54 protein-coding genes and 2 riboswitches are annotated in these 55070 nt (G+C 65.8%); of the genes, 37 read left to right on the plus strand and 17 right to left on the minus strand.

Annotation, left to right across the window (positions count from 1 at the left end; all coding sequences use genetic code 11):
• Nucleotides 1–220 precede the first annotated feature (220 nt).
• From ACQR0W_RS32400 to ACQR0W_RS32435, 8 genes are read left to right on the plus strand one after another with little or no spacing between them, the layout of a single operon-like run.
• Nucleotides 221–1234 carry an ABC transporter permease gene (locus tag ACQR0W_RS32400; protein WP_316170699.1) on the plus strand — a complete coding sequence of 338 codons (1014 nt, stop codon included), beginning with the start codon at nt 221–223 and terminating at the stop codon, nt 1232–1234.
• On the plus strand, nt 1231–2133 hold the full coding sequence (locus ACQR0W_RS32405) for an ABC transporter permease (RefSeq protein ID WP_316170700.1): 903 nt from the start codon (nt 1231–1233) through the stop codon (nt 2131–2133). Before ACQR0W_RS32400 ends, ACQR0W_RS32405 begins: the two co-directional genes overlap by 4 nt.
• A 4-nt stretch (nt 2134–2137) precedes the next feature.
• A complete protein-coding gene (locus tag ACQR0W_RS32410) occupies nt 2138–2275 on the plus strand; it encodes a hypothetical protein (protein ID WP_316170701.1) in 138 nt (45 codons plus the stop codon).
• Nucleotides 2272–4086 (plus strand): ABC transporter ATP-binding protein, encoded by a 1815-nt coding sequence (locus ACQR0W_RS32415; RefSeq protein WP_316170702.1) that lies wholly within the window; start codon nt 2272–2274, stop codon nt 4084–4086. The genes ACQR0W_RS32410 and ACQR0W_RS32415 overlap by 4 nt, the downstream gene beginning before the upstream one ends.
• Nucleotides 4087–4112: 26 nt before the next feature.
• Nucleotides 4113–4292 (plus strand): DUF4089 domain-containing protein, encoded by a 180-nt coding sequence (locus tag ACQR0W_RS32420; protein ID WP_315717108.1) that lies wholly within the window; start codon nt 4113–4115, stop codon nt 4290–4292.
• Between the two features lie 10 nt (nt 4293–4302).
• Nucleotides 4303–5703 (plus strand): AtzE family amidohydrolase, encoded by a 1401-nt coding sequence (locus ACQR0W_RS32425; RefSeq protein WP_315751190.1) that lies wholly within the window; start codon nt 4303–4305, stop codon nt 5701–5703.
• Nucleotides 5684–6076: an oxalurate catabolism protein HpxZ gene (gene hpxZ / locus ACQR0W_RS32430; protein ID WP_315717110.1), complete on the plus strand. Its 393-nt coding sequence runs from the start codon at nt 5684–5686 to the stop codon at nt 6074–6076. Before ACQR0W_RS32425 ends, hpxZ begins: the two co-directional genes overlap by 20 nt.
• 2 nt (nt 6077–6078) lie before the next feature.
• The gene (locus tag ACQR0W_RS32435) at nt 6079–6810 is read left to right on the plus strand and encodes a GntR family transcriptional regulator (protein ID WP_315751192.1); all 732 of its coding nucleotides are present in this window, start codon (nt 6079–6081) and stop codon (nt 6808–6810) included.
• A gap of 112 nt (nt 6811–6922) precedes the next feature.
• Here the strand turns inward: ACQR0W_RS32435 and atzF are convergent, their stop codons facing one another.
• From atzF to ACQR0W_RS32450, 3 genes are all read right to left on the minus strand, one after another.
• Entirely contained in the window at nt 6923–8710 is a 1788-nt protein-coding gene (gene atzF / locus ACQR0W_RS32440; protein ID WP_315751193.1) for an allophanate hydrolase, read from the minus strand.
• 246 nt (nt 8711–8956) lie between these two features.
• A complete protein-coding gene (locus ACQR0W_RS32445; protein ID WP_410051267.1) occupies nt 8957–9496 on the minus strand; it encodes a DUF805 domain-containing protein in 540 nt (179 codons plus the stop codon).
• A gap of 349 nt (nt 9497–9845) precedes the next feature.
• Nucleotides 9846–10352 (minus strand): MarR family winged helix-turn-helix transcriptional regulator, encoded by a 507-nt coding sequence (locus tag ACQR0W_RS32450; RefSeq protein WP_315751195.1) that lies wholly within the window; start codon nt 10350–10352, stop codon nt 9846–9848.
• A 77-nt stretch (nt 10353–10429) separates the two neighbouring features.
• Between ACQR0W_RS32450 and ACQR0W_RS32455 the strand changes: the two genes are divergently transcribed.
• From ACQR0W_RS32455 to ACQR0W_RS32490, 8 genes are all read left to right on the plus strand, one after another.
• On the plus strand, nt 10430–11653 hold the full coding sequence (locus ACQR0W_RS32455; RefSeq protein ID WP_315751196.1) for a cytochrome P450: 1224 nt from the start codon (nt 10430–10432) through the stop codon (nt 11651–11653).
• A gap of 8 nt (nt 11654–11661) precedes the next feature.
• A complete protein-coding gene (locus ACQR0W_RS32460) occupies nt 11662–11985 on the plus strand; it encodes a 2Fe-2S iron-sulfur cluster-binding protein (RefSeq protein ID WP_315717118.1) in 324 nt (107 codons plus the stop codon).
• Nucleotides 11986–12055: 70 nt separating this feature from the next.
• Nucleotides 12056–13276, plus strand: coding sequence for an ABC transporter substrate-binding protein (locus ACQR0W_RS32465; RefSeq protein ID WP_315717119.1), 1221 nt, complete (start codon nt 12056–12058; stop codon nt 13274–13276).
• A gap of 418 nt (nt 13277–13694) precedes the next feature.
• On the plus strand, nt 13695–14864 hold the full coding sequence (locus ACQR0W_RS32470; protein ID WP_315717120.1) for an ABC transporter substrate-binding protein: 1170 nt from the start codon (nt 13695–13697) through the stop codon (nt 14862–14864).
• 145 nt (nt 14865–15009) lie between these two features.
• Nucleotides 15010–15927 (plus strand): branched-chain amino acid ABC transporter permease, encoded by a 918-nt coding sequence (locus ACQR0W_RS32475; RefSeq protein WP_315751198.1) that lies wholly within the window; start codon nt 15010–15012, stop codon nt 15925–15927.
• Nucleotides 15924–16871 (plus strand): branched-chain amino acid ABC transporter permease, encoded by a 948-nt coding sequence (locus ACQR0W_RS32480; protein ID WP_316170704.1) that lies wholly within the window; start codon nt 15924–15926, stop codon nt 16869–16871. The genes ACQR0W_RS32475 and ACQR0W_RS32480 overlap by 4 nt, the downstream gene beginning before the upstream one ends.
• Entirely contained in the window at nt 16864–17634 is a 771-nt protein-coding gene (locus ACQR0W_RS32485; protein WP_315717123.1) for an ABC transporter ATP-binding protein, read from the plus strand. Before ACQR0W_RS32480 ends, ACQR0W_RS32485 begins: the two co-directional genes overlap by 8 nt.
• 16 nt (nt 17635–17650) lie before the next feature.
• Nucleotides 17651–18355, plus strand: a complete 705-nt coding sequence (locus tag ACQR0W_RS32490; protein WP_315751202.1) for an ABC transporter ATP-binding protein — start codon at nt 17651–17653, stop codon at nt 18353–18355.
• 342 nt (nt 18356–18697) lie between these two features.
• Here ACQR0W_RS32490 and ACQR0W_RS32495 read toward each other — a convergent pair whose 3' ends face one another.
• Nucleotides 18698–19033, minus strand: a complete 336-nt coding sequence (locus ACQR0W_RS32495) for a hypothetical protein (protein WP_315827951.1) — start codon at nt 19031–19033, stop codon at nt 18698–18700.
• Nucleotides 19034–19253: 220 nt separating this feature from the next.
• Nucleotides 19254–19355: riboswitch (guanidine-I (ykkC/yxkD leader) on the plus strand.
• A 74-nt stretch (nt 19356–19429) separates the two neighbouring features.
• Between ACQR0W_RS32495 and ACQR0W_RS32500 the strand changes: the two genes are divergently transcribed.
• The 5 genes from ACQR0W_RS32500 to ACQR0W_RS32520 all read left to right on the plus strand — a co-directional run bounded on the left by ACQR0W_RS32500 (nt 19430) and on the right by ACQR0W_RS32520 (nt 23982).
• Nucleotides 19430–20500 (plus strand): putative urea ABC transporter substrate-binding protein, encoded by a 1071-nt coding sequence (locus ACQR0W_RS32500; protein ID WP_315717125.1) that lies wholly within the window; start codon nt 19430–19432, stop codon nt 20498–20500.
• A gap of 150 nt (nt 20501–20650) precedes the next feature.
• A complete protein-coding gene (locus ACQR0W_RS32505) occupies nt 20651–21472 on the plus strand; it encodes an ABC transporter permease (protein WP_316187464.1) in 822 nt (273 codons plus the stop codon).
• Nucleotides 21472–22245 (plus strand): ABC transporter ATP-binding protein, encoded by a 774-nt coding sequence (locus tag ACQR0W_RS32510; protein ID WP_315827952.1) that lies wholly within the window; start codon nt 21472–21474, stop codon nt 22243–22245. The genes ACQR0W_RS32505 and ACQR0W_RS32510 overlap by 1 nt, the downstream gene beginning before the upstream one ends.
• Nucleotides 22246–22285: 40 nt before the next feature.
• Nucleotides 22286–23491 (plus strand): agmatinase family protein, encoded by a 1206-nt coding sequence (locus tag ACQR0W_RS32515; RefSeq protein ID WP_316165610.1) that lies wholly within the window; start codon nt 22286–22288, stop codon nt 23489–23491.
• A 122-nt stretch (nt 23492–23613) separates the two neighbouring features.
• Nucleotides 23614–23982: a hypothetical protein gene (locus ACQR0W_RS32520; RefSeq protein ID WP_315751509.1), complete on the plus strand. Its 369-nt coding sequence runs from the start codon at nt 23614–23616 to the stop codon at nt 23980–23982.
• A gap of 2 nt (nt 23983–23984) precedes the next feature.
• Here ACQR0W_RS32520 and ACQR0W_RS32525 read toward each other — a convergent pair whose 3' ends face one another.
• From ACQR0W_RS32525 to ACQR0W_RS32535, 3 genes are all read right to left on the minus strand, one after another.
• Nucleotides 23985–24242 (minus strand): hypothetical protein, encoded by a 258-nt coding sequence (locus ACQR0W_RS32525; RefSeq protein WP_315751210.1) that lies wholly within the window; start codon nt 24240–24242, stop codon nt 23985–23987.
• A 4-nt stretch (nt 24243–24246) separates the two neighbouring features.
• The gene (locus ACQR0W_RS32530) at nt 24247–24597 is read right to left on the minus strand and encodes a PilZ domain-containing protein (RefSeq protein WP_315751212.1); all 351 of its coding nucleotides are present in this window, start codon (nt 24595–24597) and stop codon (nt 24247–24249) included.
• A gap of 129 nt (nt 24598–24726) precedes the next feature.
• Complete coding sequence (locus ACQR0W_RS32535) at nt 24727–25647, minus strand: helix-turn-helix transcriptional regulator (protein WP_315751213.1); 921 nt, start codon at nt 25645–25647, stop codon at nt 24727–24729.
• A gap of 109 nt (nt 25648–25756) precedes the next feature.
• Here ACQR0W_RS32535 and ACQR0W_RS32540 point away from each other — a divergent pair, with 109 nt between their 5' ends.
• The 4 genes from ACQR0W_RS32540 to boxB all read left to right on the plus strand — a co-directional run bounded on the left by ACQR0W_RS32540 (nt 25757) and on the right by boxB (nt 31590).
• A complete protein-coding gene (locus ACQR0W_RS32540; protein WP_315751214.1) occupies nt 25757–27295 on the plus strand; it encodes a benzoate-CoA ligase family protein in 1539 nt (512 codons plus the stop codon).
• A gap of 137 nt (nt 27296–27432) precedes the next feature.
• Nucleotides 27433–28236, plus strand: a complete 804-nt coding sequence (locus tag ACQR0W_RS32545; RefSeq protein WP_316187462.1) for an alpha/beta fold hydrolase — start codon at nt 27433–27435, stop codon at nt 28234–28236.
• A gap of 95 nt (nt 28237–28331) precedes the next feature.
• Nucleotides 28332–30020, plus strand: a complete 1689-nt coding sequence (boxC, locus tag ACQR0W_RS32550) for a 2,3-epoxybenzoyl-CoA dihydrolase (RefSeq protein ID WP_315717134.1) — start codon at nt 28332–28334, stop codon at nt 30018–30020.
• A gap of 118 nt (nt 30021–30138) precedes the next feature.
• Nucleotides 30139–31590, plus strand: coding sequence for a benzoyl-CoA 2,3-epoxidase subunit BoxB (boxB, locus tag ACQR0W_RS32555; RefSeq protein WP_315751230.1), 1452 nt, complete (start codon nt 30139–30141; stop codon nt 31588–31590).
• Nucleotides 31591–31690: 100 nt separating this feature from the next.
• Here the strand turns inward: boxB and ACQR0W_RS32560 are convergent, their stop codons facing one another.
• Together ACQR0W_RS32560 and ACQR0W_RS32565 are read right to left on the minus strand one after the other, a co-directional pair.
• Nucleotides 31691–32500 carry an SDR family oxidoreductase gene (locus ACQR0W_RS32560; RefSeq protein WP_315717136.1) on the minus strand — a complete coding sequence of 270 codons (810 nt, stop codon included), beginning with the start codon at nt 32498–32500 and terminating at the stop codon, nt 31691–31693.
• Nucleotides 32501–32617: 117 nt separating this feature from the next.
• A complete protein-coding gene (locus tag ACQR0W_RS32565; protein ID WP_315751232.1) occupies nt 32618–33676 on the minus strand; it encodes a polysaccharide deacetylase family protein in 1059 nt (352 codons plus the stop codon).
• 164 nt (nt 33677–33840) lie between these two features.
• Here ACQR0W_RS32565 and ACQR0W_RS32570 point away from each other — a divergent pair, with 164 nt between their 5' ends.
• The 4 genes from ACQR0W_RS32570 to ACQR0W_RS32585 all read left to right on the plus strand — a co-directional run bounded on the left by ACQR0W_RS32570 (nt 33841) and on the right by ACQR0W_RS32585 (nt 38439).
• Entirely contained in the window at nt 33841–35235 is a 1395-nt protein-coding gene (locus ACQR0W_RS32570; RefSeq protein WP_316187461.1) for an OmpA family protein, read from the plus strand.
• A 4-nt stretch (nt 35236–35239) separates the two neighbouring features.
• Nucleotides 35240–35545, plus strand: coding sequence for a hypothetical protein (locus ACQR0W_RS32575; protein ID WP_315717139.1), 306 nt, complete (start codon nt 35240–35242; stop codon nt 35543–35545).
• Between the two features lie 502 nt (nt 35546–36047).
• Nucleotides 36048–37103 carry a lysylphosphatidylglycerol synthase domain-containing protein gene (locus tag ACQR0W_RS32580; protein WP_315751236.1) on the plus strand — a complete coding sequence of 352 codons (1056 nt, stop codon included), beginning with the start codon at nt 36048–36050 and terminating at the stop codon, nt 37101–37103.
• A 28-nt stretch (nt 37104–37131) separates the two neighbouring features.
• Nucleotides 37132–38439 (plus strand): ATP-binding protein, encoded by a 1308-nt coding sequence (locus ACQR0W_RS32585; RefSeq protein ID WP_315717141.1) that lies wholly within the window; start codon nt 37132–37134, stop codon nt 38437–38439.
• 122 nt (nt 38440–38561) lie between these two features.
• On the opposite strand, the gene ACQR0W_RS32590 is transcribed toward ACQR0W_RS32585, so the two are convergent.
• Nucleotides 38562–39077, minus strand: a complete 516-nt coding sequence (locus ACQR0W_RS32590; protein ID WP_315717142.1) for a GcrA family cell cycle regulator — start codon at nt 39075–39077, stop codon at nt 38562–38564.
• A gap of 477 nt (nt 39078–39554) precedes the next feature.
• Between ACQR0W_RS32590 and ACQR0W_RS32595 the strand changes: the two genes are divergently transcribed.
• The 3 genes from ACQR0W_RS32595 (at nt 39555) to ACQR0W_RS32605 (ending at nt 42949) form a co-directional block, all read left to right on the plus strand.
• Nucleotides 39555–40766, plus strand: a complete 1212-nt coding sequence (locus tag ACQR0W_RS32595) for an aspartate aminotransferase family protein (protein WP_315751238.1) — start codon at nt 39555–39557, stop codon at nt 40764–40766.
• An 8-nt stretch (nt 40767–40774) separates the two neighbouring features.
• Entirely contained in the window at nt 40775–41701 is a 927-nt protein-coding gene (gene argF / locus ACQR0W_RS32600; RefSeq protein WP_315717175.1) for an ornithine carbamoyltransferase, read from the plus strand.
• Between the two features lie 252 nt (nt 41702–41953).
• Nucleotides 41954–42949 carry an Hsp33 family molecular chaperone gene (locus ACQR0W_RS32605; RefSeq protein ID WP_315717144.1) on the plus strand — a complete coding sequence of 332 codons (996 nt, stop codon included), beginning with the start codon at nt 41954–41956 and terminating at the stop codon, nt 42947–42949.
• Nucleotides 42950–43789: 840 nt separating this feature from the next.
• Here the strand turns inward: ACQR0W_RS32605 and apaG are convergent.
• Nucleotides 43790–44182, minus strand: a complete 393-nt coding sequence (apaG, locus tag ACQR0W_RS32610) for a Co2+/Mg2+ efflux protein ApaG (protein WP_315717145.1) — start codon at nt 44180–44182, stop codon at nt 43790–43792.
• Between the two features lie 324 nt (nt 44183–44506).
• Here apaG and ACQR0W_RS32615 point away from each other — a divergent pair, with 324 nt between their 5' ends.
• Genes ACQR0W_RS32615 through ACQR0W_RS32625 form a run of 3 tightly spaced genes read left to right on the plus strand, consistent with a single transcriptional unit; the run spans nt 44507 to nt 47767 of the window.
• Nucleotides 44507–45835 carry an OpgC domain-containing protein gene (locus tag ACQR0W_RS32615; protein ID WP_315827958.1) on the plus strand — a complete coding sequence of 443 codons (1329 nt, stop codon included), beginning with the start codon at nt 44507–44509 and terminating at the stop codon, nt 45833–45835.
• Nucleotides 45835–46593 (plus strand): SGNH/GDSL hydrolase family protein, encoded by a 759-nt coding sequence (locus ACQR0W_RS32620; RefSeq protein WP_315717147.1) that lies wholly within the window; start codon nt 45835–45837, stop codon nt 46591–46593. Before ACQR0W_RS32615 ends, ACQR0W_RS32620 begins: the two co-directional genes overlap by 1 nt.
• 13 nt (nt 46594–46606) lie before the next feature.
• Nucleotides 46607–47767, plus strand: a complete 1161-nt coding sequence (locus ACQR0W_RS32625; protein ID WP_315827959.1) for a GDSL-type esterase/lipase family protein — start codon at nt 46607–46609, stop codon at nt 47765–47767.
• Nucleotides 47768–47842: 75 nt separating this feature from the next.
• Here the strand turns inward: ACQR0W_RS32625 and ACQR0W_RS32630 are convergent, their stop codons facing one another.
• A complete protein-coding gene (locus tag ACQR0W_RS32630; protein WP_316170708.1) occupies nt 47843–49051 on the minus strand; it encodes an O-succinylhomoserine sulfhydrylase in 1209 nt (402 codons plus the stop codon).
• 76 nt (nt 49052–49127) lie between these two features.
• Nucleotides 49128–49207: riboswitch (SAM riboswitch) on the minus strand.
• Nucleotides 49208–49319: 112 nt separating this feature from the next.
• On the opposite strand from ACQR0W_RS32630, the gene ACQR0W_RS32635 reads away from it, so the two are divergent.
• Nucleotides 49320–50426: a 2'-deoxycytidine 5'-triphosphate deaminase gene (locus ACQR0W_RS32635; protein ID WP_315717150.1), complete on the plus strand. Its 1107-nt coding sequence runs from the start codon at nt 49320–49322 to the stop codon at nt 50424–50426.
• A 130-nt stretch (nt 50427–50556) separates the two neighbouring features.
• Entirely contained in the window at nt 50557–52035 is a 1479-nt protein-coding gene (locus ACQR0W_RS32640; RefSeq protein WP_316170709.1) for an MATE family efflux transporter, read from the plus strand.
• Between the two features lie 4 nt (nt 52036–52039).
• Here the strand turns inward: ACQR0W_RS32640 and ACQR0W_RS32645 are convergent, their stop codons facing one another.
• The 5 genes from ACQR0W_RS32645 to ACQR0W_RS32665 form a co-directional block, all read right to left on the minus strand.
• On the minus strand, nt 52040–52441 hold the full coding sequence (locus ACQR0W_RS32645) for an SRPBCC family protein (RefSeq protein WP_316170710.1): 402 nt from the start codon (nt 52439–52441) through the stop codon (nt 52040–52042).
• Between the two features lie 10 nt (nt 52442–52451).
• Nucleotides 52452–52811 carry a VOC family protein gene (locus ACQR0W_RS32650; protein ID WP_315751247.1) on the minus strand — a complete coding sequence of 120 codons (360 nt, stop codon included), beginning with the start codon at nt 52809–52811 and terminating at the stop codon, nt 52452–52454.
• 52 nt (nt 52812–52863) lie between these two features.
• The gene (locus ACQR0W_RS32655; RefSeq protein ID WP_315717154.1) at nt 52864–53703 is read right to left on the minus strand and encodes a helix-turn-helix transcriptional regulator; all 840 of its coding nucleotides are present in this window, start codon (nt 53701–53703) and stop codon (nt 52864–52866) included.
• Nucleotides 53704–53780: 77 nt separating this feature from the next.
• Nucleotides 53781–54353: a methylated-DNA--[protein]-cysteine S-methyltransferase gene (locus ACQR0W_RS32660; RefSeq protein ID WP_315717155.1), complete on the minus strand. Its 573-nt coding sequence runs from the start codon at nt 54351–54353 to the stop codon at nt 53781–53783.
• Between the two features lie 222 nt (nt 54354–54575).
• Entirely contained in the window at nt 54576–54995 is a 420-nt protein-coding gene (locus ACQR0W_RS32665; RefSeq protein WP_315717156.1) for an SPW repeat protein, read from the minus strand.
• Between the last annotated feature and the right edge of the window lie 75 nt (nt 54996–55070).

The raw sequence follows: 55070 nt of genomic DNA on the forward strand, positions 1-55070 counted from the left end.
ACGCCGCAAAATCAAGCGCGCGGGATGGGACGACAGCTTCCTTTTGGAGCTCCTCGGTCATATGCGATAGCCCTGCCTTGTGGGGGAGGGGCAGGGAGGGGGGTAGCCACACCCACTGCCGTCTGGGTCCACCCCCCTCCCCAGCCCTCCCCCACAAGGGGGGAGGGAGCCGAGTGCGCCGCGCGGACGGGTCTGGGCCAATTCGGGCAGGGGGCTGCTCATGCTGAGCCTCATCGCCAAGCGCCTCGCGTTCGCGATCCCGTCGCTGATCGGCGTCGTGATCGTCACCTTCCTGCTCACGCGCGCCTTGCCCGGCGATCCCGCGGCGTATTTTGCCGGCCCCGCCGCCACCAAGGAGGCGGTGGAGCAGATCCGCAAGAAGCTCGGCTTCGACAAGCCGCTGGTCGAGCAGTTCTTCCGCTACACCGTCGATCTCGCTCATGGCGATCTCGGCAGTTCGCTGACCACGGGCCAGCCGGTCGCCAGCGAGATTCGCAACCGCCTGCCGGCCTCGGCCGAGCTGACCTTGCTCGGTCTGTTGGTATCCGTCGCGATCGCGCTGCCGCTCGGTGTGCTCGCGGCGACGCGGCCGGGGTCGTGGCTCGACCATACCTGCCGTATCGTCACGACCGCGGGCGTCTCGCTGCCGGTGTTCTTCACCGGGCTGGTGCTGGTGTATGTGTTCTACTTCCGGCTCGGCTGGTCACCGGCGCCGCTCGGCCGGCTCGACGTGTTTTATAGCGCGCCGGACCCCGTGACCGGCTTCTACCTCATCGATACGCTGATCGCGCGTGACGGCGAGGCGTTCCGCTCGGCGCTGAGCCAGTTGATCCTGCCCGCCGCAACGCTGGCGATCTTCTCGCTGGCTCCGATCGCGCGCATGACGAGGGCCTCGATGCTGTCGGTGCTGTCGTCGGAATTCGTCCGCACGGCGCGCGCCTCGGGCCTGTCGCCCGCGACGGTCACCGTGACCTATGCGTTCCGCAACGCCATGCTCCCGGTCATCACCACGCTATCGATGGTGTTCTCCTTCCTGCTCGGCGCCAACGTGCTGGTGGAGAAGGTGTTCGCCTGGCCCGGCATCGGCTCCTATGCGGTCGAGGCGCTGATCGCCTCCGACTTCGCGCCGGTGCAGGGCTTCGTGCTGACGATGGCCGTGATGTACGTCGTCCTGAACCTCGTCATCGACATTCTCTATGGCGTCATTGATCCCCGCGTGAGGCTGGAAGGATGAGCACTGTCGCGCCGACCATCGAGCCTGCCGCCGTTCCCTCGCGGACGTCGGGACTGACAGCCCTGATCGGTCACACGCGCTATGTCCTGGCCGAGAACAAGGTGACGGGCTTCGCCTTCGGCCTCCTGGTCGTGATCCTGTTTGCGGCCATCTTCGGGCCGTGGATCGTGCCCTATGATCCGCTGGCCAGCGACACGGCGTCCGCGCTGAAGCCGCCGTCGGCGGCGCATTGGTTCGGCACCGATCAGCTCGGCCGCGACATCTTCAGCCGCGTTGTGGTCGCGACCCGGCTCGACACCTTCATCGCGATCGCCTCGGTCGCGCTGGTGTTCTTCATGGGCGGTCTCGCCGGCGTCGCCGCCGGCTTCTTCGGCGGCTGGACCGACCGCATCGTCGGTCGTATTGCCGATACGATCATGGCGTTCCCGCTGTTCGTACTGGCGATGGGCATCGTCGCCGCGCTCGGCAACACCGTGCAGAACATCATTATCGCCACCGCGATCGTGAATTTCCCGCTCTATGCGCGCGTGGCACGCGCCGAGGCCAATGTCCGCCGCAACGCCGGCTTCGTGCAGGCGGCACGGCTGTCGGGGAACAGCGAGCTGCGCATCCTGCTCGGCCACATCCTGCCGAACATCATGCCGATCATGATCGTGCAGATGTCGCTGACCATGGGCTACGCCATCCTCAATGCCGCAGGCCTGTCGTTCATCGGCCTCGGCGTGCGGCCGCCGACGGCGGAATGGGGCATCATGGTCGCCGAGGGCGCCTCCTTCATGGTGTCGGGCGAATGGTGGATCGCGCTGTTCCCGGGGCTGGCGCTGATGATCGCGGTGTTCTGCTTCAATCTGCTCGGCGATGGCCTGCGCGACATCGTCGACCCGCAGCGCAGGACGTAAGGCGATGAGCGCACCACAAAACGACTCCGTCATTGCCGGGCTTGACCCGGCAATCCATCCCTTCAAGAACACCTTCGTCAGTGTGATGGATGCGCGGGTCAAGCCCGCGCATGACGGTCGTAACAAGCGGAGCCACGGATGACCGCCCAGCCGCTGCTCGACGTTCGCGATCTCACGGTCGAATTCTCCACCCGCCGCGGTATCGTCAAGGCGGTGCAGCATGTCGACATCTCCGTCGCCAAGGGCGAGACGCTCGCGATCGTCGGCGAATCCGGCTCGGGCAAGTCGGTGACGTCCTATGCGGTGATGCGCATCCTCGACCGCGCCGGCCGCATCGCCGAGGGATCGGTGATGTTCTCCGGCGTGGACGTCAGGGCGGCCGAGGAAAGCGCGATGCGCGATCTGCGCGGCCGCGAGATCTCGATGATCTTCCAGAACCCGCGCGCGGCGCTCAATCCGATCCGGAAAGTGGGCCAGCAGATCGAGGATGTGCTGAAGCAGCACGTCCAGGCGGCCGCGACCGATCGCGCCGAGAAGGCGATCGCCGCGCTCGAGCAGGTCAAGATCGCGCGTCCGCGCGAGCGCTACCACGCCTATCCGTTCGAATTGTCCGGCGGCATGTGCCAGCGCGTCGTCATCGCGCTGGCGCTGGCCTGCAACCCGCAGCTCCTGATCGCCGACGAGCCGACCACCGGTCTCGACGTCACCACGCAGAAGGCGGTGATGGACCTCGTCGTCGAGCTGACGAAGAGCCGGGGCATGTCGACCATCCTGATCACGCATGATCTGGGTCTCGCCGCTGCCTATTGCGATCGCGTCGTGGTGATGGAGAAGGGCCGGGTGGTCGAGACCGCCAGGGCCGCCGACATCTTCGCCAACCCGCAGCATCCCTATACACGCAAGCTGATGCGCGCGACGCCGCGCCTCGGCGTGTCCTTGCGCGATCTGCTGCCGGAGGAGGATGTGGCAGCCCCACCACACACAGCCTCCGTCATGGCCGGGCTTGACCCGGCCATCCATCCATCTTCGCAAGAGTCGCTCCAGGTGATGGACCCCCGGGTCAAGCCCGGGGGTGACGAGCGGAGTGCGGAGGGCGAGCGGAGTGCGAGCAGCGCCAAGCCGCTTCTCCTCGTCGACAAGCTGGTCAAGGAATATCCGCGCCAGGGCGCCTCGGCGACATTGTCGAAACTGTTCGGACGGAGGCCGGCGGTCGAGCCGGAGATGTTCCGCGCCGTCGACGGCATCAGCTTCACGGTCGGTCATGGCGAGAGCGTTGGCCTGGTCGGCGAATCCGGCTGCGGCAAGTCGACGACGTCGATGATGGTGATGCGGCTGCTCGACCAGACTTCGGGGCGCATCAGCTTCGATGGCGAGGAGATCGGCAACATCCTGCCGCAGGCCTTTGCCCGGCTGCCGCTGCGCAGCCGCATCCAGATGGTGTTCCAGGATCCGACCGACAGCCTCAATCCGCGCTTCACCGCGGCGCGTGCCATCGCCGATCCGATCCTGCAGCTCGGCGACATCAAGGGCCGCGACGCGCTTCGTGCCCGCTGCGACGAGCTCGCCACCATGGTCGGCCTGTCGCTCAATCTGCTCGATCGCTTTCCGCACCAATTGTCGGGCGGCCAGAAGGCGCGCGTCGGCATCGCGCGCGCCATCGCACTGCACCCGAAGCTGGTCATCCTCGACGAGCCCACGGCGGCGCTCGACGTCTCCGTGCAGGCGGTCGTGCTCAATCTCCTGCAGGACCTCAAGCGGCAGTTAGGTATGAGCTATCTGTTCGTCTCCCATGATTTGAATGTCGTGCGGCTGTTGTGCGATCGTGTGATCGTGATGCGGTCGGGTCGAATCGTCGAGGAAGGCACCTCCGAACGTGTGCTAGGTCATCCGCAGGATGACTATACGCGGGAGTTGCTGACGGCGATTCCGCACCCGCCATTGCCGGCGCATTGAGCGTGAAAGCTTGAGGAGAAAAGCTGATGGCGGAGCCATTGGACGATTACATCGACGCCGTCGGGCGTGCATTGGCTCTGCCGATCGAGGACGCTTGGCGCCCGGCTATCCGCGCCAATCTCGAGGTCTCGCTGAAGATGGCGAAGCTGGTCGACGAATTCTCCCTGCCTGATGAAGCCGAGCCTGCCAGTGTCTTCACCGCTTAGTTCTCCCGAGATGACCGCGAGCGCCGTCGCCGCCGCGGTCGCCACCGGCAAGCTCTCGGCCGTCGAGGCTACCGACGCCGCGCTGGCGCGGATTGTGGCCCGCGATGGCGTGCTCAACTCGTTCACGGATGTGACCGCCGAGCGGGCGCGTGCGAAGGCGCGTGCGGTGGATGCCGACATCGCGGCGGGCAAGCCCATCGGCCCGCTCGCCGGCGTGCCGTTCGCGGTGAAGAACCTGTTCGACGTCGCGGGGCTGCCGACCCGCGCCGGCTCCAAGATCAACCGTGATCGAGCGCCCGCGACGCGCGACGCGACGCTGATCGAGCGCATGGAGGCGGCCGGCGCCGTCCTCGTCGGTGCGCTCAACATGGGCGAATACGCCTACGACTTCACCGGCGAAAACGTGCACGACGGCCCGTCGCGCAATCCGCATGATCCGACGCGGATGAGCGGCGGCTCGTCGGGCGGCTCGGGCAGCGCCGTCGGCGGCGGCCTGGTGCCGATCGCGCTGGGCTCCGACACCAACGGCTCGATCCGTGTGCCGTCGTCGTTCTGCGGCATCTTCGGCCTCAAGCCGACCTATGGCCGGCTGTCGCGGGCGCGCTCGTTTCCGTTCGTCATGAGCCTGGATCATCTCGGTCCGTTCGCACGCTCGGTCGAGGATCTCGCGCTTGCCTACGACGTGATGCAGGGGCCCGATGCCGACGATGCCGCGTGCACCACGCGTGCGCCGGAGCCGGTCTCAGCTTCGCTGTCGCAAGGGCTCGATGGCCTGCGCATCGCCATTGCCGGCGGCCACTTTCAGAAGAACCTGTTTCCGGAGGCCGCCGAGGCGGTCAGCCGCGTGGCGACCGAGCTCAAGGCGACCGACGTCGTCGAGGTGCCCGAAGCCGCGCGTGCTCGCGCCGCGGCCTATGTCATCAGCACGACCGAAGGCGCCTCGCTGCATCTCGACCGCTTGCGCAAGCGGCCGCAGGATTTCGATCCGGCGGTGCGCGACCGCCTGATTGCGGGTGCGATGATTCCGGCACCGATGGTCGACCGCGCGCAGAAGTTTCGCCGCTGGTACCGCGCCCGGGTGCTGGAGCTGTTCAAGTCCGTCGACGTGCTGATCGCGCCCGCAACGCCCTGCGTTGCACCCAAGCTCGGGCAGGCGACCTTCATGCTCGACGGCGTCGAGCTGCCAGTGCGCGCCAATATCGGCATTCATACCCAGCCGATCTCGTTCATCGGGCTTCCCGTCGTCGCCGTCCCGATTCCGCTCGCGCCGATGCCCATCGGCGTGCAGATCATCGCGGCGCCCTGGTGCGAACATGTCGCATTGCGTGTGGCCCACGCCTTGCAACAGCTTGGCGTCGCCGCTGCGTCGGCCCCGCGAGGAGTTCTGGAGAATGGAAGTCGATCTGCCTGACGTCGTCGCGGAAGTCACCGCGCAGTTCCAGCGCTACGAACAGGCGCTGGTCGGCAACGACGTTGCCGTGCTCGACGAGCTGTTCAAGCAGGACTCCCGTACGCTGCGCTACGGCATCGGCGAGAACCTCTATGGCTACGGCGAGATCGCTGCATTTCGCGCCGCGCGCTCGCCGGCTGGACTGATGCGGCGGACCGCGCGCACCGTGATCACCACTTACGGCCGTGACGCCGCGGTCGCCTCGACGCTGTTCTATCGCGACACCGCGCCCGGCAAGGTCGGACGCCAGATGCAGACCTGGGTCCGGTTTCCTGAAGGCTGGAGAATCGTTGCTGCCCATGTCAGCATCATCGATGAAGCAAAGGGCGGCTAAGGATGAGCCTGGACGATCTACCGCCGCGAACGCGCCAGCGGTCCGCCCGCGACTTGGAGATCAAGCGCATCGACCGCGCGCCGCCTGCCGTCGCGAAAATCACGCGCGCCGAGGAGCTGCGCCTGCAGCTGGCCGATGAGATCGTGCGCGGCGCGCTGGCGCCGGGCGCGCCGCTGGACGAGACCGAGATCGCCAAGCGCTTCAACGTCTCGCGCACGCCGGTGCGCGAAGCGCTGCGTCAATTGGCGACTTCCGGGCTGATCGAGGCGCGTGCACATCGCGGCGCCGTGGTGGCGCGACCGTCTGCAGACCGCCTCACCGGCATGTTCGAGGCGATGGCCGAGCTCGAGGGCCTGTGCGCCGGTCTCGCGGCGCAGCGCATGACGCCGGTCGAGCGGCAGCGGCTGGAAGCCATCCACGAGGAGCTGCGCAATCTCAGCCACGCCGGCAACCCCGAGCGCTTCCACGAGGTGAACGAGCGCTTCCACAACGCGATCTATGCCGGCGCGCACAATGCCTACATCGCCGAGATCACCTTGGCGACGCGGGTGCGCGTGCAGCCGTTCCGCCGCGCCCAGTTCCGCAATCTCGGCCGCCTCGCCAAGTCGCATGCCGAGCACGACCGCGTCGTCGTGGCCATCCTGCGCGGCGACAAGGCCGGCGCGGCGAGTGCCATGAAGGCGCACATCGAGCTGGTGCGCGGCGAATACGAGATCTACGCGGTGTCGGTATAGCTAAGCTCGCCGTCTGCCGGGTTGCCGTCATTGCCCGCGCAGCAATCCAGAGGCCTGACCGCAGCTCTGGGATTGCTTCGCTGCGTTCGCAAATGACGAAGTCGCGACGCGATCAGCTCTTCTGCGCCATATACGCGCGCCAGCCGCCGAACTCCGAGATGTCGCGCGCGCCCTCGAGGGCGGCGGGCTCGACGAGGAAGCCCTTGGCGCTGCGGCCGTTGGCGAGCCGGATGGTGCCGATCGACAATGGCGGCGGGATGAGGTTGACGAATTTGCCGAAGCTCGCGGCCGACAGCGCCCAGAGCTCGACGGCCATTGCCGTACCCTGGCCGTCGTCGATCCGCAGCATGCCGGGCTTGGGCGGCGTGGTCGACAGCGCGTAGAGCTTGTAGTCAGGCGCGGTGGTCGTCGCCTCGAGCAGACGTCCGCCGAGGCTCGTCAGCTCGTGGTTCAATGCCATCCCTGAGAGATGCGCGCCGACGACGACGACGGCGATCTCGTCGCCATGCAGTGCCGGAGACACGGGAGCGAGCGGCGGCAGCGGGACCGGCTTGGCGCCGACCGGCAGCGCCGTGTCGGCATGGAAGGCGCGCCCGAGACTGGCGAGCGTCGCATCGCGGCCGGCTGGCGCCAGTAGGGTGATGCCGAACGGGACGCCGTCGCTGCGCATCGCAGCCGGCACCGCAAGCCCGCAGAGATCGAGCAGGTTGACGAAGTTGGTGTAGGTGCCGAGCCGGCTGTTGAGCTCGATCGGATTGGCGAGCACATCCGCGGTGGTGTAGGCGGTCGGCGCCGTCGGCAGCACCAGCGCGTCGATATCGGCGAAGGTACGCTCGGCCACCTTGCGCAGCGCCTGCAGACGATAAAGCGCGGCAAAGGTGTCGGCCGCGCTGCCGCGCGCGCCGCCGATGGTGATCTCGCGCGTCACGGGGTGGATCGCATCGGGATCGGAGGCGAGCAGGTCGCGGATCACGAGATAGCGCTCGGCGACCCAGGGGCCTTCATAGAGCAGCCGCGCGGTCTCGTAGAACGGCTCGAGGTCGAACGCGACGAGCTCGGCGCCGAGCTTGACGAAGCGCGCGGCGGCAGCGCTATAGGCGGCGTCCGCCGCCTTGTCGCCGAAGAAGATCAACTGCCCGGGGCGGGGAATGCCGAGCTTCACGCCCTCGGGAAATGCCGTCACGGCCCCAAGCGGCCGGTCGCGCGAGAACGGATCGAGCGGATCCGGCGCCGCCAGCACCGAGAGCGCCGCGACGGCGTCGTCGACCGTCAGCGAGAACACCGAAATGCAGTCGAGCGTGCGGCAGGCCGGCACCAGGCCGGAGGTCGAGATCATGCCGAGGCTCGGCTTCAGGCCGACGATGTTGTTGAGCATCGCCGGCACGCGGCCGGAGCCCGCAGTATCCGTCCCGAGTGCGAGCGGCACGAGACCCGCGGAGACGGCGACCGCCGAGCCCGAGCTCGATCCGCCCGGAACGAGATCGGCGCGCACCGGATTTTTCGGAATGCCATAGGGCGAGCGCACGCCGACGAGGCCGGTGGCGAACTGGTCGAGATTGGTCTTGCCGATGATGATCGCGCCGGCCGCACGCAGCCGCGCCACCGCGGTGGAATCGCGAGATGGCGTGTAGGCGAAGGCCGGGCAGGCAGCGGTGGTCGGCAGGCCCGCCACGTCGATATTGTCCTTCACCGCGACGGGCACGCCGTAGAGCGGCAGCGATCTGTCCCCGTCGGCGAGGGTTTCGGCCTCCGCGAGCGCGTCCTTCTCGCCGCGCAGGCTGATGAAGATGGCCGGGTCGTTGTGCGCGCGGATCCGGGCGTAGCAGCGCGCGATCGTGTTGCTTGGCGTTGTCAGGCCGGCGCGATGGGCGGCGACGATCTCGGCAATGGTCTCGGTCACGCGGCGCTCCGCGTCTCGTCCGAGCCCAAACTCTGGCCTGCCATTTCCTTGCGCCCCGCTTCGCCAATCCGGCTGCGAACGTAGCAAGCCATGTGCCATTGTGTACACGGCGAGGATGGGAGCCTGACAAGGAAAAATCTTGAGAGTCAGTGGGTTGCTGTGCCGTCCGACAGGCCGTCGGGCGTTCGGACGGGGTTGCCGAAGGCAATTTGCCTAATTGGTGAGCAGGTCGGGCGCCGCAGCCGCCTAGTACCCGCGCCGCTCGGCATCCCCGCCCGTGATGCGCGCAAGTCGTGCCTCGGTCGCCGAGCCGGCGCCACGGGCTGTCCGGAACGATGCAGACGTCGGGCGGCTCACCGTGGCTCCCGACGACGGCGCGTCGTCAGCCCCGCTGGGGAAGAACAGCAGCGCAACGCTGAGGCCGAGATTGACCAGGGCGCCCACCCACGTGCCATGGTGCGATGATGTCGCCGCGTATTCGGGAAATCGGCCGGCGATCACGTAGTCCAGCACCATGACGGCGATCCAGGCCGGGATCACACAGACCGGGTCCCAGCCGATGTCGCGAAAGCGCATCGCCTGCAGCATCAGGTTCGCCACCAGGCACAGACCGATCAGCACCACGATCGGCAGGCTCACCGTCAGCTCCGACGTCTGCGGGGCGAGGGCGGCAAGACCGACGGCCACAACCACGATCAGGACCACCGAAACCAGCGCAAGACCGAGCGAGGCGAGAAAATATTGCAGACGGCCGAGACGCGCATTGAAACCGAAAATGAACCCCAACATCCGCCTCTCCCCGCAGGCCGCGCCGCAATCGGGAGCGCAGCCGACACGGCATATCAGGGCGAAATTGCCGCGCGCCTTCGCCGATAGTTAGAATTTGAAGGATCGAGTGCGACGGCGCTTTCGCGCTGCGGGATCTCATGCGGTCGAAAATATATCGTTGCTAAAGCAACTAATCTGTGGAACGATCGACCCGATCAGCAATGGAGGCGCGGGATGATCCGCGTCTCGAAGAAGGGACGGGAACGTCATGCGCAGCCTGCTCGCCGCAGGCGCGGCCGCTTGCGCGCGCGCCAACAGATTGCCGCAGCGGACGGGTCAGCCGTTCGGCGGCTCCTGCCGGAGTGGCTCAGCTCGCGCCCGTGACGGCGTCGAGATTGTCGTGGATTCGGCGCAGCAGGGTGATCAGGACTTCCCGCTCATCCTTGTCGAGACAGGCGAGCAGACGCCGCTCGCGCTCCAGCGCGGCGATGATGACCTTGTCGTGCGTCGCGCGGCCCTTGGCCGTCAGCGAAATCGAATGGCTGCGGCCGTCCTCCGGGTCGTCGCGGATCGCGATCAGGCCGCGGCTCTTCATCAGCGCCAGGGTGCGGCTGACCGGCCCCTTGTCGAAGCCGATCACGCTGCAGATGCGCGAGGCCGGGATGCCCGGCTCGATCGCCAGCAGCGACATGATCCGCCATTCGGTGACGTTGACGCCGAAATTGCGCTGATAGAACGCGGTGGCGCTGTTCGACAGCTTGTTGGCGATGAAGGTGATGAAGGCCGGCACATAGCGGTCGAGATCGAGCGTGAGGCCGTGCCCCTCAGCTTCGCGCGGCTGCGCCTTGCGCGGCGTCCCGGATTTCTCGCTCATGATCCCCAGCGTCCATGCATCGCCACTCATACGGATACGAAAAGCCGCATGACAAGGCCAAACTTCGGGAGCTCCGCATGAACCCAACAGGTCTTTCCCCCGCTGCCGGTATGGCGCCGCTCATCCCGCACCTCGCCATCGACCCGTTCTCATATGAATTCTTCGACGATCCCTATCCAGCGCATCAGGAGATGCGCGAGGCCGGCCCCGTCATCCATCTGGACGCGTGGAACGTCTACGGCGTCGCCCGCTACGCCGAGGTCTATGCCGTCCTCAACGATCCCCAGACGTTCTGCTCCAGCCGCGGCGTGGGCTTGAGCGACTTCGCCAAGGAGAAGCCGTGGCGGCCGCCGAGCCTGATCCTCGAGGCGGATCCGCCGGCGCATACGCGCACCCGCGCCGTGCTGAGCAAGGTGCTGTCGCCGGCCGTCATGAAGCGGCTGCGCGACGGCTTCATGGCGGCGGCCGAGGCCAAGATCGACGAGCTTGTAGGCCGGGGCTCGTTCGATGCCATCCCCGATCTCGCCGAGGCCTATCCGCTGTCGGTGTTTCCCGATGCGCTCGGGCTGAAGCCGGAGGGGCGCGAGCATCTCATTCCCTATGCGAGCCTGGTGTTCAACGCGTTCGGTCCGCCGAATGAGCTGCGCCAGCAGGCGATCGAGCGCTCGGCGCCACACCAGGCCTATGTCACGGAGCAGTGCCAGCGCGACAATCTCACGCCCGGCGGCTTCGGTTCCTGCATCCACGCCTTCAGCGACAGCGGCGAGATCACGCCGGCCGAGGCGCCGTTGCTGGTGCGCTCGCTGCTGTCGGCCGGCCTCGACACCACCGTCTACGGCATCGGCGCCGCGGTGTATTGCCTGGCGCGCTTCCCCGATCAATGGGCGCGGCTGCGCGCCGATCCGTCGCTGGCGCGCAACGCGTTCGAGGAGGCCGTGCGGTTCGAAAGCCCGGTGCAGACCTTCTTCCGAACCACCACGCGTGACGTCGAACTCGGCGGCGTCACGATTCCCGAGGGCGAGAAGGTGCTGATGTTCTTAGGTAGCGCCAATCGCGACCCGCGCCGCTGGGAGCAGCCGGACAGCTACGACATCACCCGAAAAGTATCCGGCCATGTCGGCTTCGGCTCGGGCATCCACATGTGCGTCGGCCAGCTCGTCGCGCGGCTCGAAGGCGAGGCGGTGCTGACGGCGCTCGCCCGCAAGGTCGGGAGCGTCACGATGAGCGGCGAGCCGAAGCGCCGCTACAACAACACGCTGCGCGGGCTGGAGAGCCTGCCGGTCACCTTTACTCCAGCCTGAGCTGTACCATGACCACGATCACCTTCATCCATCCCGACAACCGCAGCGAAAGCGTGGAGGCCGAGGACGGCGCCAGCGTCATGCTGGCGGCGCTGACCCACGGCATCGACGGTATCGTCGCCGAATGCGGCGGCAACGCCGTCTGCGCCACCTGCCACGTCTATGTCGACGACGCCTGGACCGGGAAGCTCGATCCCGTGTCCGACGATGAGGATGCGCTGCTGGACGGCACCGCAGCCGAACGGCGGCCGAACAGCCGGCTGTCCTGCCAGATCAAGGTGCAGCCGGCGCTGGCCGGACTGGTGGTGCGCATTCCGGATCGGCAGAGCTGATTTCGCAACTGGAGACGACCTCCAGCCGCAACGACAACAATCAAACAAGCAACACACGGGGAAGGACATCATGAAGCAGCTGAATTCGTGCGCGCTGGCGCTGGTCGCAATAGTCTGCCTTGCAGGCGCGGCGCGGGCCGGCGAGATCTCGGACAATGTCGTACGCGTCGGCGTGCTCAACGACATCTCCGGCATCTTCCAGGACACCAACGGCATGGGCTCGGTCGAGGCCGCGCGCATGGCGGCGGAGGATTTCAACGGCGGCGGTAAAGGCATCAAGGTCGAGATCGTCTATGCCGATCACCAGAACAAGGCCGATGTCGGCTCGGCGATCACGCGCAAATGGCTCGATGTCGACAAGGTCGATGCCGTCGTCGACGTGCCCAACTCGGCCGTGGGCCTCACCGTCAACGAGCTCTTGCGCAACAGCCGGATGACGTTCCTGGCGTCGTCGACCGCGAGCTCCGATCTCACCGGCAAGGCCTGCTCGCCGAACACCATCCAGTGGGTCAACGACGCCTGGGCGACCGGCAACACCACGGCGGCTGCGATGATGGGCCGCGGCGGCAAGGACTGGTACTTCATCACGGTCAACTATGCGCTCGGCCAGGGCATCGAGGCGGAGGCCACCAACTACATCGAGAAGCACGGCGGCAAGGTGCTGGGCTCGGCGAAGCATCCGCTCGGCACGACGGACTTCGCCTCGTTCCTGCTTCAGGCGCAGGGCTCGAAGGCCAAGGTGATCGGCCTGGCGAATGCCGGCGGCGACACCATCAATGCGGTCAAGCAGGCGTCCGAGTTCGGCATCCAGCAGGGCGGCCAGTCGCTGGTCGCGTTCCTGCTGTTCATCAACGACATCCATGGCATGGGCCTGAAGGCGGCGCAGGGCCTGCAACTGCTCGAGGCCTTCTACTGGGACATGGACGACGACACCCGCGCCTTCGCCAAGCGCTTCGCAGCGCGCCCCGGCATGAACGGCAAGATGCCGAGCGGCAACCAGGCGGGCGTCTATGCCTCGACGCTTGCCTATCTCAACGCGGTCGCTGCCACCGGCAGCGATGATGCCAAGGACGTCGTGCCGCAGATGAAGACGGTGAAGGGCAAGGACAAGCTATTCGGCGATGTGACGATCCGGGCCGACGGCCGCGTCGTGCACCCGATGTATCTGTTCGAGGTGAAGAAGCCGGAGGAGTCGAAATATCCGTACGACTACTATCGTCTGGTCTCGACGATTCCGGCCGAGCAGGCGTTCCGCCCGATCGCCGATGGCGGGTGTGCGCTGGTGAAGTGATGCGTTCGTGGGGTAGCGAGCAAGTGATATCCACGAGTGACATCTAGAAGTAGATGCCGCGAGAGCCGCTGCTCTTCAGTTGCTCCGTCATGCCCGGGCTTGTCCCGGGCATCCACGTCGAGCGGCGACTATCGAGCCGCGTGGATGGCCGGGACAGGCCGGCCATGACGGCGCGGGGAAGGCGACTTCCTCTCATGACCTTCTTCCCGACCCTGCCGTCTGCTGTGCTGCAGTATCCTTAACACGCACTATAGTTCTTGCCTTTGCCCGTTTCCGGGAATTATGGTGCATGGATCGATGGCGCGTAGGATCAGCACCGCGCGACGAATGCTGCGGCGAAACGCCGCCGCTGGTCGTGCTGCTGCGTGGCGGCGACAAAACAACGATAAGAACGATTTGTTTGAGGGGAGGGAAGACCATGAAGAGCTTCTGGCTGGCGAGCGCCGCAGCGCTGCTGTTTTCGAGCACCGCCTTTGCCGGCGACACCATCAAGATCGGCTTCGTCTCGACGTTCAGCGGTCCGACCGCCGTGATCGGCAACGACATGCGCAACTCGTTCGAGCTCGCGCTCGACCATCTCGGCCGCAAGATCGACGGCAAGCCGGTCGAGGTGATCTACGAGGACGACCAGCAGAAGCCTGACGTCGGCAAGCAGAAGACCGAGAAGCTGGTGCAGTCCGACAAGGTCGATTTCATCGTCGGCTACATCTGGTCGAACGTGCTGCTGGCCTCGCTCAAGACCGCGGTGGATTCCCAGACCTTCCTGATCTCGGCCAATGCCGGCCCGTCGCAGCTCGCCGGCGAATTGTGCTCGCCCTACGTGTTCTCGACCTCCTGGCAGAACGACCAGACGCCCGCCGCGATGGGCCTCTACATGAACCAGAAGGGCGTCAAGTCGGTGTTCCTGATCGGGCCGAACTATGCGGCCGGCAAGGACATGCTGGCCGGCGTGAAGAGCACCTTCAAGGGCCAGGTCGTCGGCGAGGAATATACGGTATGGCCGAGCCAGCTCGACTTCTCCGCCGAGCTCTCCAAGGCGCGCGCCTCGGGCGCCGAATCGATCTTCGTGTTCTATCCCGGCGCGGCCGGCGTGCAATTCCTCAATCAATATTCGCAGGCCGGCCTCAAGGAGAAGATGCCGCTCTACACCGCCTTCACCGTCGACGAATTGTCGCTGCCGCTGCAGAAGGACAATGCGATCGGCGTGCCCGGCGCCCAGGAATGGGTCAACGACCTGCCGAACGAGCAGAACAAGAAGTTCGTCGCCGACTACCGCAAGAAATACACCGGCCTGCGTCCGACCTATTACGGCGCCCAGGCCTACGACGCGGCCCAGCTGATCAACAGCGCCGTGGTTGCGGTCAAGGGCGACACGTCCAAGAAGGACGCGATGAAGGCCGAGATGGAGAAGGCCAACTTCAAGTCGCTGCGCGGCTCCTTCAAGTTCGGCAACAATCACATCCCGATCCAGAACTTCTACCTGCAGGACGTGGTCAAGGACACCGAGGGCCAGCTCTCGCTGAAGACGGTCGCCACCATCGTCGAGAACGACCAGGACCGCTTCCACGACAAGTGCCCGATGAAGTGAGCGAAAAGAATTCCGAGCCAGAGGACGAAACAGGCCTGGAATTTGCTTGAAGCTTAAAACATCTCCGGCCTAAGATCGGGACGGACATGGCGGCAGCGCCTGGAACGGGTTCTGCCGCCGTCTTTTTGAGCGTGAAGTGAGGGGCATGCTTCTCGTCGTCGAACAATTCCTGAACGGGCTGCAGTTTGGACTGCTGCTGTTCCTGCTGGCCGCCGGCCTGACGCTGGTGTTCGGCATCATGGACTTCGTGAACCTGGCCCACGGCTCGCTCTACATGATGGGCGCCTATTTCGCGGCGACCTTCGTGGCCTGGACCGGCAACTTCGTGCTCGGCGCCGTCATGGCACTGGGAGCCACGCTTCTGCTCGGTATCGTGCTCGAATTCACGGCACTGCGCCATCTCTATGGGCGCGATCACCTTGATCACGTGCTCGCGACGTTCGGCCTGATCCTGTTCTTCAACGAGGCCGTCCGGCTGATCTGGGGCCCGGCGGGACTGGCGCTGCCGCTGCCGTCCTGGCTCGCCTTCCCGGTCACGATCCTGCCCGGCATCCAATATCCCGCCTATCGGCTCGCGATCATCGTCGTGGCGCTGCTGGTGGCGCTGCTGCTCTATCTCGGCGTGATGCGGACGCGGATCGGCATGCTGATCCGGGCCGGCGCCTCCAACCGCGAGATGATCGGTGCGCTCGGCATCAACATCAAGCTGCTCTATACGCTGGTGTTCGGCCTCGGCGCCGCGCTCGCCGGCCTGGCCGGGCTGATGCAGGCGCCGATCCTCACGGTGCAGATCGGCATGGGCGAGAACATCCTGATCCTCGCCTTCGTCGTCATCGTGATCGGCGGCATTGGTTCGATCCGCGGCGCCTTTATCGCGGCGATCATGATCGGCCTGATCGATACCATGGGCCGCGCCTTCCTGCCCAATCTGCTGCGCCAGGTGCTGAACTCGGCAGCAGCTTCCACTGCGGCGCCGGCGATGTCGTCGATGCTGATCTACCTCCTGATGGCGATCGTGCTGGTGGCGCGGCCTGAAGGTCTGTTTCCGGCCAACCGCAGATGAAATCCTCGCTCAACGTTTCGACCATCGTGGCCATCATCGTCGTGGCCGGCCTGGTGCTGCTGCCGGTCTATTCGAACCTCTCCGGCAACATCTTCATCCTCACGCTGTTCACCCGCATCGTGATCCTGGCGCTGGCGGCCGTCAGCCTCAACCTGATCATGGGCTACGGCGGCATGATGAGCTTCGGCCATGCCGCCTATCTCGGCATCGGCGGCTACGCCGTCGGCATCCTGGCGCAGGAGGGCATCGGCTCCGGCTATGCCCAGTTCGCGGTCGCCATCGCGGTTTCGGCGCTCTATGCGCTGGTCATAGGCGCGCTCTCCTTGCGTACCCGCGGCGTCTATTTCATCATGATCACGCTGGCCTTTGCGCAAATGGCCTACTACGTCGCGTCCGGCCTCGCCCGTTACGGCGGGGATGACGGGCTCACCGTCTACAAGCGCAGCGATTTCGGCGGCCTGATCAATCTCGGCAACCGCGTGCAGTTCTATTATCTCTGCCTGTTCTGCCTGCTTGCCGTCGTGGTCCTGATCTGGCGGATCGTCAATTCGCGCTTCGGCCTCGTGCTGCAGGGCCTGCGCTCCAACGAGCAGCGCATGCAGGCGATCGGCTTCCCGTCGAAGCGCTACAAGCTGGCGTGCTTCGTCATCGCCGGCATGCTCTGTGGCCTGTCCGGCGCGCTGCTTGCCAACAACACCGATTTCGTCAGCCCTGCCGTGATGTACTGGACCCGCTCCGGCGACCTCATGGTGATGGTCATCCTCGGCGGCATGGGCACCCTGATGGGGCCGGTCGTCGGCTCGGTCGTGTTCCTGGTGCTGGAAGAGGTGCTGTCGCAGATCACCGAATATTGGGCGCTGATCATGGGGCCGCTGCTGCTCCTGATCGTGCTGTTCGGCCGCGGCGGCGTCATGGGCATGCTCGGGAGGTTGAACCGTGGCTGAACCTCTGCTTCGCGTCGACAATCTCGTGCGCCGGTTCGGCGGCATCGTCGCGACTGATCACGTCTGTCTCGACGTTGCCAAGGGCGAGATCCACGCCATCATCGGGCCGAACGGCGCCGGCAAGACCACGCTGATCAGCCAGCTCACCGGCCACCTGGCGCCGCATGCGGGTCGCATTTTCCTAGGGGGTCGCGACATCTCGCATTTCCCCGCCTATAAGCGCAGCGCGCTGGGGCTGGCGCGTTCGTTCCAGATCACCTCGTTGCTGACCGACTTCACCGCGGCCGACAATGTCGCGCTTGCGGCGCAAGCCCATGACGGCAAGCACTCGTTCCGTTTCTTCGCCGCCGCGCGCAAGGACAAGCCGCTGCGTGCCGCCGCGCAGGCCGCGCTGGAGCGCGTCGGTCTCGGCCATCGCGCCGACGTGCTGGTGTCGAAGCTCAGCCATGGCGAGCAGCGCGAGCTGGAGCTCGCCGTCGCGCTCGCGACCAAGCCGCAGCTCCTGCTGCTCGACGAGCCGATGGCCGGCCTGGGGGTGACCGAGTCACAGCGCATGGTGAAGCTGCTGAACGAGCTGCGCAAGGAAGTGTCGATCGTGCTGGTCGAGCATGACATGGAGGCGGTGTTCGCGCTCGCCGACCGCATCTCGGTCCTCGTCTATGGCCGCATCATCGCCTCGGGCAGACCGGACGAGATCCGGCAGAACGAGGAGGTCAAGCGCGCCTATCTCGGCGATCAGCATGTGGTGGTCGGCCATGGTTGATCTGGGGACAAGCGCCATGCTGCTCGAGGTCGACGGCATCGAGACCTGTTACGGCCTGAGCCAGGTCTTGTTCGGCCTGTCGTTGGCGATCCGTCCCGGCGAGATGGTCTCGCTGATGGGCCGCAACGGCATGGGCAAGACCACCACGATCCGCTCGATCATGGGTCTGACCCAGGCGCGCGCCGGCCTGATCCGCTTCAGCGGTCAGGAGACACGAAAGCTGCCGTCCTACAGGATTGCTCAGCTCGGCATCGGCCTGGTGCCGGAGGGACGGCAGATCTTTCCGAATCTGACCGTCACCGAGAATCTCGTGGCGGCCTCGGCCAACCGGCTCGGCGCGTCCGATCCCTGGACGCTCGACAAGATCCACGCCTTGTTTCCGCGGCTCGCCGAACGCGGCAGCAACATGGGCAACCAGCTCTCCGGCGGCGAGCAGCAGATGCTGGCGATCGGCCGGGCGCTGATGACCAACCCGAAACTCCTCATTCTCGACGAGGCGACCGAGGGTCTGGCGCCGTTGATCCGAGAGGAGATCTGGAACTGCCTGTCGCTGCTGAAATCGCGCGGGCAGTCGATCCTGGTGATCGACAAGAATGTCGAGCATCTGACCCGCATCTGCGACCGCCACTACATCATCGAGCGTGGCCGCACCGTGTGGCATGGCACGTCGGAGCAACTGATGGCCGAGCCGGAGCTGCAGCACCGCTATCTGGGTATTTGAGGCGGCGCGCTGCCGGCTATTCCGACGTGGAAGCGGATTGACTCAAATCAACATCGCGTCGGGCGTCGGGCGTAGATTTTGACTGCTGCCCCGACATGCGCTGATTTTTCGCATTGAGGTGCGGCTTGGACGGGATTAATTTTCCAGGGTAGTAGTTTGTTTTTCCTTTTATCAGAGGTTGAACAAATGCGTGCACCTCGTATCCGAATCGAATCACCACAGAAGGCCGTGGCCGGCTTGCGCGGCTTCTGGTCTGGTCATTCCGACCTTGAGACGGGGCTGTGTCTCGCCTTCATGCTGATCGTCGGAGTCATCGTGAAAATGACACCGCCACTCTAGACCTCAGCGATGGAACGGGATGTACTTCTGGTACTCCTTCGGCACCCGGCTGCGATAGCGCGACGGCACCGTGCCGCTGCGCAGGGAGTCCTCGACTTCCTTGCGCGTGCTGGTCCTCGTCCGCTTCTTCTTCGGCGCGGCCGCCTCGCTGGCCGGCTTGGCGTCGCCAGGTTTCTCGGCCGAGGCGGCTGGTGCCGGAGTGGCTGTCGGGGTGGGGCTCGCGGCGGGAGCAGGTTGCGCCGGCGTATCGGGAGCGGGCGCGCTCTGCGCGAAGGCTGCCTCGGCGGCGAGGCTGAGAGCCAGAATGGTTGCCAATGCGATCCCGGAAGACCTGATCATATCAACGAGACTCCAAGCCACTGCGACTGACGGGCCTGCCTGATGATGTCGCCCCCGTGCACCGGACGGTTCATGCTGTCGTTGCATGGCCGGCGTCGGCTGATGCGCCACCTCGCCCAAGAAGAATTCTGAGTGCCGAATTTTTGAGCACAGCGTGCCGCTGGTTCCGTTGAATCGCAAGCATTTTTCCCTGGCACGCGGATTGCTCCCCTCGTTGCTCAGAGTTGGCAGCTAGGGTTCCGGTTCTCCATCGAGAATGCTGGTCCGAGAGCAGCCGCCAGGGGAGAGCCCTGGTGCACGGCGGGATAAAAACCCGGGAGACCTCAGTGGCCGCGCTTGGCAGGCACGAGGTTCTTCATGCCAGTCCGCGGTCATAAAACCGATGAGGGACTGGACATGGGAAAAGCGCGAAATCTGTTTGTTGCACTGCTCGCTGCATCGACGCTGGCGACCGCATCGCTGTCATCAGCGTCAGCTGAGAAGAAGAAGGAATTCAACATCGCCTGGACGATCTATGTCGGCTGGATGCCGTGGCCCTATGCGGCCGAGTCCGGCATCGTCAAGAAGTGGGCGGACAAATACGGCATCTCGATCAAGATCACGCAGATCAACGACTACGTCGAGTCGATCAACCAGTACACCGCCGGCAAGTTCGACGGCGTCACCGTCACCAACATGGATGCGCTGACCATCCCCGCTGCCGGCGGCGTCGACACGTCGGCCATCATCATGGGCGACTACTCCAACGGCAATGACGGTGTCGTGCTGAAGAAGGGCAAGACCATGGCCGACATCAAGGGCCAGAAGGTCAACCTCGTCGAGCTCTCGGTGTCGCACTATCTGCTGGCGCGCGGCCTCGAGACCGCGAAACTGTCCGAGAAGAACATCAAGACCGTCAACACCTCCGACGCCGACATCGTCGCCGCCGCGAAGTCGCCGGACACGACGGCCGTGGTCACCTGGAATCCGCAACTGCTGGAGGTGAAGGCCGAGCCGGGGGCAACGCTGGTGTTCGATTCCAGCAAGATCCCCGGCGAGATCGAGGATCTCCTGGTCGTCAACAGCGCGACGCTCAAGGACAATCCGGAGCTCGGCAAGGCGCTGGTCGGCATCTGGTACGAGACCATCGCGCTGATGAAGGACCAGAGCGAGAAGGGCAAGGCCGCGCGCGAGGCGATGGCCAAGCTGTCGGGCACCGATCTCGCCGGCTTCGAGACCCAGCTCAAGACGACGTTCATGTACTACGAGCCGAAGGACGCGCTCGCCTTCGTGACCGGACCGGAATTGCCCAAGATCATGGATCTCGTGCGCACCTTCTGCTTCGATCACAACCTGCTTGGCGAGAACGTGAAGTCGAAGGACGCGGTCGGCATCTCCACGCCGACGAAGGCGCTGGGCGCGGCCAGCAATGTCAAGCTGCGCTTCGATCCGACCTTCATGAAGATGGCGGCCGAAGGGAAGCTCTGATCCGCTTCCTGGACCGCCGCCGGTGCCACCCCTCATCCTGAAGAGCTTGCGCGAGCGCAAGCATCTCGAAGGATGAGGCCCACATCGGGGCCTCATGGTTCGAGACGGCGCTGACGCGCCCCTCACCATGAGGATTGAGGGAGCCTGTTGATGCCGCGTGCCATGAACGTCGTTCCGAACCGGGGCAGCCGGCTGTTGCTGGCCCTGTTGCCGTTCCTGCTGATCGCGCTGATCTACGTGGTCGGATCGGCGCAGCGGCGCGCGGACAATCCCGACGACAAGCTGCTGCCGCCGGTCTCCGAGATGGTCGCGACCTCCAAGCGGCTCGCGACCGAGCCGGATCGCCGCTCCGGCGACTACGTGCTGTGGTCCGACACGTCGGCGAGCCTGCAGCGCCTCGGGCTCGGCCTCGGCATTTCCGCTGCCATCGGCCTCGTGCTCGGCCTCGCCATCGGATTGCTGCCGGTGGCCGGCGCCGGCTTCGGCACGCTGATTGCGGTGCTGTCGATGATCCCGCCGATGGCGGTGCTGCCGGTTCTGTTCATCGTGTTCGGCCTCGGTGAGCTGTCCAAGGTGGTGCTGATCATCATCGGCGTCACGCCGACCCTGGTGCGCGACCTCTCGCTCGAGGTGCAGAACATGCCGCGCGAGCAGCTGATCAAGGCGCAGACCCTGGGCGCCTCGACCTGGCAGGTCGCGATCCGCGTTGTGCTGCCGCAGATCATGCCACGCCTGATCCAGGGGCTGCGGCTCATGATCGGGCCCGCCTTCCTGTTCCTGATCTCGGCCGAGGCGATCGCCTCCGATGTCGGGCTCGGCTACCGCATCTTCCTGGTCCGGCGCTATCTCTCGATGGATGTGATCCTGCCCTACGTCGTCTGGATCACGTTGCTTGCCTACATCCTCGACTACGCGCTGGTCTGGTTCGGACGGCACGCCTTTCCGTGGGCATATGCGCGAGGGAGCCGCTGATGAGCACGCTCTCCTTCCGCAACGTCTGGGTCGAATACGGCAACCAGGTCGTGCTCGAGCGCATCAATCTCGAGATCACCTCCGGCACGTTCCTGTCGATCGTCGGCCCGTCCGGCGCAGGCAAGAGCACCTTCCTGCGCCTGGTCCTCGGCCAGGAGAGGCCGAGCCAGGGCGCGGTGCTGCTCGACGGCCGGCCGTTTCCGGCCGAGCCCGGACCGGACCGCGGCATCGTGTTCCAGCGCTACTCGGTGTTCCCGCATTTGACCGTGCTCGGCAACGTGCTGCTCGGCTACGAGCTTGCCGGCAGCCCGTTCACGGCGCGGCTGTTCGGATCGGCGCGCAAGGCGGCGATGGAGAAGAGCCTCGCGCTGATCGAGGCCGTCGGCCTGGCCGAGCATCGCGACAAATATCCAAGCGCGTTGTCCGGCGGCATGCAGCAGCGCCTGGCGATCGCGCAGGCCCTGGCGAAGCAGCCGCGCGTGCTGCTGCTCGATGAGCCCTTCGGCGCGCTCGATCCCGGCACCCGCGCCCAGATGCATGCGCTGATCAAGCCGCTGTGGCGCCAGCACAACATGACCATCGTGATGGTCACCCACGACATCAAGGAGGCGTTCGGCCTCGCCACGCGGCTGATCGCGCTCGACCGTCCGCGCAAGGATCCGCAGGCGCCGGAGCGGTTCGGCGCGCGCATCACCTACGATCTCGATCTCACCCGCGACAGCGCCGTGCCCGTGCTCGGATTCATCCGCGCCAGCCTGCAGGCGACGCAATAGTCAGTTCAAGAAACGTCGAAAGAAACGAAGGAGAGTCTCCATGTCATTCCCATTCATGCGCCGGTCGCGCCGCGCCGGATTGCACTCGCAGCGCCGGTGCATGCGCCGTCACCATCCGGACTTCGACAAGATGGCCACGCAAGGCTGGCAGGCGCTGGAGGCCGAGGGCAAGCTGCCGACCAACGGCTGGCGCAAGGAGCGACAATGGGCGCTCGACATGGGCCTGCCCGGCGCCGACACGCTGACGGACCGCGACATCCCGACCTTCGCCCGCGGCGAGCTGCCGCATTTCGCCGGCATCAACACCTTCATGAAGGCGCCGTATGTCGAGAACGTCCGCGACGTCGGCAAATACGACGCTGCGGTGATCGGCATCCCCTTCGATTCCGGCACCACCTATCGGCCCGGCACCCGCTTCGGGCCGCAGGGCATCCGCCGCATCTCCGCGCTCTACACGCCCTACAACTACGAGCTCGGCGTCGACCTGCGCGAGCAGATGACCTTGTGCGATGCCGGCGACGTCTTCACGATTCCCGCCAATCTGGAAAAGAGCTTTGACCAGATCAGCCGCGGCGTCGCGCATGTGTTCTCGTCCGGCGCGCTGCCGATCATGCTCGGCGGCGATCACTCGATCGGCTTCCCCTGCGTGCGCGGCATCGCGCAGTGCACCGACAAGAGGATCGGCATCATCCATTTCGACCGCCACATCGACATCCAGGAGAAGGATCTCGACGAGCGCATGCACACCACGCCATGGTATTGGGCGACCAACCTGCCGAACGTGTCGCCGACCAATCTGGTGCAGCTCGGCATCGGCGGCTGGCAGGTGCCGCGCGAGGGCGTCGAGGTCGCGCGCAAGCGCAACACCAACGTGCTGACCATCGCCGACATCGAGAAGATCGGCCTTGAGAAGACCGCCGAGATCGCGCTCGAGCTGGCCTGGAAGGATGCCGACGCGGTCTACATCTCGTTCGACGTCGACTCCATCGATTGCGGCTTCGTGCCCGGCACCGGCTGGCCGGAGCCCGGCGGCTTCCTGCCGCGCGAGGCGCTCAAGCTGTTGGGTCTCGTCGCCGCCGAGGGCCTGTGCGGGCTCGAAGTGGTCGAGGTCTCGCCGCCCTACGACACCTCCGACATTACCGCGCTGATCGGCGTCCGCGTCGTCGTCGAGGCGCTCGGCTCGATGGTCGCCCACGGCAAGCTTGGCAGCCACAAGCATATCATCAACAAGCCGGTCAGCTACTGAGGTCCGCGATGCGTCATCATCACCGCCATCACGGCCATCATCATGATCATCACCACGATCATCATCACGACCATCCGACGCATGGCCCCGGCCACAACCATCCGCACGGCCACCGTTCGCCGGTGCAATGGCAGACGCCGCATCAGCCTGAGGGCGCCAAGCCCGCGCCGGTCGTCGAGCCCGATCTCGACAAGGTCGAAGCTGCCTTCGTCGACGGCTTCATCGCCGCGCCCGATCCGACCAGCTTCCTGCGGCTGGCCCGCATCCCGTTCGAGATCCTGCGCGACGGCACGAGCCTGAAGCTGCTGCGCGTCGAGATCGACGCGCTGACCGATGTCGGCAGCCTCACCCCGCATCTCGGCGGCAGCACCTTCCGCTACGATCCGCTGCCGTCGAACTTCATCTCGCGCCGCCGCCGCCTCCGCTTCATCTATTTCGACGGCGCCGGCCTGACGCCGCTGACCTATGCGGAGCTGCGGGAGAGGGAATGAGCTTAGGGCAGCGGCGTTCGCTTGAGCGCCGCTGCGACGGCCTCGAAACGGTCGACGACCTCCGGCAGCACATAGGATCGCACGGTGGACGCGGCCGCGATGCCGATCAGCAGCACGATGACATATTGAGCGGCGAGCAGGAGGGCGACGCGCCGCAGCCAGGATGATCGCGGCTGAAGCTCGGCAGCGCGAGCGGGGCTCTGCGGCGCATCGGCAGTTGCAAGCAGCAGGTGCTCTTGTTCTCGCGAGGCCTCGGACATGCGCTCAGTATCCCGACAGCATCTGTTCGAGTCGGGATTTGAGCCGCTTGTTGGTGCGCTCGCGCTCGCGCAACCTGCGCGCCCATTCCAGCGAGATGACCTCGCTATCCTGGTCGAAGGCAAGGCCGGCGCCGGCACCGTCGCGCCAGATCATGCGTGCCTGACGTGACCATCCGCGCCGTTCGATCGTGACGTCGACCCGGTCGGGCAGCAGCACCGTCCCGTCCAGCTCGATCTTGACGCCGCGGTTGTTGAAGTTGCGGACGATGCAGGCGAGCGTCGAGCTGCCAGCGTTGAATGTCAGAACGCCGCCATAATAGACGCGTTGGCGAGCCTCGCTGCGACGATTGTCCATGGTGCGTCCTCCAGTCACTTAACGATCTATTAAGCAATCGGAGGGTGTGTGGCCACCATCGGCGGTATGAAAATGACGGCGGTGGTTAACGCGGATGCCGCGACGTGCCGGCATTGACGTTGCGCGAGTTCACCCCCGCGCGAACATGCGCGCCTCATTGGCGATGACCGGCTTCACCGCTTCGCCCAGCCGCGCGGCAGCCGCATCGACTGATAGACCTGCGGTATCCACAACGGCGTTGGCCCTCGCGTACAGGGGCTCGCGGCTCGCCAGGATGTTGCGCAGCTCGGCCATCGCCGAGCGGTCGTCGGCCATCGGGCGGAGGTCGCCCTGCTTACGCACGCGCCCCATGTGCTCCTCCGGCTCGGCCTTGAGCCAGATCGTGTAGAACGAGGTCAGGATCAGGTCGAAGGTGACTGGCTCGGAGACGATGCCGCCGCCGGTCGCCAGCACCATCGGCTCCTTGCGCGCGAGCAGTTGCACCAGGGCGGCCTGCTCCATGCGGCGAAAGCCTTCCTGGCCGTAGAGCGCGATGATCTCGGCAACCGAAAGCCCGTTCTGCCGCTCGATCTCCTTGTTCAGCTCGACGAAGCTCCAGCCGATCCGCTCCGCCAGCATCTTGCCGAGCGTCGATTTGCCGGCACCGCGCAGGCCGATCAGCGCAATGCCTGAAAACGAACGCCGCAGCGGCGCCGATGCGCCCCCGGCAAGCAGCTCCTTGACCTCGGCGATCTGGCTCGGGCTTGCCTTCTTCAGGAGATCGCGAATGACCGGCCAGTCCGGCGATGGCTCGCCGCCGGGGATGATGTCGTCGAGCGGCGCGTTGATCGCGTTGGCGATGCGGCGCAACAGCACGATCGAGACATTGCCCTTGCCGCTCTCGAGCTGGGCGATGTAGCGCTCGGAAATCCCGGAGACCTCGGCCAACACCTTGCGCGACATGCCGGCGAGGCCGCGCATCCGCCGCACCCGCTGGCCCAGCTGGTCGAGGAAATCGGTCTCGGCCGCGGACTGGCCGTCGTCGCGCGGGGCATCGCTGTGTGGCGTCATATCCCTGAGGCACTCTTTTGAGTAGGAAACATAATGCCGGGGAGGATTGACAGCAAGCGATGTTGGTGGCCTTGTATGAATTATAATTCAAAAATCCGGGGAGAATGCCGTGAAGTCGTACAATGCGGTATCGTGGCTGCTTGACCGCAATGTCGAGGCGGGGCGCGGCGACAAGCTCGCCTACACGGACACGGTCTCGGAGCTGACCTATCGCGGTCTGCAACAGCAGACCTGCCGCGTCGCCAACATGCTGCGCCGCCTTGGCGTCCGCCGCGAGGAGCGCGTGGCGATGATCATGCTCGATACGGTGGATTTCCCCGCGGTGTTTCTTGGCGCCATGCGCGCGGGCGTCGTCCCGGTGCCGCTCAACACGCTGCTGACCTCTGAACAATACGCGTATGTGCTCGCCGACTGCCGCGCCCGCGTGCTGTTCGTGTCCGAGGCGCTGTATCCGGTGGTGAAGGACATTGTCGGCCGGATGCCGGATCTCGATTGCGTCGTCGTGTCCGGCGCCAATGCCTTCGGCCACAAGCTGCTCACCGAGGAGCTCGCGCGCGAAAGCGATCAGTTCGACACGGTCGCGACCCACGAGGATGAGCCTGCGTTCTGGCTGTATTCATCCGGTTCGACCGGCATGCCCAAGGGCGTGCGCCATCTGCACGGCAATCTCGCCGCAACGGCCGAGACCTATGCCAGCCAAGTGCTCGGCATCCGCGAGAGCGATGTCTGTCTGTCAGCCGCAAAGCTGTTCTTCGCCTATGGCCTCGGCAATGCGCTGACCTTCCCGCTGTCGGTCGGCGCAACCACGATCCTCAACTCCGAGCGCCCGACGCCGGCGCTGATGTTCAAGCTCCTCAACCGCTACAATCCGACCATCTTCTACGGCGTGCCGACCTTGTTCGCCGCGATGCTGCACGATGAGTCGCTGCGCCATGAGAAGGCCGGCAGCGCTCTGCGCATCTGCACCTCGGCCGGCGAGGCGCTGCCGGAATCGGTCGGCAATGCCTGGAAGGCGCGGTTCGGCGTCGACATTCTCGATGGTGTCGGCTCGACCGAGCTGCTGCACATCTTCCTGTCCAACGTGCCCGGGGACATCAAATACGGCTCATCGGGGCGCCCCGTGCCGGGCTATCAGGTTCGTCTTGTCAACGAGGCCGGCCAGGACGTGCCGGACGGCGAGGTCGGCGAGATGCTGGTGCATGCACCGTCCGCCGGCGAGGGCTACTGGAATCAGCGCCACAAGACCCGCTCGACGTTCGAGGGATATTGGACGCGCACCGGCGACAAATATGTCCGCGACGCCGACGGGCGCTACACCTTCTGCGGCCGCTCCGACGACATGTTCAAGGTCTCTGGCATCTGGGTGTCGCCGTTCGAGGTCGAGAGCGCGCTGATCACGCATCCCGCGGTGCTCGAGGCTGCCGTGGTGCCGGAAGCCGATCCGGAGGGGCTGTTGAAGCCGAAGGCCTATGTCGTGCTGCGCCCGAGCGTCGATCGCTCGACCCTGCACGAGGCACTGAAGGAACACGTCAAGCAGAAGATCGGCCCGTGGAAATATCCGCGCTGGATCGAGGTGGTGGACAGCCTGCCGAAAACCGCGACCGGCAAGATCCAGCGCTTCAAGCTGCGTGAGGGAGCGGGTCAGTAGTTGGCCCCCACTCTCGGGAGTGGTCCTGCTCTTGGCTGTCGTCATGGCCGGGCTTGACCCGGCCATCCATTCCGCCTCGACAGGAAAGACGTGGATGGCCGGGTCAAGCCCGGGCATGACGAAGGAGAGAGTGACCCGTGCAGCTTTCATCGAACGGCTTCCTCACCATCGATTCCGCCGATCTCGAATATCGCCTGATCGGTGCACAGCCCTCTGACGCTCCGTGCATCGTGCTGCTGCATGAAGGGCTCGGCTCGGTCGGGCTGTGGGGCGACTTTCCCGACAAGCTCCAGCAAGCCACCGGTGTTTCCGTGTTCGTCTATTCGCGCGCCGGCTACGGCGCCTCCAGCCCGGTGTCTCTGCCGCGGCCGCTCGACTACATGCAGCGCGAGGCGCGCGATGTGCTGCCGAAGCTGCTCGATCAAATCGGCTTTCAGCGCGGTCTTCTCGTCGGCCATTCCGATGGTGCGTCGATCGCGGCGATCTACGGGGGCAGCCACGCCGACCATCGCCTCGACGGCATCGTGCTGATCGCGCCGCATGTGGTCGTTGAGGACATCTCTGTGTCGTCGATCGCCGCGATCAAGACCACTTACGAAACCACGGAACTGCGCACCAAGCTCGGCCGCTGGCACAAGGACGTCGACAACGCGTTTTACGGCTGGAACGGCGCCTGGCTCGATCCGGCATTCCGGGCCTGGGATATCACCGGCGACCTCGCCTACATCCGCGTTCCCGTGGTCGTGATCCAGGGCGTCGACGACCAGTACGGCACCATCTGCCAGGTCGAGATCATCCAGGAGGAGTGCTACTGCCCGGTCGAGGTGACGATGCTGCCCAACATTGGCCATTCCCCGCATCGCGAGGCGCCGGACGCCACCTTGCGGGTCATTGCCGAGTTCGCGGCCGCGACCTTGCCGGCCTCGGCATCACGAACATGAAACAAAGTGCATGTTTCGGCTTTTTGTCGTAGACGCCAGCCATAACATGAATTATTGTGCATCTCAACGATAAGCACTCCAACGAAGGGTGACACATGGCCGGGGAAGACCGCGTGCTCGCGGGAGGCAAGACGTTCATCGATTTTCAGACCGATCCCTCCCGCTACAAACATTGGAAGCTCTCGATCGACGGCGAGGTGGCGACGCTCGCCATGGACGTCGACGAGAATGGCGGCCTGTTCGAGGGCTACCAGCTCAAGCTCAATTCCTATGATCTCGGCGTCGACATCGAGCTCGCCGATGCCGTGCAGCGGCTGCGTTTCGAGCACCCGCAAGTGAAGGTCGTGGTGCTGCGCTCGGCCAAGCCGCGCGTGTTCTGCGCCGGCGCCAACATCCGCATGCTTGCAGGCGCGACCCACGCCCACAAGGTGAACTTCTGCAAGTTCACCAACGAGACCCGCAATGGCTTCGAGGATTCATCCGAGAATTCCGGCCAGCGCTTCATCACCGTGGTGAACGGCACCGCGGCCGGCGGTGGCTATGAGCTCGCGCTCGCCACCGATCACATCATCCTCGCCGACGACGGCTCCTCCTCGGTGTCGCTGCCGGAGGTGCCTCTGCTCGCGGTGCTGCCCGGCACCGGCGGCCTGACGCGCGTCGTCGACAAGCGCAAGGTGCGCCGCGACCGTGCGGACGCGTTCTGCACGACGGAAGAGGGCGTCAAGGGCAAGCGCGCCGTGCAATGGCGCCTCGTCGACGAGATCGCGCCGAACTCCAAGGTCGACGCCAAGGTCGCTGAGCGCGCCAGGGAGTTCGCGGCGGCCTCCAAGCGCAACGGCAGCGGTAAGGGTGTCGCGCTCACGCCGCTGAAGCGCATCATTGACGCGAGCAGCGTGCGTTACGGCTTCGTCAATGTCGACATCGACCGCGCCGCCCGCATCGCCACGATCACGATCACGGCCCCCGAAGCTGCGCCGCCGGCCGACATCGACGGTATGATCGCGCAGGGGGCCTCCTTCTGGCCGCTGCAGGTCGCGCGCGAGCTCGACGATGCCATCCTGCATCTGCGCATCAACGAGCTCGGCATCGCTATGCTGGTGTTCAAGTCGCATGGCGATCGCGACAAGGTGCTCGCGCATGACGCGTTCCTTGAGGCCAACAAGGCGCACTGGCTGGTCAACGAGGTCAGGCATTACTGGAAGCGGGTGCTGAAGCGCATCGACGTCACCTCGCGCACGCTGGTCACGCTGGTCGAGCCCGGTTCCTGCTTCGCCGGCACGCTCGCCGAGTTGGTGTTCGCTTCCGACCGCTCCTACATGCTGATCGGCACCATCCAGGGCGACAACCGCCCGGCGCCGGCGATCGAACTGTCGGCGATGAATTTCGGTCCCTATCCGATGAGTCACGGCCTGACCCGGCTGGAGTCGCGCTTCCTCGCCGATCCCACCGATCTCGCGCGTGTGCGTGAGCAGGTCGGCAAGCCGCTCGAAGCCGATGAGGCCGAGGAACTCGGCCTCGTGACCTTCGCGCTGGATGACATCGATTGGGAGGACGAGATCCGCGTCTTCCTCGAGGAGCGCGCCAGCTTCTCGCCGGACAGCCTCACCGGTCTCGAAGCCAATCTGCGCTTCGCCGGCCCCGAGACGATGGAATCGAAGATCTTCGCCCGCCTCACCGCCTGGCAGAACTGGATCTTCCAGCGGCCCAATGCGGTCGGCGAGGAGGGCGCACTCCGGCGCTACGGCACCGGCGAGCGGCCGCAATATGACATGACGCGCGTGTAGTTATCATCCGTCATGGCCGGGCTTGACCCGGCCATCCGCGAGCTAATCGAGACGAACGACGTGGATGCACGGCACGAGGCCGGGCATGACCACCGGGAAGATTTCAGGGAGGCACGCCATGAACATGAACATCATGAACGTCGACTACTCGACCAAGATTCCGAACAACGTGAATCTCGCCGAGGACCGCCAGGTCCTCAAGGCGCTGGAAGGCTGGCATCCCGGCTACGTCGATTGGTGGAACGACATGGGCCCCGAGGGCTTCCAGCAGTCGCTGGTGTACTTGCGCACGGCCTATTCGGTCGATCCGCGCGGCTGGGCGAAGTTCGATTACGTCAAGATGCCCGACTATCGCTGGGGCATCCTGCTGGCTCCGCAGGAAGAGGATCGCAAGATCCCGTTCGGCGAGCACTATGGCGAACCGGCCTGGCAGGAGGTTCCCGGCGAATATCGCGCGCTGATGCGCCGCCTGATCGTGATCCAGGGCGACACCGAGCCGGCCTCGGTCGAGCAGCAACGCCATCTCGGCAAGACGGCGCCGTCGCTCTACGACATGCGCAACCTGTTCCAGGTCAACGTCGAGGAGGGCCGTCACCTCTGGGCGATGGTCTACCTGCTGCAGAAATATTTCGGCCGCGACGGCCGCGAGGAGGCCGACGAGCTGCTGCGCCGCCGCTCGGGCGATGCGGACAGCCCGCGCATGCTCGGCGCCTTCAACGAGAAGACGCCGGACTGGCTGTCGTTCTTCATGTTCACCTACTTCACCGACCGCGACGGCAAGATGCAGCTGCACTCGCTCGCGCAGTCCGGCTTCGATCCGCTGTCGCGCACCTGCCGCTTCATGCTGACGGAGGAGGCGCATCACATGTTCGTCGGCGAGACCGGCGTCGGCCGCGTCATCCAGCGCACGGTCGAGGCGATGCGCGAGGCCGGGATCGACGATCCCACCGACATCGCCAAGGTCCGCGCGCTGGGCGTGATCGACCTGCCGACCATCCAGAAGAAGTTGAACCTGCACTACACGCTGTCGCTCGACCTGTTCGGCTCGGAGGTCTCGACCAACGCGGCCAATGCCTTCAATGCTGGCATCAAGGGCCGCTATCACGAGACCCAGATCCAGGACGATCACCAGCTCAAGAACTCGACCTATCCGGTGCTCAAGCTGGTCGACGGCGAGATCAAGCGGGTCGACGAGCCGGCGCTGACCGCGCTCAACATGCGCCTGCGCGACGATTACTCGCAGGACTGCGTCAAGGGCCTGCTGCGCTGGAACAAGATCATCACGACCGCAGGCTACGACTTCCAGCTCAAGCTGCCGCATACCGCCTTCCACCGCGCCATCGGCGAGTTCAAGGACGTCCATGCGACGCCCGACGGCATCCTGATCGACGAGGGCACGTGGGCGAAGCGCAAGGGCGACTGGCTGCCGTCGGCCGACGACGGCGCCTACATCTCTTCGCTGATGAAGCCGGTCACCGAGATCGGCGAATACGCCTCGTGGATCGCGCCCCCGAAGGTCGGGATCGACAACAAGCCGGGGGACTTCGAGTACGTGAAGATCGAAACTTGATGAGAGGCGAATAGCGAGTTGCGAGTAGCGAATAGGGGAAGTAGCCTATTCGCTATTCGCTATTCGCTATTCGCTATTCGCTATTCGCTATTCGCTATTCTCAGCTGTCCCAGCCCGCGCCCGGAATGCCGGGGTTCGCGTAGACGATGCCGCCATCGACCGCGATCGTATTGCCGACCACGTAGTCGCCCGCGCGCGAGGCGAGGAAGATCGCCGTCCCCGCCATGTCCTCGTCGGTGCCGATGCGCCCAGCGGGCACGCGCGAGGCGACCTCGTCGGCGTTGTCGCGCGCGGCCTTGTTCATGTCGGACTTGAACGGTCCGGGCGCGATCGCGGTCACCACGATGTGGTCCTTGATCAGCTTGGCCGCCATGCGCCGCGTCAGATGGATCAGGCCGGATTTGCTCGCCGCATAGGAGTAGGTCTCGAGCGGGTTGACGAAGATGCCGTCGATCGAGGCGATGTTGATGACCTTTGCCGGCCGTTCGGCGCTGGCCGCCGCACGCAAGGGAGCTGCGAGCGCCTTGGTCAGGAAGAACGGCGTCTTGAGGTTCAGGTTCATCACCTTGTCCCAGCCGCTCTCCGGGAATTCGTCGAAGTCGGCGCCCCACGCCGCGCCCGCATTGTTGACGAGGATGTCGAGCTTGGGCTCGCGCTTCTTGATCTCGCCCGCGAGCGTCTCGATGCCGGCCATCGTCGAAATGTCGATCGGCAGCGCGACGCATTCGCCGCCATATTCGGTCGTCAGTGCCTTGGCGGTCGCCTCGCAGGGCCCTGCCTTGCGCGCGGTGATGTAGACCCTCGCCGCGCCATGCGCGAGCAGGCCGGATGCGATCATCTTGCCGATGCCGCGCGAGCCGCCGGTGACGAGCGCGATGCGTCCTTCGAGTGAGAACAAGTTCCTGAGCATGAAGCCTCCCTTTCCTTATGTCATGCGCGCTTGTGAGCGGGACGCGCCAGCACGTCAAGTGAGACGCAGTCGCACGAATTCGCCGCAATTCAATCGGAGGGCAACGTTATGGCGGGGCTATGCCGCGTCGATGCGGCGAAAGCCGTTCCACATCGCGGTGGCCGCGCCCGAGGTCAGCACCGGCAGCACGCGGGCGTCCTGGTAATGGCCGTTCAGCGAGACGCGCGACAGGGCCGTGAGATGATCGGCGCTTTCCGCGAAGATCATGCCGGGCCGGGTGGTGACGGCGGTCTTGTAGCCGCTCGCGGCCGCCAGCACGAATTCGCGCTGGGAAGCGGCGGCGCGGTCGCCGTAGGGGTAGGCCATGTGCAGCACCGGCCGCTGCAACTCGTTCTCGATCCGAGTGCGGCTGTCGGCGATCTCGATGCGCGCCGTCTCCTCGGTCTGCTTGGCGAGATTGCAGTGACTGATCGAATGCGCGCCGATCGAGATCAATGGCTCAGTCGAAAGCGCCCGGAGCTCGTCCCAGGACAGGCAGAGCTCACGGCAGATCGAGGCCTCGTCGACGTCGTAGCGCGCGCACAGCGCGCTGATCTCACGCCGGACGTCGTGCTCGCCCGGCAGTGCGCGCAGCCAGTCGTGCAGGCGCTGGAACGTCACGCATTTGGCTGCCGGCGTCGATGCATCGAGCTGCAGCGACAGCCCGCCGATCTCGATGTCGATCGCGTCAGTCTTCGCGACCAGCCGCTCCAGCGTCACCCACCAGAGCCGGCCCAGTCCCGATGCGAAATCGCTCGTCACATAGATGGTGAACGGCGCATCGAACTCGCGCATGACAGGCAGCGCGAAGTCGCGATTGTCGCGATAGCCATCGTCGAAGGTGAAGCAGGCGAAGCGGCGCGAGAAGTCCTTCGCCACCAGCCGGCTGTGCAACTCGTCGAGGGTGATGATCTCGATGTCGTGGTCGCGCAGGTGCGACAACATCTCGCGCAGGAAATCCGGCGTGACCTCGAGGTGACAATTGGGCTGGAAATCGGCGTCGCGGTGCGGCCGCACATGATGCAGCGTATAGATCGCACCCACGCCCGAGAAGATCGGGCGCAGCCAGACATGCGCGCCGCTCAGATACAGCGCTTCCAGGCCGGCACGGATAAAGGTTTTGCGAAATCGCCTCATCTGAAATATGCGGCCCGGTGAGTGTCGGGACAAGGTTACCGACGAATGATTGAAGAAAACCTTAGCCTGCGGTCACAACGTACCGTGCGGCGCTCCTCATTTCCGGTTTGACAGGCATGCAAGGGTTTGTTTTCTCTCTGCTTCCTCGATGCGACGGATGACGAATGCGCGGACTTTTCAGGTGGAGCGGGAAATGGTGGCCTGGCGTCATTCCGCTGATCGTGCTTTGGGGCCTCGCGGCCTGGACCAGCACCGTTCCCCTGGAGAATGATCTCGCCGGACGCAGTTCGGCCGTCCTGACGGGGGCGGTGCTCGACAGGACAAGCATCACGGTGGACGGCCGCGATGTCTCGCTGCGCGCCAATGCGTTTTCCGAGGCCGGACGCCGCGATGCGGTTGCTGCGGTCGACGGCGTGGCCGGCGTGCGGCTCGTCAACGACGAGACGCGGCTGGTCCCCGAGGCCAAGCCCTTCGTCTGGTCGGCCGAGCGCGACGTCGTCCGGGTGACGCTGGGCGGCAGCGCGCCGCTGCCCGCCTTGAAGGGCAAGCTGATGGACGCGACCCGGGCGGCGTTGCCGGGCGTGGAGGTCGCGGATCAGATGGGCCTGGCACGCGGCGCGCCGGCGCGCTTCGAGGATGCGGCGCTGCTGCTGATCGGCCAGATCGCCAAGCTGAAGGACGGCAAGTTCACGATCTCCGACGGCGACGTCACATTGTCCGGCATGGCGCGCGAGCTCGGCGGCCGCGAGGCGATCGCGGCCGCGCTCGGAAAGCTGCCGGACGGCTTCAAGGTCGCCAGCAACGAGGTCAAGGCGCCGCCCTATGTCTTCCAGGCCTACAAGGACCCGGTCGCGGTCACCGTGACGCTTGCAGGCAACGTTCCCGACGAGAACATCCACGCCGTCGTCGTCGGCTCTTCATCGCGCAAATTCTTCAGCGAGAAGGTCGTCGACAATCTCAAGAACAGCCTCGGCGCGCCAACCAATTTCGTGAATGCGGTGGTGCCGGCGTTGGGCGCCTTGTCGCGGCTGTCGACCGGCACGCTGGTAGTGTCCGATCGTGACATCAAGATTTCCGGTGATGCGCTTTACGACGCCGCAGCGGCCCAGATCCGGACCGGGCTCGCCAAAGATGTCCCACAGGGCTGGCAGGTGAAGGCCGACATCACGGTGAAGCCGGCAGCCGCCCCGGTCGATCCCACGGTGTGCCAGCAGCTGTTCTCCGACCTGCTCGGCAAGGCCAAGATCCGGTTCGAGACCGGCCGCAGCGACCTCGACAGGGATTCCACCGGTCTGCTCGACCGCCTCGTCGAGATCGCGTTCCGCTGCCCCTCCGCCAATGTCGAGATCATCGGGCACACCGATGCCGACGGCGACTCTGCCGCCAATCAGGTGCTGTCGCAGAAGCGCGCCCAGGCGGTGGTCGATTATCTGGTCAAGGCCGGACTGCCGGCCGACCGTTTCAGCGCGATCGGCTATGGCAGCACCCAGCCGGTCGCCGCCAACGACACCGCCGACGGCCGGGCGCAGAACCGGCGCATCGAATTCGTGGTGAGGTAACGTCATGGCCTATCTCGTTGCCTTTCACTGGGGCTGGCTGGCCGGCGCATTCGCCATCGGGCTGGCGATGGGCTGGGTCGCCGTGGTGCATCGCGCCCCGCGCGTGTCGGGCTGGCTGACCTGGCTGCTGGCGGCGCTGGCCGCCGGCCTGGTCGCGACGGCCGTGGCCTGCCTGATTCCCGGCCGGGCCGGCTACTGGCTCGAGCTGCTGCTGATCATGTTCGTGCCCTACCTCGTCGGCTGCGCCATCGGCACCTGGCTTCGGGCGCTGGTGGTGATCCGCAGCATGCGGACGAAATCGGCGGCCTGAGACCGCCGCCCCGGACTGCACCCGACGCCATCTGCCGAGACTGCGGCGGCGCGCCCGCCGTCCGCGTGCCCCGGGTCATCGCAACTGCGAGACACGAAGGTTTGACGAGGCGCGAACCTGTCAAACGCGCGGCTCGCGCTTATCGTTGAGCCATGCTGACCCGCCGAACCGCTGGGCGCCCCGGAAGCCCCGGAGATTCGCGTTCCTCACCAAAGTTTAACCTGGGGTTTGCAGGCTGGCGGGGACGTGCGCTGCCCCGCCGTCCTGCATGATGCCTTGTCCGATGCCTTTGCCTGATGTCTTGCCTCATGTGCGGCAAAACGGTGCATCGCATTTCCGCAAAGCCTGCTAAGTATATCCATGTGTACGCTTTTGTTCGCACGCTCCGTGTTCCCCAATGCGTCGAAACGCGCTACGAGGGCGTTGTATGCGCACATGATGCTGCGGCCTCCGGGGCGCGGCGTCCCCGGCCGTCGTGATCGGATCACGGTGAGAGGTGTAGATGCTTGAAGCCATACGCAGAGCGGCCACGTTCCTGCGCGAGAAGCAAGTCCTGCACAAGCTCGGCGTGCTGATCAGCATCGCTGTGATCGCGGTCGCCTGCTACGTCCTCTACCACATGCTGCGCGGCATCGACACCTACGAGGTGCTCGAGGCGATCAAGAGCACGGAGCCGCATCAGATCGCGCTCGCCGCGCTGTTCGTCGCCGCCGGCTATTTCACGCTGACCTTCTACGATCTGTTCGCGGTGCGCGCGATTGGCCACGACCACGTGCCCTACCGCGTCAACGCGCTGGCCGCCTTCACCAGCTATTCGATCGGCCACAATGTCGGCGCCAGCGTCTTCACCGGCGGTGCCGTGCGCTACCGCGTCTATTCGGCCCATGGGCTGAACGCCATCGACGTCGCCAAGATCTGCTTCCTTGCCGGCCTGACGTTCTGGCTCGGCAATGCGGCCGTGCTCGGGCTCGGCATCAGCTATCATCCGGAGGCAGCCGCCTCGATCGACCAGCTGCCGCCCTGGGTCAACCGCATGGTGGCGATCGCGATCCTGGTCGGTCTGTTGGGGTATGTCGCCTGGGTATGGACCAAGCCGCGCGTGGTCGGCCGCGGGCCGTGGACCGTGGTGCTGCCGAGCGGCCCCCTGACCCTGCTGCAGATCGCGATCGGCATCATCGACCTCGGTTTCTGCGCGCTGGCGATGTATGTGCTGGTGCCGGACGAGCCCAATCTCGGCTTCGTCGTGGTGGCCGTGATCTTCGTCTCGGCGACCCTGCTCGGCTTCGCCAGCCATTCCCCCGGCGGGCTCGGCGTGTTCGACGCCGCGATGCTGGTCGGGCTGTGGCAGATGGACCGCGAGGAGCTGCTGGCCGGAATGCTCCTGTTCCGGATGCTGTATTATTTGGCGCCGTTCCTCATTTCTGTAATCTTGCTGACGTTTCGCGAGGTTATCATCAGCACGCGGTCGAAACGGCTGCGGCAGGCCGCGCTCAGCCTCGATCCGGGCCCCCCACCGGAAGCCGCTTTTGTGAGGAAACGCAGCGATTCCGGTGCCTGACGCCAGCTCAAGGGAACAGTAGGACGAGATGGCCCTCGACGCTCCCTCCGACACGCCGCTCTCGATCTTCACCCCCTGGCCGGACCGGCTGCGCCATTCCGCGATCATCCTGCTCGCTGCGGCGCTCGCGCTTGCCGGGCTCGTGCTGCTGGACGAGCTGCTGCCGCTGCGGGCCCTGGCGGTATTCCTGTGCATTTCCGCCGCCGCCCTGGTGCCGTGGCGGCTGCATGGCGCGGTCGCCAAGCGCGAGGAGGAGCGCCACGCCAACCCGGTCGAGGCGCCGGCCGTCAGCGCGGTGGTCGAGGGCATCCCCGATCCCGCCGTGCTGCTCGACCGCGCCGGCCGAGTCATCCACCTCAATGCCGCTGCCGCGCAGCTCGCGCCGGCCCTGCGCAAGGGCGAGCTCGCCCAGTTCGCGCTGCGCACGCCGGAGATCATCACTGCGCTGCGCGAGGCGATCGCCACCACCGAGATCCGCCGTGCCACCTATCACGATCACGTTCCGGTCGATCGCTGGATGGAGCTGATCATCACGCCGGTGCCGGTGCCGACGGCGTTCGGCGGCACGGACAAATGCATGCTGATGACGTTCCACGATCTGACCCCGCTGCGCCGGGTCGAGGAAATGCGCGCCGACTTCGTCGCCAATGCGAGCCACGAGCTGCGCACGCCGCTGGCGGCGCTCTCGGGCTTCATCGATACGCTGCAGGGGCCGGCCAAGGACGATCCGAAGGCGCGCGAGCGCTTCCTCGGCATCATGCACATCCAGGCGACGCGCATGGCGCGGCTGATCGACGATCTGCTGTCGCTGTCACGGGTGGAGCTGTCGGCGCATGTCCAGCCCCACGCCATGGTCGACGTCGTCCCCATCATCCGCCAGGTCACCGACGGGCTGGAGTCGCTGGCGCGCGAGCGCCAGGTAGTGATCGAGACCAGCCTGCCGGACGTGCCGGTGACGATCGCCGGCGACCGCGAGGAGCTGCTGCGCGTGTTCGAGAACCTGATCGAAAACGCGCTGAAATACGGCGCCTCGGGCGGGCGCGTGATCGTCTCGCTGGAGCAGGCCGTCTCCGCCGAGAACGCGCCGGAGATCCGGGTCAAGGTGCGCGATTTCGGCCCCGGCATCGCGCCCGAGCATCTGCCGCGCCTGACCGAGCGCTTCTATCGCGTCGATGTCGGCGACAGCCGCGCGCAAGGCGGCACCGGGCTCGGCCTCTCCCTGGTGAAGCACATCCTCAACCGCCATCGCGGCCGGCTGCTGATCGAAAGCGTGCCGCGCAACGGTGCCGCCTTCACGGCGTGCTTTCCGCAGTCGAAGCCGGCGCGGGGCGCCTGATCGCCCGTCGCATCTGCGGCCCGGCGCGGGCCGGGCTCACGTCCATGGTCGTTGTGAGTTGAGGCCGCCGGAGATCCCAGGGCGATGCGGAGCATCCTCATCGCCCGTCGCGGCCAACTTCCTCAGCGCGTGGTCGACTTCGCCGGCTGGCGGCGGCGGTCGGCCGCGGGCTGATAGGCGACGCGCGAATGCTGCGCGCAATAGGGCAGACCGGAAAGCGCCTTGCCGCCGCAGAAGAAGAAATCCGCGCTTGAGGGATCGCCGACCGGCCAGTGGCAGGTCGCCTCGTTGAGCTCCAGCAGCGACAGCCGCTGGTTCATCGGCACGACGTTGTCGAATGCAACCGGATCGGGCTCCGCCTCAACCTCGAAAACCTGTGCGAGCGCCGTGTTGCCGCGCGCCACCGGGCGCGCCACCCGCATCATCGGCTGTGCCGGGCGGGCCGCCTTGCGCTGGCGCGGTGCCGCGGTGGCCGGGCTCTTGGCGCGGCCGGACAGGCCCAGCCGGTGCACCTTGCCAATCACGGCGTTGCGCGTCACGTTTCCGAGTTCCGCGGCGATCTGGCTGGCCGACAGTCCGGCTTCCCAGAGTTTTTTCAGTTGCTCGACGCGATCGTCGGACCAGGTCAATACGGTCATCGAACCTTTCCCTTCGCGTTGCGCCGGCCAATTCCGGGACGGCGCTGCGATGCTGTCTCAAGAAAATCCCTGGCGGCAGAATCCCTTGTCCCTCGCCGGGCACGCGCAAGGCACCCGGACGTTACGCAAACTCAGAGAACTTCGAGAGGGATCAGAACTGCCGCACGAGATGTCGTACTCGACGTTGAAAACGCTACAATATGGCGTGACTCCCGCGCAAGAGTCGGCGGCCGCAGTCCACACATTCCGTGGTTCCCTGTGGCGTGTCTCGAGGCGTGTCAGGCGTCCGGAATCTCACGGGCCGGCCCCCCATGCATCAGCTGACGCGTAGTTGACTCCCACCGCTGCCCGCATACAATAGATGCACGTGCCGCCTTGAAAAGGCGGCACATTTTGTTTTCTAGGGTGGGGTCCCTGATGCGCGATGGCGCCGCGTGGCGCGTGTCTCGGCCGGCCCGTCAGCTCATGTGATCCGCCATGACCAGTGTTGCCGCTACGCATCTCCTCCCCGTATTCGCCCGGGTCGATCTTTCGTTCGAGCGCGGCGAAGGCGCGTGGCTGATCGCGACCAATGGCGACCGTTATCTCGATTTCACCTCGGGCGTCGCAGTCAATTCGCTCGGCCATGCGCATCCGCATCTGGTCAAGGCGCTACAGGAGCAGGCGGCCAAGCTCTGGCACATGTCGAACCTGTTCAAGAGCCCGGATGGCGAGCGCCTTGCCGCGCGGCTGTGCGAGCAGAGCTTTGCCGACTACGTATTCTTCGCCAATTCGGGCGCGGAGGCGATGGAAGGCGCGATCAAGATCACGCGCAAATATCACGCCGCCAAGGGACATCCCGAACGCTATCGTATCATTACGTTCGAAGGCGCGTTCCACGGCCGCACGCTCGCCACGCTCGCCGCGACAGGTTCGGCCAAATATCTCGACGGCTTCGGTCCGCCGATGGACGGCTTCGATCAGGTTCCGTTCGGCGACATCGAAGCAGTGAAGAAGGCGATCGGTCCGCACACCGCCGGCATCCTGGTCGAGCCGGTGCAGGGCGAGGGCGGCGTGCGCACCGCGCCGCTGCCGTTCTACAAGGCGCTGCGCCAGCTCTGCGACGACAACGGTTTGTTGCTGGTCATCGACGAGGTCCAGACCGGCATGGGCCGCACCGGCGATCTGTTCGCGCATCGCTGGCTCGGCGTCACGCCGGACGTGATGTCGCTGGCCAAGGCGCTCGGCGGCGGCTTTCCCATCGGCGCCGTGCTTGCGACGGCCGAGGCCGCGTCGGGCATGACGCCGGGCTCGCATGGCTCGACCTTCGGTGGCAATCCGCTGGCGGTCGCCGCGGCCAACGCCGTGCTCGACGTGATGCTGGCGCCCGGCTTCTTCGATCACGTCCGCAAGATGTCGTTGCTGTTGAAGCAGAAGCTCGCCGCCGTTCTCGATCGTCATCCCGACATCATCTCCGAGATCCGCGGCGAGGGCCTTCTCATCGGCGTCAAGGCGGTGGTGCCGTCGGGCGATCTGGTCACGGCGCTGCGCGATCAGAAGCTGCTCACCGTCGGCGCGGGCGACAACGTCGTGCGCTTCCTGCCGCCGCTGATCGTCAACGAATCCGAAATCGAACAATCGGTCGAGATGCTCGATCGCGCCTGTGCGGCGCTGTCGGGCGCGCCTGCCAAGCAGGCGGCCGCATCATGAGCAAGACCATGGGCAATACGCCGCGTCATTTCCTCGATCTCACCGAGATGCCGGTGGAGGAGCTGCGCAACGTGCTGGCGCTGTCCAGCGCGATGAAGAAGACCTTGAAGGCGCGCGAGCCGGCGAAGAAGCCGCTCGAGGGCAAGGTGCTGGCGATGATCTTCGACAAGCCGTCGACGCGCACGCGCGTGTCGTTCGACGTCGGCATGCGCCAGCTCGGCGGCGAGGCGATCATGCTGACCGGCACCGAGATGCAGCTCGGCCGCGGCGAGACCATCGCCGACACCGCGCGCGTGCTGTCGCGCTATGTCGACGCCATCATGATCCGCATCCTCAGCCATGAGGCGCTGCTCGAGCTTGCCGCGCATGCCACCGTGCCCGTGATCAACGGCCTGACCCGGCGCTCGCATCCCTGCCAGGTGATGGCCGACGTGATGACCTTCGAGGAGCATCGCGGCTCCATCGAGGGCCGCACCGTGGCCTGGACCGGCGACGACAACAACGTGCTGGCCTCCTGGGCCCATGCCGCCGAGCGCTTCAAGTTCCGGCTCAACGTCGCCACCCCGCCGCAGCTGTCGCCCGGCAAGCCGATGAAGGATTTCATCCGCGCCACCCGGGCCGACATCCATCTCGGCCACGATCCGGAAGTCGCTGTCGCCGGCGCCGACTGCGTCGTCACCGACACCTGGGTGTCGATGGGCGACAAGGATGGCGAGCATCGGCACAATTTGCTCAAGCCCTATCAGGTCAATTCCAAGTTGATGTCGCTGGCGAAGCCCGAGGCGCTGTTCATGCACTGCCTGCCGGCCCACCGCGGCGAGGAGGTCACCGACGAGGTGATCGACGGCCCGCAGTCGGTGGTGTTCGACGAAGCCGAGAACCGCCTGCATGCGCAGAAGGGCATCTTGGCCTGGTGCTTCGGCGAGCGGGCTTAGGGTTCGACGGCGCAATTTCACCGGTGTCGTCCCGGCCTTGAGCCGGGACCCATACCGCGTGATCGAACTGATTTGCAGCTGTGGCCGTTGCTCGGCGTAGTTGGAGCGATCGTGGTTCGTCGGTTACGGCTTAGCGTCGGCGACTACCACCGGCGTTCCTCGATAGCATCCGCGGTATGAGTCCCGGCTCAACGCCGGGACGACAGCCTGGGATGCCCTTCCATTCGTTTCAATCATCCCCAAATACGCCCCATGACAACCAATCCCCCCGACACCGACATCAACCTCGATACCAGCCGCGCCCCCTCGGCGGTGCCGGTCGACGACGCCGTGCTGCCGTTCGAGGTCGCGGCGCTCGATCTGCGTGGGCGACTGACCCGCATGGGCCCGGCGCTCGACGACATTCTCACCAAGCACGCTTATCCCGCGCCCGTGGGCAAGCTGCTCGGCGAGGCCATCGTGCTGACGACCTTGCTCGGCTCCGCGCTGAAATTCGACGGCCGCTTCATCCTGCAGACCCAGACCGACGGCCCGGTGTCGTTCCTGGTGGTCGACTTCCAGGCACCCGATCGCCTGCGTGCCTATGCCCGCTTCGACGAAGCCCGGCTGGCGGAGGCCAAGGATTCCGGCGGCCTGCTCGGCAAGGGGCATCTGGCGATGACCATCGACCAGGGCGCCGACATGAGCCGCTACCAGGGGCTGGTCGCGCTCACCGGCGGCAGCCTGGAGGAGGCCGCTCATGAATACTTCCTGCGCTCCGAGCAGATCCCGACCCGCGTGCGCCTCGCCGTCGGCGAGGAGTGGAGCGGCGGCAAGCACCGCTGGCGTGCCGGCGGCCTCCTGACGCAATTTTTGCCGCAGGCGCCGGAGCGCTTGCGCCAAGCCGACCTGCATCCCGGCGATGCGCCCGAAGGCACCGAGCTGCATGCGATCGAGGAGGACGAGGCCTGGGTCGAGGGCCAGTCGCTGGTCGCGACCGTCGAGGATATCGAGCTGATCGATCCCGCGCTGTCGGGCGAGCGGCTGCTGTATCGCCTGTTCCATGAGCGCGGCGTGCGCGTGTTCGACCTCGTGCCGCTGCAGGCGCGCTGTTCCTGCTCGCGCGATGCGGTTGCCAACATGCTGAAGAGCTTCTCGCCCCAGGACCGCGCCGACATGGTCAAGGACGACAAGGTCGTCGTCACCTGCGAGTTCTGCTCCTCGGTCTATCACTTCACCCCGCACGAAGCCGGCGTGACGGAGAACTGACTCTGTTGCGCTCGCTCCGCGCGTCGTACCGATCGTGGTCGAGCGACAACCCTCCGTACGTCATCGCGAGCGCAGCGACGCGATCCGCAGTCGCTTCGACAGTTCTGGATCGCGTCGTCGCTTCGCTCCTCGCGACGACGCTTGATAGGCTGCGTCGCACGGCATCGGAGAAAACGTCGGGAGTTCGTGTGCGCCGGCGATCTCGATTAGTTCGTTGTTGAAAATCGGCTTTCTCGCTGATCGACGCCACATCCATGCCCGTCGCGTTGATTGGTCGCAGCAACAAACCGCTTGTGCCGTCGGGCAAATCACTGGCACATTTCCGCGCGTCTTGCTGCCGCACGAGGGGCGTTTCGCGACCGTCACGGACCGTTGGCAGCGGGATGCGATGGGCGTGCATGGCCGCAGCGTAGTCAGTCTGCGCGGACGAACGGCGATGCACGTACGGTCAAGTCGCGCGGTCCTGATATCCCGATGCTGATATCAACTCACGCTGAAGCTCCGCTTCGCGTTGAGGATGGTGGCCAACAAGCCCGGCGCACCAGGGAGAACGCGAAGCAGCCGTTAAAACCGTCGCGCAGGGAGGGCCGGGTCGTTCCGGCTGGACCTGTGGTACCTGCCGCCTGCATTTTTTTTCTGCAGGCGGGCCGCAGGCCTCAGCCGAGGCCCGGCCTTCCCTGCGCCCTCTATTTGCAGAGGGCGGGTGAATGGACAAGGCTCGGGCGCGGGATGCGTCGCGAGAACGATTTCGTGCGGCGCGGGTGCAGGATCTGTCGTATTGCAGCACAAGAGACAGCGAGCAGACGAGACTTGGGGCAGTCGGACTGCATGCCTTCTCAGCTAGTTCAACACCCGCTTGCCCTCGGGGCTGTCGAGCGAGAAGGCCGGCACGGCGATGTCGAAGTGCTCGCCGCTCTCGCTCTCCATTTGATACGAGCCGGCCATGAAGCCGGACGCGGTGGTGAGCGGGACACCGGAGGTGTATTCGAAGCGCTCGCCCGGCGCGAGCACCGGCTGCTCGCCGACCACGCCCTCGCCGCGGACCTCCTGCTGCCGGCCGATCCCATCGGTGATGATCCAGTGCCGGCTGCGCAGCCGCACCGTCTCCTCCCCGCTGTTGGTGATGACGACGGTATAGGACCAGAACCAGCGGCCATCGGCCACCGACGACTTCTCAGGCAGGAAGTTCGGTTCGACGGTCACTTCGATGTGGCGAGTCACGGCGCGATACATGGTGGCATTGTAGCGGAAACCCGCGCCGGAACCAATCGCGACGCCATCGTGCTTTCAACACAGTTCCGCATTATGGCACAAGAATCGCGGACTTTGTCGGCCGTACGCGCGATCCGTTCCTTGGACTCGGATCGGGCGCGGCAGGCAGCACCCTGGGGGCGATCGACCTGTCCTGCGTCGTGCGATCGCCCACCAACCGTCCGCCAAGGTCGAAAAACTGGGCGCGGCCCAGCTGATAAGTCCTTCATCGCTTGCGTAAAATCTGCGCAGCCCTACATTTCCCCTGCCGGGCCTCGAAGGCTGGCAGCCTTGACGCGGTGCCTGATGACGTCGATTGTCGATCGCCCTGCCGGACCGTCCGCCCCCGCCGCCAGCGCCGCACCCGCGCCGGCTGCGGAGACTGCCGCCGCGGCGAGCGCGGCTGCATCTGCATCTGCCGTCGCGGCGGCGCCGGCCGTCACCGCTGCACCCGGCACCACCGCTGCTCCTGCGATCACCTTCCCGGCGGTCGGCGAGCGCGAGCTGCGGCTCGACCTGTTTCGCGGGCTGGCGCTCTGGCTGATCTTCATCGACCACCTGCCGCCGAACCTGCTGACCTGGTTCACGATCCGCAACTACGGCTTCTCCGACGCCACCGAGATCTTCATCTTCATCTCCGGCTACACGGCGGCATTCGTCTATGGCCGGGCGATGCAGGATGCCGGCTTCATCGTCGCCACCGCGCGCATCCTGCGCCGCGTCTGGCAGATCTACGTCGCCCACGTCTTCCTGTTCACGATCTTCCTTGCCGAGATCTCCTACGTCGCGACCAGCTTCGAGAACCCGCTCTACACCGAAGAGATGGGGATCATGGACTTTCTCAAGCAGCCGGACGTGACGATCGTGCAGGCGCTGATCCTGCGCTTCCGCCCCGTCAACATGGACGTGCTGCCGCTCTACATCGTGCTGATGCTGTTCCTGCCGCTGATCCTGTGGCTGATGCGCTGGCGTCCTGACGTCACGCTCGGGCTCTCGGTCGTTCTCTACGCACTCACCTGGGAGCTCGATCTCTATCTGACGGCCTATCCGAACGGCTTCTGGGCGTTCAACCCGTTCGCCTGGCAGCTCCTGTTCGTGTTCGGGGCCTGGTGCGCGCTCGGGGGCGCCCAGCGCATGTCGCGCATCATCAACTCACCGATCACGCTCGGGCTCTGCGTCGCCTATCTGGTCGCGGCCTTCTGCGTGACCCTGACCTGGTACATTCCGCAGCTCGGCCATCTGATGCCGCGCCGAATCGAGCAGTGGATGTATCCGATCGACAAGACCGACCTTGACGTGTTGCGTTTCGCGCATTTTCTCGCACTCGCAGCACTCACCGTGCACTATTTGCGCAAGGATTGGCCGCTCTTGAAGTCGCCGTGGCTGCGTCCGCTGATTGTTTGTGGGCAACACTCGCTCGAGATCTTCTGTCTTGGCGTGTTTCTGGCGTTTGCGGGCCACTTCGTCCTTGCCGAAGTGTCCGGCGGCGCCATGATGCACGCGGTGATCAGCCTTTGCGGCATCCTCATCATGTGGGGGGTGGCGTCGTTGATTTCGTGGTACAAGCGTGAGGCCGATAAGGGGGCCGCGCGAAAAGGTGCGCGCAGCAACGCCGATCTGGCGGGAGGGGGCTGATGAAGTCCGTCTCGTGGTTAAGGTTGGGTATCGCAGCGCTGGCTGTTTCGCTGGCGGCCTCCGCGCGCGCGGAAGACGCGCCGCAGAACTGCGAGGTGCCGGCCTACCTGCTGACAACCGAGAGCCCGCTCCCGAAGGTTGCAGACGCCGTCAAGAATGGCCGCACGCTGGATATTCTCGTCGTCGGAAGCCGCTCATCCTCCATTGTCAGCACCTCCGACGCAAATGCCTACCCCGCCCGTCTGCAGGCGGCGCTGAAGGACAAGCTGCCGGCCGTCACCGTCAATCTCAGCGTCGAGCTGCAGCCCAAGAAGACGGCCGAGGAGGTCGCGGGCAATCTCGTTAAACTGGTGGAAGGAAAACGGCCTAATTTGGTCATCTGGCAGACCGGCACGGTCGACGCCATGCGGTCGATCGATCCTGATGAGTTCCGGCAGGCGGTCGACGACGGTGTGGCGACGCTGCAGAAGGCGGGAGCTGACGTCGTCTTGATGAACCTGCAATACAGTCCGCGGACGGAAACATTGATCTCCGTGCCGCCCTATGTCGACAACATGCGTGTGGTGGCGCAGCAGCGCGACATCCCGCTGTTCGATCGGTTTGCCATCATGCGGCAGTGGAACGAGCAGGGCGATTTCGACCTGTTCAATCCGACGCACGGGGTCGAGCTGGCCAGGCAGGTTCATGACTGCATCGGCCGGGCGCTGTCGAAGTTCATCATCGACGCGGCGCATATCGGGCCGGCGCAGCAGAACTAGGATTATGTCGTTCATGACGTCGAATGAGTGTCACCGCGTATCCGGGACATGGGAGAAGCTTTCGGCCGTTGCGGTCATTGCCATCGCCCTCGCGCTGAGCCCGCAGAAGGTACGGGCGCAGAGCGCAGCGCCGGCTGCACCCGCCGCGCTTTCCGATGTGGAGAGCTCCGGTCCGAAGCCTCCGTTGATCAGCGAGCTGCGACCGAGCATCGGTCACATCACATTGGCGCAGGCGAACGATCAGATGCGCGGGCCGATCGCCGCGGTGCGCCCGGCGGCCACGACCTCGCCGCCCGCGGCGACGACCGCGCCGGCCATGACCGATGCACAGCCGCCGGCTGCAGCCGGGCAGGCCGTCGCGGCCACGCCGCCGCAATCGCGCAGCATCACCGAGCGGGCGATCGACAAGGTCAAGCAGGTCGCCAAATCGGCCACCGACATCTTCAACCGCGTGCCGTGCCTGCCGCCGAAGGGTGTCGCCAAGAAGAACTTCATTTCGCTGCCGCACGTCGCCAACAAGCTCGCCTCCGGCCTGCCGGTCGTGATCGTCGCCTTCGGCTCATCGTCGACGCAGGGCTTTGGCGCGAGCGCGCCGGACTACACCTATCCGAACCGGCTCGCCGCGCAGTTGCGCCGGCAATATCCCATGGTCGACATCAGCGTCATCAATGCCGGCGTCGGCGGCGAGGATGCGCCGGAGATGATGAAGCGACTGGAGACGTCGGTGATCGACCGGCGTCCGGATCTCGTGATCTGGCAGGTCGGCACCAATGCCGTGCTGCGCGATCTCGATCCGGCCGAGACCGCCAGGCTGGTCGAGGATGGCGTCGCCAAGATCCAGGCGGCGGCCTCCGATGTCGTGCTGGTCGACCTGCAATATTCGCCGCGCGTCAACGAGCGCTCGGAGAACGCCAGCCGCATGAACAAGCTGCTCGGGCGTATTGCCGAGCTGCATCACGCCGGCATCTTCCCGCGCTTCGAGGTGATGCGCGACTGGCACGAGCGCCAGGCGATCCCGATCAACGAGTTCGTGATCTCGGACGGCCTGCACATGAGCGATTGGGGCTATGCCTGCTTCGCCCAGTTGCTCGGCGACGACATCATCCGCTCGGTCGGCCAGGTCAAGCTCGGCATCAACGCACCGGCCGAGGTGCCGACCTATCGGCCGATGTGATCAGAAGCGAGTAGGGAATGGCGAGTAGCGAATAGGGAAGAGATCCACTACTCGCTACTCCCTATTCGCCATTCGCTACGCCGCCCGCAGGGCGGCGTCCAGATCCTCGATCAGATCGTCGGCATGCTCGAGTCCGGCGGAGAAGCGGATGAAGCCCTCGCTGATGCCGAGCTCGGCGCGCGCCTCCGGCGTCAGCCGCTGATGCGTCGTCGTCGCCGGGTGCGTGACCAGCGTCTTGGCGTCGCCGAGATTGTTGGAGATGCGCGCGAGCTTCAGGCCGTTGAGCGTACGGAACGCAGCCGCCTTGCCGCCCTTGACCTCGAAGCCGACCAGGGTCGAGCCGGCGCGCATCTGCTTGCGGACGGTTGCCGCCTGCGGATGGTCCTCGCGGCCCGGATAGATCAGCCGCGAGATCTTCCGATGCGCGGCGAGGAAGTCGGCCACCTTCGCCGCCGTCTCGGTCTGCGCGCGCACGCGCACCGCCAGGGTCTCCAGGCCCTTGAGCAGGACCCAGGCGTTGAACGGCGAGATCGACGGGCCGGTCTGGCGCATGAAATTGTGGATGTGCTCGGCGATGAACGCCTCCGACGACAGGATCACACCGCCGAGGCAGCGGCCTTGGCCGTCGATGTGCTTGGTCGCGGAATACACCACGACGTCAGCGCCGAGCGCGAGCGGGCTCTGCCAGATCGGGGTGGCGAACACGTTGTCGACGATCAGCCGCGCGCCATGGGCGTGCGCGATCTCGGCGATGGCGGGGATGTCCATCACGTCGAGCGTCGGATTGGTCGGGCTCTCCAGGAAGAACGACTTGGTGTTGGGTCTGACCGCCTTCTGCCATTGGTCGAGGTCGAGCCCATCGACCAGGGTCGACTCGATGCCGTAGCGCGGCAAGAGATCCTCGACCACGTAGCGGCACGAGCCGAACAGCGCCTTGGCCGCGACAACGTGGTCGCCGGCACGGAGGGGAGCCAGGATTGCCGTGGTGACCGCGGCCATGCCGGTTGCGGCCGAGCGGCAGGCCTCGGCGCCCTCGAGCTCGATCATGCGGCGCTCGAACATCGCCGTGGTGGGATTGGAGAAGCGCGAATAGATGAAGCCGGGATCCTCGCCCTTGAAGCGCGCCTCGCATTCCTCGGCGGTGGCGTAGACGAACCCTTGGGTGAGATAGAGCGCCTCGGCGGTCTCGCCGAATTCGGAGCGCAAGGTGCCGGAATGCACCAGCCTCGTTTCGGGACGATAGTGGGCGAACGACGCCGGCGCCTTCGCGGGGGACTTCGACATGTGACCTCCATCGTGGCCACCGCCTCGGGCGATGGGCACAAAAAAACCGGCCTGGGAAAACTCCTCACGGCCGGGATCACAATCGTCCCCGGCCTGTTTAGCGACTTATTTAACGTGGCTGCAAGCCGGCCGGCTCAAATCACCACGGGATAAGTCGTGCTCATAGTCGCAACCGGCCTTTCCGTCAAGCCAGCCATCGGATAACCGGTCAAAAGACCCTATATTGGCTCCATAAGCCGCCGTTCCGGCGCCTGCAAAGGATCAGGTCTTGCCGTTTTCGCTCAGCCCCGACGCCCACGGCATCCTCCCCGATCGCATGATCGTGGCGATGACGGAGGCTGGCCTGATCATCCCCGAATATGATTTCGTCGAGAGCCAGATCCAGCCGGCGAGCCTCGATCTGCGGCTCGGCGACATCGCCTATCGCGTGCGTGCGAGCTTCCTGCCCGGGCCGGGCGCGACGGTCGCCGAGCGCATCGACGAGCTCAAGCTGCACGAATTCGCACTTGCCGACGGCGCGGTGCTGGAGACCAACTGCGTCTACATCGTGCCGCTGTTGGAGAGCTTGGCGCTGCCGAAGGACATCGTCGCGGCCGCCAATCCGAAAAGCTCGACCGGGCGGCTCGACGTGTTCACCCGCGTGATCGCCGACGGCACGCGACGCTTCGACATGATCGGCGCGGGCTATCACGGCCCGCTCTATGCCGAGATCAGCCCGAAGACGTTCCCGGTCCTGCTGCGCGAGGGCTCGCGCCTGTCCCAGGTTCGCTTCCGCTATCGCGACGCGGTCCTGTCGGAGGACGAACTGATCGCGCTGCACCAGGCCGAGCGACTGGTGGATCGCGACGATGCCGATCTCACCGGCGGCGTCGCGCTTTCCGTCGACCTGTCCGGCAGCAATGCGAACGGCAATGTCGGCTATCGCGCCAAGCGCCACACCGGCGTCGTCGACGTCGACCGCCGCGCCGGCTATCCGGTCGAGGAGTTCTGGGAGCCGATCAAGGCACGTCCCGACGGCAGCCTCATTCTCGATCCCGGCGAGTTCTACATCCTGGCCTCCAAGGAAGCCGTGCAGGTGCCGCCGGACTACGCCGCGGAGATGGTGCCGTTCGATCCGCTGGTCGGCGAATTCCGCGTCCACTATGCCGGCTTCTTCGATCCCGGCTTCGGCTATGCCGGCGCCGGCGGGCAGGGCTCGCGCGCGGTGCTCGAGGTGCGCTCGCGCGAGGTGCCGTTCATCCTCGAGCACGGCCAGATCGTCGGCCGTCTCGTCTACGAGAAGATGCTGGCGCGGCCGAATGCGATGTATGGCAGCCGCATCGGCTCCAACTACCAGGCCCAGGGCCTGAAGCTCTCCAAGCATTTCCGTCTCTGAGCGCGGCTGCGTCTGCCGCGCACCCCCAATGCGCCTGCCGCACAGGGCGCGCGCCAGCGCCGTGCTAGGAAAGCGAGAGCAATCGAACGATAAGACGGCCGCGGCCTGCGCGGCCGAGCGGGGAGCTGAAATGTCCGAGATCGGCCTGGCCGACAATCCGGTCGGCGAGGGGCGTGAATTGCCGCCCCCCGAGAAGCCGATCCGGAACAAGCTCGTCGACGGACCCATCCTGCGCACCCTGCTGTCGCTGGCCTGGCCCAACATCATCGCGAACACGGCCGGCACCTGCGTCGTCATCGCCGAGACCTCCTATATCGGCCGGCTCGGTATCGAGGCGCTGGCGGCGATGGCGCTGGTGTTTCCGCTGGTGATCCTGACCATGACGATGTCCGGCGGCGCGATGGGCGGCGGCGTGGCCTCGGCGATCGCGCGCGCGCTCGGCGCCGGCGACGCCGAGCGGGCCTCGACGCTCGCCACGCACGCGCTGCTGATCGCGCTATTGTTCGGCGCGACCTTCATGATCGGCATGCTGGCGTTCGGCCCTGCCTTGCTGGAGGTGCTCGGCGGCCGCGGCGCGGTGCTGAGCCATGCCACGGCCTATCTGCAGATCTTCTTCGGCGGCGCGATCCTGCCCTGGCTGATGAACTCGATGGCTGGCATCCTGCGCGGCACCGGCAACATGAAGCTGCCGTCGTTCATGATCCTCAGCTCGGCGCTGCTGCAGATCGTATTGGGCGGCACGCTCAGCCTGGTCCTCGGGCTCGGCATGCGCGGCGTCGCCGCCGGCGCGCTGCTGGCGTTCTGCGTCAGCATCTCGGTGATGGGCTGGTACCTGTTCTCCGGCCGCGCGCGCGTGCGGCCGAAGCTGCGGGGCCTGAAGATCAGCGGCGCGATGTTCGCCGACATTCTCAAGGTCGGCGCCGTCGCCTGCTTCTCGCCGCTGCAATCCGTGCTGTCGATCGCGATCTTCACGCATATGCTGGCGTCGTTCGGCACCGCCGTGCTCGCCGGCTACGGCATCGGCGCGCGGCTCGAGTTCATGATGACCACGGTCGCATTCTCCGTCGGCATGGCCTCGGTGCCGATGGTCGGCATGGCGATCGGTGCGGAGAGAATCGCGCGCGCCCGCCGCATCGCCTGGACGGCGGGACTGGTGTCGTTCGCGTCGGTGGGCGCGCTGTCGACGCTGATCGCGATCGTCCCGCAATTGTGGGTCGACATCTTCACCCAGGACGAGAGCGCGCGCAGCGCGGGCCGGCACTATCTCCAGGTCGCGGCGCCGATGTATGCCTTCATCGGCCTGGCGATCTCGATGTATTTCTCCTCGCAGGGTGCCGCCAGGGTGCTCGGTCCGGTGCTGGCGCAGACGGTGCGGCTCGTCTTCATCGCTGCGGGTGGCAGCTATCTGTTGAGCCGTGCCGCGACCGAGGGCGACTTCTTCATGCTGGCGGCGTCCTCGATGGTCCTGCTCGGGGTGCTGACGCTCGCCAGCGTCATGCTCACCCGCTGGGGCCCGAAGCCGGCCGCAGCGCTGGAGCTGCGCCCGGCCGTGCTGACGGCCGGACGCGGCCTTGACTCGCGCGGGCCGCCGCCGGCGCGTATCGGCTGAGCCGCTATCCGCGCAGCCCGCCCAACGTGTCCTGCATCGCGCGCGCGCCGAGCTCCATCTGCTGATCGATATAGGGTGCGATCTCGTGCGGCAGCACGTCGGTGGTCCAGATCACCCGGCAGCGCTCGTCGCCTTCCGGGATGATCTGAAACGACGCACTGTGCTGGCTGATGCGTTCGTTCTTGATGGCATAGACGAGGCGCCGGCGTTGATCGTCGCAGTCGACCAGCTGCTCGCGCACCACGCTGCCGTTGGCGAAGCTGACAATGCGGACGTCGCCGTCGAGCGTGGTGCCGGTGACGAAGCCGGGCGCCACCCTGGTATGAACAGCGCCGAAATCCCGCACTGCGTCCCACACTGCACCCGCCGGGGCTGCGATCGGAATGTCCTTCTGGATGGATGCCATGGGCTTGACCTCACGGACACACGGCTTCGATGTTGTTGCCGTCGGGATCGATCAGGAAGGCGGCGTAGTAGGTCGGACTGTAGTCCGCGCGCGGCCCGGCGCCGCCATTGTCGCTGCCGCCGGCCTTCAGCCCCTCGCTGTGGAATCTGGCGACGGCCGCGTGGTCCTGGGCGCGGAACGCGATATGGGCGGCGCCCTTGCTGGCGCCCTTGTCGACATACAGCCACAGCGCCGGCTCCCCCTTCGGGCCGATGCCCGCCGACGCCTCGTCCTTGGAGCAGAGGATGTGGCCGAGCGGCGCCAGCGCCGATGTGTAGAAGCGGACGCTGGCGTCGAGATTGCCGACCTTGAGGCCGATATGATCGTACATCGATGATCTCCATGCTTCGCATGCGGCTGCCGCACGCGCTGAGATCATCCAATCAATGGCGGCTCAGATGGTCTTGGAGAATCTTGCGCTCGCCGCGCGAGACCTTGCGAAACTTCGCCGGCGACACGCCGGCAGCGCGCGCGAATGTGCGGGTGAAATTCGACAGGTCGGCAAAGCCCGAATCATAGGCGATGGTGGTGACCGGCGTGTCCTCCTCGCTGAGACGCCGCGCGGCGCGCCGCAAGCGGGAGCGGATCAGATATTGATGCGGCGTCACGCCGATCGTCGCCGCGAACAGCCGCAGGAAATGGAACGGGCTGACGCCGGCTTCGTGCGCCGCAGCCGCCAGGTCGATGTCGCGCTCCGCATTGTCGTCGATCCACAATGCGCTCTCCACCGCGCGCCGGCGATCGCGCAGGCTCGGCGTCGCCGCCCATTCCTGCCGGCCCGTGGCGGTCGCGACGAAGCGGCTGGCGATGATCTGTCCAACCTCGTCCAGACCGAGGTCCTGCTCGCGCGCGGCGACGGCCTGCGCGAGCTCACCGAGGACCATGAGCTCCGGCAGCGGCGGCATCGCGCCAGCCCGCCAGGCCTGCCTGTCGCAGCCGATCTCGTCGATGAGCGCATCATCGAAGAAGAATGACAGGCATTCGTCGCCGCAGACGTGATCGTGCGTGCACATGAACTCATCGCCGGGATGGCCCACCAGCAGCGAGCCGGTGACCAGTTCGAAGAAGCGGCCGCGGTGCCGGCAGCCGAAGCTGCCCTTGCGCACATAGGACAGCGAGTAGCCGGCATACTGCTCGACATAGGGACGCTCGCCCGGGACCGCTGCACAGCGGAACTCGGACACGGTGACGTCGCGGCTTTCGAACAGGATGGTGCTGGTCATCCTGTAAATCTAGCGCATTGCGGCGGAAAGAGGAGGGCGTCGTGCGAGATAATATCGCGCGACGCGCGAAGGCGGGCTTACAATGCGCGCGGCCTGTCGATGGCGAGAAACGCGTCGAACAACGTCAGGCCCGCATGAGGCTTTGCGCCTTCGAGCGACAGCAGCCGACGCTTGGAGACGATGCCGCTGTTGGGCGACGGCTTGTCGAGGCCGTTGCCGATGTCACGCACGCGGTGACAGGGAACGATCAGCACGAGCGCATTCCTGCTCAGCGCCTGCGCGATCGAATTCAGCGCCTTGGGAACGTGCAGTTCGTCCGCGATCGCGTCGGCGGTGCGCGTCTCGCCGCGCGGAATGGCGCGAATGCAATCATAGACGCGCTGGTTGAAGGCCGTGACGCCGTCGAGGTCGAGCGCAACGTCGGAGAAGTCGACATCCTGCCCGCGCAGCATGGCCGCGATGCCTTCGATGGCGAGTTCAGTATTCGAACACGGGCGCTGCTCCCGTGCGTCGGGAAACTGGCGAAACAGGCGTCGCCGCGTCTCGATTTCCCGTGCTTCCGGCAATTGTACGCCGGTGATTCCGACATCGCTCCACGCAATGCCGCAACGGCCGAGGGCCGTATCAAAGATCGTATACCCACGCCCCATGACGCCACCCCAACCCCACACCACATCATATCATCGTCACGATCGCCCGCATCAACTTTGTTTACAAAGTGTTAACAGCGTGACCTGACCGGGGCGGGTTTGCCCTGATTTGGGTGATGGTTGTCAAGCGTGCCGTTGCGATCGCTGTCTGCGATCTCTGTCATCGCAACGCGATCGCGGGAGGAGGCGCTGCGCGCGGGCGACGCGCGATCGGCCAAGCCGCTACGGCCGGCTCACCAATGCAGGGCCATCGCCGGCGAAATCGGGATCATGCGCAAGCCACAGTTCGAGCAGACTCAGGAAGGTCACGGTGATCCCGATGGCGATGCTGACATGCATCGCCGACGTATGCACGAATCCGAGCAGCCATGGGGCTGCAACCAGCCACACTCCAAGCGCGACCTTCAGCCACTCCTCCCAATCGGCAAACGCAAGAAGGCCGCCGAGCGAGAGCACGATGACGGCAGCCCCCGCCAACTCAGCGTTGATGCGGCCGACGCTGCCGACGAAGCCGAACAGCCAGGGCGCGACGGCCAGGAACAGACCGCAGCCGAGGGTGTAAAGGTCGAGCGCCGACGGACCCGACATCACGGCGAGGGCTTTCGAGGGGGCGGTCTGAGACGCGGGGCTGTGGCTTTGCATGATGTGAGCTCCCAGGACCTTCACGGCGTGGCGAAACAGGGAGAGGCGCCGCTTCCAACGGGCAAAAGCGCGATC

This window comes from Bradyrhizobium sp. HKCCYLRH1034, from assembly GCF_051168375.1.
In the GTDB taxonomy this organism is placed as follows: Bacteria; Pseudomonadota; Alphaproteobacteria; order Rhizobiales; family Xanthobacteraceae; genus Bradyrhizobium.

Bases quoted from the DNA above. Each gene is read 5' to 3' on its own strand.
- ACQR0W_RS32400 (WP_316170699.1), top strand. From the start codon at position 221: ATGCTGAGCCTCATCGCCAAGCGCCTCGCGTTCGCGATCCCGTCGCTG.
- ACQR0W_RS32405 (WP_316170700.1), top strand. From the start codon at position 1,231: ATGAGCACTGTCGCGCCGACCATCGAGCCTGCCGCCGTTCCCTCGCGG.
- ACQR0W_RS32410 (WP_316170701.1), top strand. From the start codon at position 2,138: ATGAGCGCACCACAAAACGACTCCGTCATTGCCGGGCTTGACCCGGCA.
- ACQR0W_RS32415 (WP_316170702.1), top strand. From the start codon at position 2,272: ATGACCGCCCAGCCGCTGCTCGACGTTCGCGATCTCACGGTCGAATTC.
- ACQR0W_RS32420 (WP_315717108.1), top strand. From the start codon at position 4,113: ATGGCGGAGCCATTGGACGATTACATCGACGCCGTCGGGCGTGCATTG.
- ACQR0W_RS32425 (WP_315751190.1), top strand. From the start codon at position 4,303: ATGACCGCGAGCGCCGTCGCCGCCGCGGTCGCCACCGGCAAGCTCTCG.
- hpxZ (WP_315717110.1), top strand. From the start codon at position 5,684: ATGGAAGTCGATCTGCCTGACGTCGTCGCGGAAGTCACCGCGCAGTTC.
- ACQR0W_RS32435 (WP_315751192.1), top strand. From the start codon at position 6,079: ATGAGCCTGGACGATCTACCGCCGCGAACGCGCCAGCGGTCCGCCCGC.
- ACQR0W_RS32450 (WP_315751195.1), bottom strand. From the start codon at position 10,352: ATGAGCGAGAAATCCGGGACGCCGCGCAAGGCGCAGCCGCGCGAAGCT.
- ACQR0W_RS32455 (WP_315751196.1), top strand. From the start codon at position 10,430: ATGAACCCAACAGGTCTTTCCCCCGCTGCCGGTATGGCGCCGCTCATC.
- ACQR0W_RS32460 (WP_315717118.1), top strand. From the start codon at position 11,662: ATGACCACGATCACCTTCATCCATCCCGACAACCGCAGCGAAAGCGTG.
- ACQR0W_RS32465 (WP_315717119.1), top strand. From the start codon at position 12,056: ATGAAGCAGCTGAATTCGTGCGCGCTGGCGCTGGTCGCAATAGTCTGC.
- ACQR0W_RS32470 (WP_315717120.1), top strand. From the start codon at position 13,695: ATGAAGAGCTTCTGGCTGGCGAGCGCCGCAGCGCTGCTGTTTTCGAGC.
- ACQR0W_RS32475 (WP_315751198.1), top strand. From the start codon at position 15,010: ATGCTTCTCGTCGTCGAACAATTCCTGAACGGGCTGCAGTTTGGACTG.
- ACQR0W_RS32480 (WP_316170704.1), top strand. From the start codon at position 15,924: ATGAAATCCTCGCTCAACGTTTCGACCATCGTGGCCATCATCGTCGTG.
- ACQR0W_RS32490 (WP_315751202.1), top strand. From the start codon at position 17,651: ATGCTGCTCGAGGTCGACGGCATCGAGACCTGTTACGGCCTGAGCCAG.
- ACQR0W_RS32495 (WP_315827951.1), bottom strand. From the start codon at position 19,033: ATGATCAGGTCTTCCGGGATCGCATTGGCAACCATTCTGGCTCTCAGC.
- ACQR0W_RS32500 (WP_315717125.1), top strand. From the start codon at position 19,430: ATGGGAAAAGCGCGAAATCTGTTTGTTGCACTGCTCGCTGCATCGACG.
- ACQR0W_RS32505 (WP_316187464.1), top strand. From the start codon at position 20,651: ATGCCGCGTGCCATGAACGTCGTTCCGAACCGGGGCAGCCGGCTGTTG.
- ACQR0W_RS32510 (WP_315827952.1), top strand. From the start codon at position 21,472: ATGAGCACGCTCTCCTTCCGCAACGTCTGGGTCGAATACGGCAACCAG.
- ACQR0W_RS32515 (WP_316165610.1), top strand. From the start codon at position 22,286: ATGTCATTCCCATTCATGCGCCGGTCGCGCCGCGCCGGATTGCACTCG.
- ACQR0W_RS32525 (WP_315751210.1), bottom strand. From the start codon at position 24,242: ATGTCCGAGGCCTCGCGAGAACAAGAGCACCTGCTGCTTGCAACTGCC.
- ACQR0W_RS32530 (WP_315751212.1), bottom strand. From the start codon at position 24,597: ATGGACAATCGTCGCAGCGAGGCTCGCCAACGCGTCTATTATGGCGGC.
- ACQR0W_RS32535 (WP_315751213.1), bottom strand. From the start codon at position 25,647: ATGACGCCACACAGCGATGCCCCGCGCGACGACGGCCAGTCCGCGGCC.
- boxC (WP_315717134.1), top strand. From the start codon at position 28,332: ATGGCCGGGGAAGACCGCGTGCTCGCGGGAGGCAAGACGTTCATCGAT.
- boxB (WP_315751230.1), top strand. From the start codon at position 30,139: ATGAACATGAACATCATGAACGTCGACTACTCGACCAAGATTCCGAAC.
- ACQR0W_RS32560 (WP_315717136.1), bottom strand. From the start codon at position 32,500: ATGCTCAGGAACTTGTTCTCACTCGAAGGACGCATCGCGCTCGTCACC.
- ACQR0W_RS32565 (WP_315751232.1), bottom strand. From the start codon at position 33,676: ATGAGGCGATTTCGCAAAACCTTTATCCGTGCCGGCCTGGAAGCGCTG.
- ACQR0W_RS32570 (WP_316187461.1), top strand. From the start codon at position 33,841: ATGCGCGGACTTTTCAGGTGGAGCGGGAAATGGTGGCCTGGCGTCATT.
- ACQR0W_RS32575 (WP_315717139.1), top strand. From the start codon at position 35,240: ATGGCCTATCTCGTTGCCTTTCACTGGGGCTGGCTGGCCGGCGCATTC.
- ACQR0W_RS32580 (WP_315751236.1), top strand. From the start codon at position 36,048: ATGCTTGAAGCCATACGCAGAGCGGCCACGTTCCTGCGCGAGAAGCAA.
- ACQR0W_RS32585 (WP_315717141.1), top strand. From the start codon at position 37,132: ATGGCCCTCGACGCTCCCTCCGACACGCCGCTCTCGATCTTCACCCCC.
- ACQR0W_RS32590 (WP_315717142.1), bottom strand. From the start codon at position 39,077: ATGACCGTATTGACCTGGTCCGACGATCGCGTCGAGCAACTGAAAAAA.
- ACQR0W_RS32595 (WP_315751238.1), top strand. From the start codon at position 39,555: ATGACCAGTGTTGCCGCTACGCATCTCCTCCCCGTATTCGCCCGGGTC.
- argF (WP_315717175.1), top strand. From the start codon at position 40,775: ATGGGCAATACGCCGCGTCATTTCCTCGATCTCACCGAGATGCCGGTG.
- ACQR0W_RS32605 (WP_315717144.1), top strand. From the start codon at position 41,954: ATGACAACCAATCCCCCCGACACCGACATCAACCTCGATACCAGCCGC.
- apaG (WP_315717145.1), bottom strand. From the start codon at position 44,182: ATGTATCGCGCCGTGACTCGCCACATCGAAGTGACCGTCGAACCGAAC.
- ACQR0W_RS32615 (WP_315827958.1), top strand. From the start codon at position 44,507: ATGACGTCGATTGTCGATCGCCCTGCCGGACCGTCCGCCCCCGCCGCC.
- ACQR0W_RS32620 (WP_315717147.1), top strand. From the start codon at position 45,835: ATGAAGTCCGTCTCGTGGTTAAGGTTGGGTATCGCAGCGCTGGCTGTT.
- ACQR0W_RS32625 (WP_315827959.1), top strand. From the start codon at position 46,607: ATGACGTCGAATGAGTGTCACCGCGTATCCGGGACATGGGAGAAGCTT.
- ACQR0W_RS32630 (WP_316170708.1), bottom strand. From the start codon at position 49,051: ATGTCGAAGTCCCCCGCGAAGGCGCCGGCGTCGTTCGCCCACTATCGT.
- ACQR0W_RS32640 (WP_316170709.1), top strand. From the start codon at position 50,557: ATGTCCGAGATCGGCCTGGCCGACAATCCGGTCGGCGAGGGGCGTGAA.
- ACQR0W_RS32645 (WP_316170710.1), bottom strand. From the start codon at position 52,441: ATGGCATCCATCCAGAAGGACATTCCGATCGCAGCCCCGGCGGGTGCA.
- ACQR0W_RS32650 (WP_315751247.1), bottom strand. From the start codon at position 52,811: ATGTACGATCATATCGGCCTCAAGGTCGGCAATCTCGACGCCAGCGTC.
- ACQR0W_RS32655 (WP_315717154.1), bottom strand. From the start codon at position 53,703: ATGACCAGCACCATCCTGTTCGAAAGCCGCGACGTCACCGTGTCCGAG.
- ACQR0W_RS32660 (WP_315717155.1), bottom strand. From the start codon at position 54,353: ATGGGGCGTGGGTATACGATCTTTGATACGGCCCTCGGCCGTTGCGGC.
- ACQR0W_RS32665 (WP_315717156.1), bottom strand. From the start codon at position 54,995: ATGCAAAGCCACAGCCCCGCGTCTCAGACCGCCCCCTCGAAAGCCCTC.